Genomic DNA, 51,157 nt, shown 5'->3' with positions numbered 1-51,157 from the left:
GATAGCTACAAGGCTGAGTATCTCGATGTCCTACAATTTTTGTCCTGTACTTAGGCCTGTGCTATCTGTTGCACCAATTGTGCCAACTGTGTGATTGCTCCCAATAATTCTGCATTTCCCTGCCGCCGCTGCTGCCGTTGCAAAATCACTCGACTATTCTTCAGTTTTGCCACTACAATTTGTCGCGCGATCGCCAATCGAATCTCTTCCGATAAGGCATATTGCTGTCGTGCCAGCGATCGATAGCCGCTCGTCACGGGTAGCACCCGTCCATAGCAGCGTCCCATGCGTGACAGGTAGACGATCGGAATACTGCGAAACAAGCACGCCCGGATCAACTGGGTCGTTAACTGCGACTGACCAAAAACAAGAATCTGTTCCAGCATGGGTAACTGCGCCTCTTGCAGAACAGTCTTGCCCTGCTTTACTACTACACAATCCTGTCGCAGCGACACATAGCAGCCTTGCTGAGAAATGTACAGCGATTCCATAAAAATCCTCTTGTGCTACTTCAATTCTCAAGAGAGGCTGAATCATTTCAGGAGCGGCATTTGCGGAACTTTTTGGGCTTAGTACAAAATTATTCTGTAAATTCTCTAATCCGTTAGTTAATTCGTTCTAGCTTTCGTCGATGTCGCAATTGGTTCTGCAATTCACAAGTTGCCATTGCTGCGATTCCATTTGCAATTTCTCAATTGAGTTAGCTCAATTGAGTTAAGCCCCACTGATGCAGAGACTTTAATAACAACGGCTCAGGAACAATGGCTTGCTTTGCGCTCACCCGTTGCAAAACCGTCTGCATTGCCCTCATAATTTCATCTTGCTTCCATTTCAAACGGGATTGGAAATCAGTTCGTGTAACTGCCTGCCCTTCGTGAACAGCATCATTATGAAGCTTACGAATTTCACCCAATTGTTGATATTAGGCATCTGAATCTTTGCACTCGATTTGCTATACACCGACCAATTATTAATCCTCCTAGTCCCGGGAAGTATTCGCTACGCTTGTGTCCTCACTGTTTGAAGTATTTGTTAAGTGACTCTTCCTGCTCAAGTTATGGCTCTTTCAGCAATGCCCATTCAGATTCTCCTGTAAGGTGTATCGAGTGGCTAGCTTAGCAATCGCTTGCTGATGCTTCTCAACTAAGGTTGGCGGTGACAGCACCTGTGCGTTCTCCATGTGCCGAAACACCCAAAAGCTGAACTCGTTCAGCGATCGCTCTGGTAACTTCACCACATAGTCCACATAAGCAGGCTCACCTGTTTTCTCATCATTGGGTCCAGGCAGAATCTTTTGCTTGATATGTCGGCGCTCTCCCTCTTGAATGAATCGAGAAGTAGGAGCAAAGAAGCGGACCTTCACTGGGAGCAGAGGCAGCGTCCCTTGTCGTTCCATTTGTTGTTCATCAGGATTTCCCAAATTTAATCCCCAGCCGTTTCTCAGAAGCTGATGAGTAACTTGTAAGCTTCGGTGCTGTGCTTCCAATCCACGTCCAGTAGCATCCAGAATTCTTAGATATTGTGTGAACCGATCCAGCCGAGAAATAGCTAGATGTCCGTTGGAAACATCTTCCATGACGAGATACCAGGCAACGTCATAGTAAAGCAATTGCAGTGGATAGACTTGGCGGTAGCTAACTTTTCCAGCGTAAAGGTTGCGGGACAGGTAAATCTCAATTGGTAAGCCCTGGACGATCGCCCGTTCCAGCGTCTCCAGATCGTGAAAGAGTGTGTTCCGGTTCTCCTGCTTACGCAGCATTTCATCCGGGTCTGTATGGACGATCGCTCGGTTGAAATGCGCCCGCACAGGATAAAACAACTGTCCTTGACTTTCCAGATTGAGCCGCTTAAACCGTTGGCTGAGGGTCTGATATAGCCGCCTTACCCGGGCGTCACCCTGGTAGGTGGCTTGAGATGCCAGTGCATTGAGCACCAACGGTAAGTCTTCCTGCGCCATCGCCCCGGTGCCCAGGTAATAGCCCCAGTCATAGCGGTTGCGATCAAGAGCACCGTAGTGCCGTAGAGTTGCCAGGTCTTTGCGTAGCGTCGACAAGGCGCAGGCAGCGAGGGGAATTCCCACAGCTTGGGCAGTGTTCTGCATGTGTTGATGCAAGTCTTCCAGGGCATCCTGATGGGGAGTTTGTTTGGCATCCCGACTGCTCACTCCTGGGTGCTTGATCAGGGTAGTGAGCAATACCATCAGGCGATCGAAGGCAGCTTGGTCAGAATAAGGATGAGTAACAGGCTTTTTTGCCATAAGAAATTGTCAAGCAAAATAAAATATTGTTTTTATATTTATCTAACGCTTCAGATGTCCTTCCAGTAAAGTGCCCAGCTTTTTTAGTAAAGAGGCAATGAATATTTGTTTTCTTTAGGATTTACTTGGGCACTCTGGCTACAGTTGTAATGCAAGAGCAACCTGCTAGGGAGAATTCGCCTGTGCTCACGTCCTCTACATCTGCATTCTGGCAAGCCAAAATTTGGGGATTGTTGCATGATCCTTTAATGAAAAGCCTTTATAAGGACAAAAGCGACAAGAACAAAACCCAGCAAAAAATTTGGGAAGAGGTTTTACAAGAGTTGGGCAACTCAAATCCAGCAGATCTCAAACAACAAATAAAAGAGGCTGACTTCATTGCGGCCGCCAGTGATCGTCCCGCTTGGGATCAAGACAACGAACGTGGTCACGTTGACTACACTCATGCCAAAGGGTTACATGTGAGTCATCTGCTATCTGGTAATCCTCAGTTTGTGGTTATTGATGGACGCACAAACGCTCATCCTGGACAGGACAAGGAATTAGACGGCAGAGCAGCCGTGATTATTCGGGAGCAGCTTTTTCCCCTGCTAAAAGGGTTGTCAGAAGAAGAACAACATCAAAAGGCGTTTTGGTGGCTATGGCGCTGTTTACCTGTAGCAATGGCAAGAGAATTTGGTGAAAATACAGCACTACTGCCTGCTGATACCCGCATCCCTGATTGTTCTGTATGGAGTCACAACAGCTCAGTCTCATCGCTAGCTGGCACTTTAGTTAAGCAAGATGACTCTGATCAATCACGTCCCTACCTAGCCATTTTTAGTATGACTCCGGTGCAGGAGATGATCAAAGCCAGTCGTAAGATGCAAGACTTTTGGGCTGGGTCATGGCTGTTACACTACCTCTCTGCTAAAGTGTGCTGGAAATGGGCGTGTAAGTATGGTCCTGATTCGCTGGTCTACCCTAGTTTGTATGCCCAACCCTTAATTGATCACTGGCTGTTAAGACAGCGATGGTCGGATTTTGATAAGTGGATTGATGAACCGTCTCCTAAGCAATTGCTGACGGCAGGTTTTCCGAATGTTTTGGTAGCGGTTCTGCCTAAGCATGTAGTTTCTAATCGGAAGGGAAATGCACTAGCGATCGCTGAAAATATTCTGCGAGAAGCATGGCTGGAACTTGGAAATAAAGTTTGGCAGAAGTTACCCAGAACTGAAGAAGTCAATCAAGCCCGCGTTCGCCTGTGGGACGGTTGGCTTAAACATCAGTGGCAGACTCACTGGACAGCCTTACCGTTGGGACATACACTACCTAAGCCAGAAGGGTCCAATGTCTTAAGTCGAGGGCAAGGGAAAGTTTTAACTGGTGTAAAGTCCAACCCCAATGAGATTAAGCAGTTAAGCCAAATCAAAAAACAGTTCTTAACGTGGGCAAATGCTCAAAATGAATTTTGTCAACTATCGAAAATTTCTGACCAGGCAATTGATCCATCAACTCTGATATGGAATCCGTCTGCTTTCCACGACCAGACTTGCCCCACGCTAGCGGAACTCTCAACATATAAGCAGTTCAATGTTGGTTTGTGGTGGGCAAAGGTGTTTGATCAACTTCGCCACAACTTAGCGGGTGTGAAAAATGCCCGAACCTGGGAATTGCCGTCAGTTTTCGGTCCAAGATCAACCGTTTCAGGAGTTGGTGCAGTCTTACATCTGCAACAGTACGACAAGGGGAAGCCTGTCGATTGGGTAACAGAATCTGAGACGCACAAATTTTGGCAGAAAGAGCGTGGGTGGTTCGATGGGCGAGAAGAACTGAATGCGACCGAAGTCCTGAAGCGCGGATTGAAAAGAGTTCTACCTGAACTGCTGGGATTAAAGGATAAAAATCTAGCCGCCGCCTATCCAGATTTAACAGTGGGAGTTGCCGGGTTACTGCACCAATTAGAGCGGAGAGAGGACAACGCAGCAATTGAACACTATTGCAACATTGGAAACGAAATCTGCACCCAATTCGATTGGGCACAGAATGCTAAAGATGAACGCTGGGGAATTCCCTGGATTGACGACAGCCCGCAACGTCGCCGATTTCCCCATCCTCGCTTGTTGAATGATGGCTGGTTGATTGAAGATTGTCCGATTGAGGATAAGGAAGCTCTGAAGAAAAAACAGACAGAACTACAGAAATTCATTCAATCGAAGTTTCCAGCGGGAGCTAATCCAACCGATTGGTATGTACTAGCAGCAGGCGATGGCGACGACATGGGAGAGTGGCTTAAGGGTGTCAAGTTAAAGGCTTACAAGACCTATGTACCGGAAGGTTACCCAGAGCCTGAAGCTAGGAACAAATGGGAAGGGGTTGAAGCATTTCTCCAAGGCAAAAAGCGAATGGGACCCGCAACTCACGCAGCACTTTCGCGGGCATTATTGGATTTCTCTAACCAACTGGTGCCTTACCTGACCGAACAACGCTACGCTGGACGCTTGATTTACAGTGGTGGTGATGATGTTCTGGCATACACCAATCTATGGGAATGGGATAGCTGGCTGTGGGATATTTGCCAATGCTTTAAAGGGGCTGAAGATAGAGAGCATCAGGAGTTTAAGAATGAGGGAGATTACTGGCAGTGGAACAAAGGTGAGATGCCTAAAGATAGTGAAGGTCACCCAATGCTTGCATCCCGCCCTCTGTTCACAATGGGTGGTAAGGCAAGCATTAGCTTTGGCATGGTGATTGCCCATCATTCAGTGCCGCTGGCGATCGCTCTTGAAAACCTCTGGGCTGCCGAAAAAGATGGTGCAAAGCAACACATTGCAGCAAATGGCGACAAAAAAGATGCGGTGCAAATTCGAGTGCTTTATGGCAATGGCAATATTTTAACGGCAACTAGTAAGTTTAATGTGTTCAATCAGTGGCGGTCGCTGTTGACGGCAATTCCTGATTTAGAACCAGCGCTATTTGAGCAAGCCGCTGAAGTTTGGCAACAGCATCCCATTCCCATGTTGGAGGCGATTAGTCCTTGGACGCAGGCATTCTGTTTGCGCCGGGAAGCCCTAAGCACTGATGTGGAAGGCAAGTTTCAGAAAGCGTTGGCTGAATTTTTCACAACGCTATGGATGATGAGCATTGAAGAAAAACGCGATCGCGAAATCCAAAACTGGCTTAAACTTGCTGCCTTTACCCTGCGTAACCGTGACATCAAGGTTGGAGGTGAAAAGTGATGCACTGGTACACCATTACGCCTCTTGATGTACTGATGTTTCGGGATGCTAAGCCATTTACCCCAGGAGAACGCGCCTGGGCTGGCAGTACTTTTCCCCCTAATGGACATGCAATCGCGGGTGCGATTCGCGGACTACTAGGCGATCGAATAAGCGTGAAACTCATAGGTCCATTTTTCTGTCGCGATGGGCAGACGCTCTACTTTCCGCGACCTTTGGGGTTCGATAAGAAAACGCCTCTAGTGCCGCTTGACTGGGCTGAAGGACATCCGCTTAAGGGCCAGTTGGAATACGATCGCGCCAAGCCCTGTCCTTTAGTGAAACCTACACATACTTCTTCAAGCCAGGAGGATGACGCATCTTCAGGTCAATCTGAGACCGCCTATCGTCAATATCTACCTTGTGAGTTGGTTCTGAACTACATAAAGACAGGAGAAATCAAGCCTGACGCCTGGAGATTGGAGCATGAGGGAGAAGATCAGCCTTGGAGTATTGAGACACGCTCTCACAATGCCATTGATCCAGGCACTCGCCAAGTGAAAGATGCCGATGGTTACTTTGTTGAGAATGCAGTGCGGCTGAAAGCGAGTTGGAGTTTGGCGATTGGAATTCAAACCGATCAAACAATTCCTGCATCTGCAATTATGCGGTTAGGCGGTGAAGGACACCGTGTTCTGCTGCAACGCTGCAATAGTTTGGGTGAGCAATGGGAAGAGCTACACATGAGATCGCAGCAGAACTTCAAGAATGCAAGCACGATCGCGCAGCAAGATCCTAAAAGTGAGCAGGCGCGATCGCTGGCATATCTTGTGACACCCGGAGTGTTTGAGCGCTCAAACAATGGACAGGCGACGTGTCGCGCTTATCCCTGGGAATGGAAGTTGGCACACACAGTCAATGGAAATCAAACACCAGGTTCTCTGGTGGGCGTAGCAACTGACAAACCCGTGCTGATTAGTTGCCGCATCCGGGATACCAAAAATGAAAATCAAAGGGCTTTGCCAGCTACTCAGCGTAACAGTATTCCGGCTCCCCAGATGTTTGCAGCACCTCCAGGTAGTGTCTATTACTTAGAGCGACCTACACCTCTGTTTATCGATGATCCTAAGTCCAAGCCGGGTAAGGCGCTAGAGGGGGTAAAACGTCTTTGCAGCCTAGGCTACTCCGAACTGCTGTGGATTCAACAATCAGGAGGAAATTGAAATGAACAACACTGTCTATCTCTACCTACTATCTCCACTGCACACAGGTGGAGCAACTCAAGAAGGTAATTTATTGGGAATTGCACGGGAATCTCACACAGAATTACCCTATATTCCTTCCAGCACAATTCGTGGACGATTGCGAGCAAGTGCTGACCAGAGTACACAATCTCAACTCTTTGGCACTGATTTAGCCACTTCATCGACCCTCGAGCAAGGGGCTATTTGGATTGGGGATGCTTCAATTTTGTGGCTACCAGTTCCTTCACTCAGCCATGGTGTTGTGTGGGTAAGCTGTCCAATGTTGCTACGTCGTTGGGCACGCTTTAATGCGCCAAATGCAACAATACCCAATGAATACAGCACAAACCTGAAGACAGGAAAGCCCGTCTATCTCAAAGATGCCATCCTCAAAGATATGACATTGCAACCTTGGAAGGATTGGGAAACCTTTATTCCAACCCACGCCTCGACGAAAGGGCTTGAGCGGACGTTAGTACTGCCTGATAAACACTGTGCAATATTGATCCAAATGAGTTTATGGCGACAGGTCAAAATCAAACTCGATAAGCACAAAACTGTGGATGGTGGATTTCGATATGAGGAAGCAATTCCACCAGATACGGTGATGCATTTTCCTTGGGGCATTACATCACAGGCTAGTGCTCAAGCGTCTGATGCTACGCAGAACTTCCAGGCACTGCTGGGCAAGCACTCGATTGTGCAAATCGGTGGGCAGGAGAGTTTAGGACGAGGCTTCGTTCAGCAGTGGATGACAGCTCAACCAGTGCAACAGGCGGTGAACGTATGAGCTTTGATCCACGTACGATCGGGAAACCCGTCTATGCAGCCCTCGCTGAATTCCGGCATGAGCAAGAGCAAAATCAGCGTGATGAAGCCAAACGAAAGGAACGGTTGAAAGAGCAGAAGAATCAGGCGGTTGAACTGTACACCTACTTATCTACTTGGGGTTTGTTGCGCCTGAAAGCGGAGGAAAAAGCCATAAGCAAAGACCAAAAAGGCAAAAAGCAAGTTGTAGAAGCTTTTTTTCGTTGCCTCCAGACGATAGCCGAACGGAATGACCTAGCAGGCGATCTCGGACTGCAAGCCCTTAGCGATTTGGATACTGACGATTACTTAGGGCTAACTGGCTTGGCTTTAGCGCTGGCTCAAGAATTTAGTTTTTGGGCAGGTGCTGTGTATTGGGATATAAAGGGAGGCGATTAATTATGGTGTTTGAACGACCGAATCGTCCTGGAAAACCCAAGTCCTCTGCAAGTAATCAACCCAACCCTACAACTCAACGAGCCGATTCTGGAAAACAGAAAAAGGTGATTCAGGTTGGTGGTGGCAACCGCGGCAAGGGCGGCGGCAGCAATCGACCACCAGAACGCCCACCTGATGCTTGCCCTTGGTTAGATCCTGCAAATATTCCAGAGCCTGCTTCATCGGCGAGCTTTGTCGAGTACTTACGATGGCTGCGATCTCCGACTGCAAACTACAAAGACCCCACGAAAATTGAGCTGTTGCATCTCGCACAGGATAAGGCCGATTATCGTCATCGCTTACAAACCTTAGTTGATCGCACAAAATTGATTGCCGGAGAAGGTAACTGGTTTACGGTAAGTTGTCCTTGGCGAATTCGAGTTGGCGGTACTAAGGGACCAGAAAGCATCTTACTGCCTGCTTTTGATGCGTTAGGAATGCCGTATATTCCATCTAGTACATTGCGGGGTGTAGCGCGAACTCAGGCGATTCATCACTTTATGCGCTCCGAAAACTTGGAGTGGAAACAAGCAGAGGAGAAAGTTACTCCGTACTTTGGTTCTCTCAAGGCAGAAGGGAGCGATCACACTGGGAAAGTGATTTTCTTAGATGCATATCCGTTGGCGGAACAGAGCCGTAGTGGTGGACTATCCCTGGATAGTGCAACGAGTATTTGGCGGTGGGGCGAGGTTGACTTAGACGAGTATAAGCCTAATCCCAATGCTTTTTTCTCGCTAGAGCATCCTACATTTACCATAGGTCTGCGTCCATCGGCTCAGTGTAGTGACAAAATTCTTCAACAAGTTCGGCAATGGCTAATCCAAGGATTAGTTGATGGAATTGGCTCGCAGGTGAATACAGGGTATGGCACATTAGAGAACAAGGATTCATTGCTAAATCAATTATCATTTTTTGAGGTTGAATTTACAGTTCAAGGCCAACTGATCCACGGGAGTCAGAAGATTGCCAGTTGGAAACAGAACCAAAGAGGTGAATGGCAAGCAAGGAATCAAAGTCGCGCTGAGGTCAGATCAGTGGCGTTTAAGTCCATGTTGCGCTATTGGTTCAGAACGTTTGCGAGGGGATTGTTACCCGTTCAAGCTGTGAAGGACTGGGAGAGTAAATTGTTTGGTTCGATTAATCCTAAGCAGCGTGGTTGGGTAAGGGTACAGATTGCAGAGGGGCAAATCGTTCAGACGGAATCCCGATCTACAAGGGATGGAAAACAAGATCCCTGTGGAGAACAATCTGGACGATTGGTCTTGAGTTTTGCGCCAGAAATCTCTAAGGAAAAACAGGAGGTGACTCAACAGCTATTTGAGTTGCTGACTTGGCTCATGTTTCACCTGGGTGGAATTGGTCAGGGCGCAAGGCGACCTTGTTATTCCCGTAAGACCCGTCCAAATGCACCATGGTGGCGTGGATCGACCCTAATTGCCAAGACTGAAGATGAGTTTTGGGATTTACCAGAAAATGTTGTTGGCTTTCAAATACTATTTCGCCAACGGTTGCAGAAGTTTTGCGATCTCTTATCGGAACTAACACAACAGCCTATTAATCTACGCAATCCGCTATCGCCTGTTCAACCCAGTCGCGAGCGTTGGACAGAAGCACTGGACTCCTATGCACGTATCATCGTATGCGATGGTGAAGAGAATTATGGAAAACCCTATGCTTTAAGTGTTTTGCATGATGAAGATTTTAAGCAGCCGAGAATGAAGGCAGGAAAGGAGACAAAAGATGACAGCGGACAAGTCATCAAAGACTATGATCCCACTTTATGCGGCTCAACGCTGACGAAACCTGTGCGTCCTTCGCCCGTGTGGATCGTGAATTTAGGCAACTACCAAGTTGTGACTATCTTTGGTGCAACACAAGATCCACGTAAGAAATATTTTGAAGCTTTGAAACAGCATGCTTCCGAGTATCAACAGATCTTCCCATTGACGTAGGCTCACGATCACGATTCCTTCGCAATCTCGCCAATATTCCCGGTGCCGTTCATTTATTTGGAGTGCACCCGCCTCCGCCTTGAGCACGATCGCTCCCATCCTTTCTTTGATCTAACTCCATTGCAACCATGAAAAATATCTTAGTCGCCACGATTGGTACCCGTGATTTAATGCTTCAACTTTCATCAGGGCAGTGGTATAACGTCGGCGATGATCAAATGCAAGATGGTGAAATTATCGGTGAACAGGCAGAAGTGATTTCAGATCTGGGCTTAGGTCAGACAACCTTTCGAGATTTGACCCAGTACTTACTGGATGGCATTGAGGACTATCGATCTCGCCTCAAACCGATTATCATTGGCAAACTATTAGCCGACCAAGCCCAAGCCCTAGAACAGGTCTATCTAATTGGCACTGACCAAGCTGTTGGCATACCTCAGCGCAAAAAGGATACTGTGCATGCTTGTGCCATCATCAAAGACTGGCTTGTGCACAATTATTCTGTTCCAGTGGAGATCATAACGCTGGGTGCTAAGGGAGAGAACCCATCTAACTTTGAGCAAATGTTTCGCTGGTGGCGACATATGTGGCGAGAGACAATTCAGCCGCCGCCCGACCAGCCAATTTTGCTGTGTTTGAAGGGGTGTGTGGCGCAGACGGCTGAAGCAGGAAGAATTTCGGGGCTGAGTGCTTATGGCGATCGCATCCAGTTCTTCGACTTTATTCAAAACACCGAAGTTAACCGTAGGGGAATGCCCTCTGACTACACAGGACCCATTCTTGGTACCAATTATCTATGGGATCGGACGCAGCAACAAGCGCTAAAGTTACTAGATCGCTACGATTATGCTGGAACTGAAGCCTTACTTCAGCCCTACTTTCAGCAAGACCCTCAAGGCTTCAAAGCCTTGCCGAGTCAAATTAAAGCAGGCATCGCTTGGAATCAGGGACAGTTTGAAACATTCTTTCAACGTGTCAAGGGATCGCTTACTCCCCAAGCACAGCAGCAAAGCACCAAATATTGGCAGGTTGCCTATGAACAAGCGCAACTTTCTGTAGTGCGGCTTCAGCAGCAAAACACCACAGAAGCAATGCTGTCAAGCTTTCGAGCTGTCGAGGGATTGCTATGGCTATGGGCGGTCAAAACATTTCCAACTGATGTTACGGCAAGAACGGATCAATATCCGGTTTTGAAGCAATCGATCTGCCGGAAGTATCCCCAGCTCAGTTCACAAGTCGATTTTAATTTTAATGCTAGGTATCCTGATACAGCACAACTTCAGGCAAAGGTTTTGCGATCGCTCCTCGAAGCCGCTATTCCTCAAACAGCTACCAGCCCAGACTTTAAGGAGTTCTGGGACAAGGCTAAAACGAAACGAAATACTTATTCTCATCGGTTAGGCGGGCTGACGGAGCGTGAAGTTTTCAACGCTTGGGGAGACGATATCAAACAGCAACGACAATGGGAAAACCGCATCCTAAATTGCTTAAACCTAATTACTGGGCAATCATTTAAAGGCTTGACCCAGGCAAGTTTATTTTCCGCAATGCATGAGCAAGTGAAAGCAGCGATCGCTCAATATCAACCGCCCTCTCCTCATTAGCAACATTACTGAAGAGCATCCGACCTCGCTTCCTCAAAAATAGACAAATGATTAGGCGATCGCTCTCCCCATGAAACTGTTAACAACCATCCTCTTCATCGTGTTGTTGCATACATTGTTCCTAGTCATCAAAAATTGAAAAGCGCGATCGCCGGACTCTAACCGTATTCTCATTTGTATTTTTCCTCATGTGCTGCTTACGTACGTAACTTTCTAGTTGGTATTAGTATTAGCAATAGAACGATCGCTTCAGTGTTGGTATTGGCAATGGAGAGATCGCTTTAGTTCTGCGGCTGATTGTCCCACTGGATTCTGGTTTCGGCATCATTAATACGCTTCTGGTGACAGTTGAGCACCTATGCGATCGCATCGCATAGGTGCTGTAATATAGTGTCTTTGAGTGTGTTCTGACTGCGGCTGAGTTTCGTGACTTGAGGGTGAGGTTGAAACAGGTTGTGAGGATACCCCAAGATAGTGTGCGGATGTATCCAATGTCAGGGCATACAGTCGGACAGGTTGAGATTTGGGGCGGGGTGCCGTTGACAAAGCGGCAGGGGTCGATCGTGGTTTAGGGGTGCGAGGCTGAGGACAATCTTGCGGATGTGCGATTCCTTGGTTCTGAGCCTCGATGCGTTGTGCTGTGGTGCTTTCGCTGTTTTGACAAGGAGGAATTTGACGGTTATGGCTTTGATTGTGGCTGAGGTTCGCAGATGTAGGCTGGACGCCTCATGGGATTTAGCTTTAAAGTATGGGGAGTCCCCACTCGCTGGGGAAATCAGTTGAATGGAAACTGAAGGAAGAAGATGTTTTCTTCGATTTGTCTTAGCTGCTGTCCCCACTCGCTGGGGAAATCAGTTGAATGGAAACACTTTTGATTTCTTGGTATCTGTTAGAGTAACCCTAACGTCCCCACTCGCTGGGGAAATCAGTTGAATGGAAACCCTCTGCTGCTGTTCTGGCGGCAGCGCAGTAGCCATCGCGTCCCCACTCGCTGGGGAAATCAGTTGAATGGAAACGGGAAAATCAAACGGCGCGGATAATCCCAACGCTTGCAGTCCCCACTCGCTGGGGAAATCAGTTGAATGGAAACTCGAAATATGAATCCAAAGATTTTTGGATGATCGCGCGATCGCTCGTATTGGGTCCCCACTCGCTGGGGAAATCAGTTGAATGGAAACCTAAACGAACAGCAACCCAGTTTAGATCGTGTGGGTTAAAGTCCCCACTCGCTGGGGAAATCAGTTGAATGGAAACACTGAAACCCAATTAGATTCTGGTAGTCTGAGTTGAGCCATGTCCCCACTCGCTGGGGAAATCAGTTGAATGGAAACTCGTCAATCTGTTTCTGGGTCGCTCCCTCTTTCTCACGGTCCCCACTCGCTGGGGAAATCAGTTGAATGAAAACAGTAAAGCTCTGTGATTTTATAAATTCGACACACCCTTCTAGTCCCCACTCGCTGAGGAAATCAGTTGAATGGAAACTTGCTGCTTGCGTTGATGGTTGCGGTGCGCTTGGTCAATGGTCATCTGTGAGCAGCTTTTGTCACCGTTGCTAAATACGAATTTTAAAACCTAGGCATAGCGCGAGTCTTCCATTTTGCCTTCGTCAGAATACCGCTATCTTGTGTAACTTTAGAAATAAGTTACACAAGACAAAATTGATTAACTTATTTTGGAGGGTTTGCCCAAGGCGATTGCCTCCCTACATATTGACTCTTGAGTTTGCCTGACTCCTTCCAATAGGCATACCAATAAGGTCCATGTCCTGTTTCCTGTAAATCTCCAATGGCACATTTACAGGAGCCTTTGCCACATCGCCGTTTCTCTAATTGGTATGTCTTTCCATCTTGTGTGCGGCTTTCAACAATCGCCGAGGCAGACCCTTCAGAAGCAGCGGTTGAGCAATCCTCTAGCTGCGATCGCTCAACATCAATTTGTGTGCCCAACCACTCATAAACAGCTTGTTTTTCTTGCAGACTGAGTTTCGCTAGAGTGGGACGGAGACGAGCAGGGAAAGGCTTAGAAGACATTTCTAACATCTTGTGTAACTTTAGGAAATTGAAACTCGGTTACACAAGAAAAAGCCTATGTGAACGAGGGACAGAGTTCAGCCCCAAAGCCATTACCTTAACTTTCTTGTGTACGAGAACAGGAAGCGGTGATCTCAGTACTTGTGATAGTGGATGAAAGTCTTAGAGGTAAGACCAATAATTTTCTGTAGAATTTTTTTGGGAAGGTTAAAATTGACATCGCGCGATCCTTTACCGCGACACCTTTGACGCGCTACTTTGTTTTTTGTAGCTTCTTACGATCCACCGCTAGATCTTATCGATAAATTATTATGACACAGGGAGCGGATCAAAACTGGGTGAGGAAATTGCGAATCAGAGCAAACCTGACGCAAGAAGAATTATCAGTTCGTCTGAAAATCTCTTCAGCAACCCTGCGAAAGTGGGAACACGGTGCCATTGAGCCATCCATGACCTGGAAGCAGTGGACTGTTTTCTGCGAGGTGGTTGGCGTTCCGTTTGAGCAACTTCCGATCAACCTGTCTCGAACTGCTTAGAGTTTGCTGTCACCCCTAAAATCTCTCGGGACAAGGCAGCTGCGATCGCTAAACGAGTTGAATAGGCAGTTTGAGACATCATCTGTTGCCAGCCTGCCCAGCCGATCGATTTGATCAAGAGACTTAGAGCTTCCGCCACTGATAATTCCGAAGACGGTTTTGAAAGTATGGGCAAGGCGGTTTGAGCGATCGCTGCCAATTCATCTGAAAGTGGAGTAAAAATATTCCACTCTCTAGGAGGATCAATTAGAGATAAGAATATTTCTTTAAGTCGCCTCCACCCGCCCACAAACTGCTGGGCTAACTTGGAGACAGATGATTGTGAAATTCCACTTTCAGCCGCAATTTCTTGCTGCGTTGGCAAAGTACCGTTTTTTGACCACCACTGCTTAAGAATCTCAGAGACTGCAATCCAGGCGAGTTCAGTCGGTGTTGCTGCATGGGGAGTGATTTCCCTTGCTTGTGTGATGATCGGTCTGAGAGATATAGGAAGCTGATAGTTTGCACTTCTTGAATGCTCCGTGTCGCCGATCAGGAAAAAGGTTAACTTTTCGCTGGGTCGCCGAATTGCTCTCAACCGCCCGATCGCTTGAATAATTTCAGTATCAATTTGGTAATGGTAAAACTCCTCAAAAGAAAGGCTCTCTAATTCAGAGTATTTTGTGAGAGTGAACCAGAGATCGTGAAAAACTCCTGCGTTTGGTAAGGGTAATCCGATTGCTATGATTGCCTTTCGGTCAGAAAACTCGTTTGTGCCTCTCGTAAAGTCGCTAAACCAGTGCCCATCCGCATTGGTGTCATTCTTTTTGCGTTGCCAGTCGAACACTACGAGATCTGAAAATTGCCCTTTGAGTTCTGTGAGGATTGCATTGATTCGATCGTCGCAGTGCTGCGATCGATTTTTACCTGCAAGTCCAAGACCCTCTATCCAAATTAAGGTGAGATTGTCTGGTGATGGTAGATCTTGTGCAATCCAAAGAATTTTGCTGATAGATATCTGACGATAGAGACTTAAAACTTCCGGTATAGCAGTGGCATCTAGATAGATTCGAGTTTTGAGACTGTTGAGAATCTCATTGTGTCGATCGTCCTGAATGGTAACCACTAAGCCTCCAAATGCACCGATTCGCAGCGCTCCTGCCATCTCTTCGCTCCAAACTTCCAAAAATGGGATGAGCCATTGAGTTGGTAGGTTATCCAGTACTGAACCTACTCGTACTTTCGCATCTCGAAACTGTGAGCGGTTGAAGCTCTTGTATAGGCTGCGCTCCTGCAACAATTTTTCTAGTTTCGTTTGAAGATTGTCCAGTTCGCTTTGAAGCATGGCAATGTCTTCAGGTAGTTTAGCCAGACGATCTAGTCTTGCCTGCCGCTCTTTTGCTGACCAACGATACCCACTGAATAAGCTCCCCTGCCCTTTGTTCAATTCTTCTTCGAGGGCCTGGAGGTTGCTCCACTCTGCTTGAAGGGTGTCTAGCTTCTGACTTCGGCGATGAATCTTGCCTTTGAGATGAGCGATCGCTTCAGTTTCTTCTTTAGTTTGAATCTGGTCGGGGTCTTGAGTCAAATCAGACGCTTTGAGGCCCATGATTTGTCGGATAGACTCTAGCGTTTGGACAAATTTTTCTGGTACTTCTGGCAGCTGAGAGCGCAACGCTTCATTGTCAAAGCCGTAGTGCTGTTTTGATTCACCAGCTACAAGCGGTCTCAGCGCCTGACGTAATGGATTCAACTGTCTGTAAACTTCTGGCAAGTTGGCTTCCATCTCTGCCCATTGAGTGTCAAAGTCCCCTAAGTTCGCGGAGATCGTCCGAACTGGCTTGAGTTGAATGAGCGCCTCATCTAGGATTGCTACGTCTCCGCTGTAGGCAGCATAGTTTTCCGAGCTAGGGAGGGAGTCGATCGAGGCGCGCACTTGAACCGAAGAACTAAAGACTTCTGCTCGCTCGAATCGAAATCCGAACCCGTTGCCGAGCGACTCCTTGCAATAGTCTTTGTGGTGGCACATTGCACAAAAAGGGTTTAGTTCTGCTGTATCGTTGGCGATCGATACGCTTTTGTTTGCCGCTTTGTGAATCACTGCTGTAAGGTGGCAGTTTCCTTCAGTGTCTGGTTGCTCTCCCGGTTTTGCCCAGCGTAGGAGGTCTCTACCGAGAGGGGTTCGTCTGGTTGCATCTTTAACGAATCCAGCATTTCTGACGGGTAAATCCGTATAACTCCTTTCTGCTGGCTCAGTTGAGGGATTTCGATGGCTCTGGCTCAACAACCAGACGCGGTGCAGTTGCTTTCTTTGTTCGTCTTCGACTTGATGAACTCCCAGTTGAAGCGGAGAAAGTAAAGCATAGTTGTACGATTTGCCTCCCCCAGTTTGAGTACTATCAAGGATATCCCGCCAGCCCTTAGCTGTTGCTTCCCAGAGGAGTTGGGGTAGTTGCTCTTTTGTGTAGAGGAGCTTGGGTGGTTTCTCATAGCTTCCAAGCCTAAACAGTTTCCCTGGAAGGTATTTGAGCGTTTCCACCTGCACTTTGGCCTCTACTTTGTGGGGTTTGCCAAACCCTCTCACTTCAAACCGCTGCTGAATTCCCTTCAACCAGGATTTAAGCCGGCTGTACTGGTGGTGTTCGACCTCAATGTGTTCGAGGCGCGCTCGTTCTTCTTGCGCAGCGACAATCGCATCATAGACGTTGCGGTCTGGTTCTTGAGGATCATTCCACTCGCGGTATGGAAACTTAAACCCGTAGTTTCGAGCGACGTGGAACAACGTGCCGATCGTGATTCCCTTGCGGCGAAACGATCGAATCTTCTGGCGAATATTCCAGGTATTCCTTTCAATTGAAGGACTCCACCGTTCAGCGATCACTTCCGCTTCAACCGCGCCATAATGATCGACCAACGCCATGAGAACTTTGCAAGATTCCTGATAATTGCTGCTTCCAGGCGTGCGCGGGGGGATGTGGCTCAGTGCCTGCTGAATTAATTTCTCGGTATCCCACCCTTGAGCTTGGGCAAGCCGATAGAACTGTTCACGTTTGAGTGATAAGACTTCTGCTTGTTTTGCTCGTTCTTGCTTAATTTGTTGGGCTTTAGCGATCGCCTGGTTCACCCACTCCTTTGGTAGGCAAACGTCAGGATTAATGAGTGGAAATTCGGCTTCGGTATTACCGTAGAACACTCGAACTCCATCTTTACAGGCGGGATCGTGGGGAAGATGATCCAGGAGAAACTGAACGATCGATTCGTAGGTATCAATATCAGAGATGAACTCTGGCAGACGAAAAATTACGCGGAAGCGGTGCCAGTTTTGGCTGTGGCTGGGAGTTGTGTAGATCAGGGTGCAAAATTGTTGGATGAATGGATGAACGATGGCCTCATCCAGCGTCAGTTGATGTTCGTAAGTCTTGATCCCTTTGCCGGCTGCATCCTTGATGAGGTTGCCTTGATCATCCTTCAATAGCCCTGCGTTGTCGATTTCGGCTAAAACCCAATTAGAACCTGCGAAGTTAGATTTGGAGCGCCACTGACTGTTGAGTAGTCCTGCACAAATAGCGTGCCCTTGCTTGATATGGGCGATCGCGTCCTCGATCGTTCCTTCGATATCTTGAAATTTGCCACTAAGTACCCTAAAGTTCCAATCTTTATTACAGCCGTGTACATTGGTGGCGAACTTGAAAATTTGAGGCAGAGTGCGATACTGGTCAGCAGAGTAAAGCTGTTCATACCCTATGGGGCTTGAGTTTGAAAGCTGCATCCAAGGTTTACCTTTTATGGCGAAATAGGGATGCTAGATTTTGTCAAACTCTCAAATTTGTGTTTTGCTAGGGATCAGTTTTATCAAACTAATCAGAGTGTAGTAAAAATGCTAAAAGCCTCAGCCCGTAGGACATAGGGCGGTCCCACTGTGAGTCGATCCGGGTATTTTGTGAGTCGATCCGGGCATTCCGTGAGTGGATTCGGGTCTATATGTAGTAGGCTGGAATCCCTACTCCATATGACTTAGAGGCGAGTTTTAGTAAAAAATTTTTCTACTACAAGCTTAGCGTGTAGTAAATGCCAATTTTGAATGAACAGGCACGTATACCAAAAACTACCATCTGCTTTAGAGCTTAGAGTTTGAGAAGCTTCCTTAAGCTCGCTTCAACCTCTGGAGTCGGCTCTCTGCGCCCCGATTCAATATGAGAGATGAGCTGCTGAGAAATGCCAAGAAATCCTGCTAACTTCACTTGACTCCAGCCTCGCTGTTTTCGTGCTTCTCGAACCTGTTCGCCAGTGAGCGGAGCTAAAGTAACCTGAGCAATTTGTTTATCGGCCTGCGATGATTTTGATTTGGCTAGTTTCTTCCGGGTTAGAAGTTCTGGAATCGGCTCAGGCGGATGAATTGTAATTTTGCTCTCTAGCAGAAGATTGACGTATCCCTTTGGCTTACGAATTGGGCTATCAGGTTTTAGAGAGTCTGGATAGCGATCGCTAAATTCAACACTCCACCCTAATCTGACCAGCGTCTTGAGCGCTTCATTCCACTGCTCCACTAAATCGCGGGCTTTGTACCGATTTGACTGTGCCTGAACGATTTTTTCAGAGCATCCTACTAGAACAGAGCCTAGCAGCGTTCTGACCCGGTATTCCCCAGAAGTGTGAATCCGACTTTCAAGGGTAAGATGCAAGGCAAGGCGCAGAGCAAGCTCGTTGTGGTAAGGATCAATTCTGAGTACGCTTTGAGCAAGATAGCCAAACTGGTACAGCGCTTCTCTAGCTTTTGCACCGCCTCGGTTCAAAAACCCTTTTGTCCAGAGACCTGGCTGAACTTGAAGCTCCACTTTCTCAAGATTCTCTAGATTCTCAGACAGTAAATTCTTCTGCCCAGTTGCAGTAATCGCAATGTTCCACATCCGTGAGGTTTGAATGGTAACTTGCGTTTTGCGACGGCTGACTTTTCCGCCTTCTTTCCATTCCACTTTGACCAGCAAGCAATCTAGTGCAAAAGCACACCCTGCTAACTCCGCCAACTTTTGGCTCATAGGAATATCTTTGCGGTTGTTCCAGCCCAAATTTCTAATCACATCCTCGCCGGATAATGTAAAGCTGCTACTCCACGGCTCTGGTTGGTTCATTGCATGTGCCGCGAAAATTAGCTGAAGCTTAACCGTATTAAAACCAAAGTTATTAATAATTTTTTCAGCCGCGTCCCATGGCAACATCGTCACATCACCAGGGCTAGAAATGTAGTGCTCAATGTAATTCTGTGGATTGCTCTTAGCAACCTTAGAAAAAACGGCAGTTCCGTCTCGATCAAACCACAAATCTGTTCGCAACTGTGATTCGAGGGAACTGATAAACGGCGCGCCGGTGGGAATTGGCTCGATCGTTTCATTTAAGAATAGTTCAGATTCTTTGGCTGCTTTGACAGTGCCGGTATGCATCAGTTCATCAAATCGCTGATACAAGGATTGAATTCGAGTTTCAATAGCATCAAACTCGTCCTGAATGCGATCGCAACGGTCTTGATCTTCTGAGGATTGCCGCAACAGGGAGAACATCGTCGAGATCTGATGATGAATCTGTTGTGCTGCCTGTAAACGAGTTCTGCTTAACTTAATCTGATTGGCAAATTTGGGTAAGTTCTGACGATCGAGTGCTGCAAGGCAAGTTTCCGCTTGGTCTATCCACTCAAGCACTCGGGTCACATCACTATTCCATAGGTCAGTGAATTGCTCCCAGTCTGGTTGCTCGTTGGGAGATTGCGTCGACTCAGTGGAAGATCGTGATTTCACAAAGTTTGCTTCTAGGAAACGAATTGATCCTAGATCAGACTCTACCTAAAATTAGCTCTCCGCACCACATACTGCGTTCAATTTTGGAACGAAACGGAGGAGAAAATTGATGCAATAAATCGGTCTACATAATTGACACGAGACAAAATTGCGAACTCCACCTTAAAAGGTTATCTCTCAGAAGCTCCACCTTACAAGCTTTGCAGCTTTTCGTGTAGGAACGAATCGCACCGAGTGGAAATATTTGTATCGAGCCGTTGATTCGGAAGGCAATACGCTGGATTTTATGCTGAGCGCGAAGCGCGATCGCAAGGCAGCGGAGCGATTTTTTCGCAGAGTGCTCAAAGCCGAACGCACCTAAACTCCGCGAGTCATCACCACAGCAGCAAACGCAAACGGCACCGCATCGCTGTTGTAGAAGCATGGCGAGCCGACCTGCAAACCGAAATCAATGAAGGCTGAACCGGGTCTGGACAAACCAATCCGTAGCAGGCGATCGCCTGCTACGGCGTCGTCTTCGAGGGATTGCAGGACGAGGGATTAGCCGAATTTGTCCAAACCACCGCGATCAACGCTCCCGTCTACGAAACCTACTGCCGCCATACGCACGAGATTACCGGGCGATCTACACTATGGGCGAGAGCCGCCGAGAAACACTGGTAGGCATAGGGGGTGAGCCACAGCGCAGCCCTAAGCGTTCCACACACGACGGAGGCGAGACCAGCAAATACCGATTAACTCTTGCGCTTTTTTGCCCATATGTCAGCTCAACCCCAAATGCAGTCACTGTTCAAACTAAAGCGAGTTCAAGGAAATGTGATCGAGCGGTTCGGATTCGGATGTGAGAAGGTTTCTCGAACTGGCGAAGAGTCAGAATAAAGGATTATAAAGATTTAGTCTTCACTGTGTAGGTGATGCAGTTGTGTGCAAACCCTTTAGAGTGACAAACGAACTATGTCAATCGTATTGTCTTAAGCACTCATTCCGAAGATTTCTTCAAACTTTGCTTGAGATACACTCTCCCCTTTATTGACTTCTTTCACTTGCCCTTTCCTAATCATATTCATGGCTTCAATTCCGCTCAAGGTTCGTCTTGCGCTATTGAACGACTTAAACCTCATCATTGGTTTTATAATCCGTTTGATGTTCTGGTGATCCTGCTCAATCACGTTATTCAAGTATTTAATCTGCCGGAGTTTCGTCTCTTCGGCACGCTGCTTCGCAGGTACTGCAAGGGTCGTTTCATCGGCTTTCAACTTGTTCATTGCGACCGGATAGGCAGCATTCTTATCCACCGTGTGTCCTGCAGAGCTTCGCGAAGCGAACCACTCTACGATGGCTTCACCATGCTATTGGCAAACAATCGCTGGGTGTTGAAGTTCTCGCCAGAACTCGACAAACGACTTCGGACACGTATCCGTGAAGCGAGGAGTCGAAGTCGTGTCCTCGCTCCGCCATCATTGCTTCCAAGTCCCGGTAGCTCGAGGGATAGCGACAGTACCATCGCACCTTCAGGAAGATGATGTCGGGCAGAACGTGGCACCATTTGAACAGGGATGGGGCAGCCATTTAGGACGGGATGAGAGAAAATTGTGTATCATTTTTGCGACACAACCCCCGCTTCTGGCTATCGAGGCGAAAGGCACCGTTTTCTTTACTCATAAAAACTTTCAAACTTATATCACCTACACATTTTGCTCGTGCTCTACGATGCAACGCAAGGCGAAATTCGTATTCTTAGAAAATAATTCCATAAGCCAAATGTAGCGTTTTGATGAGAAAACAAACAGCTCTGATTTCCCATTTGTATCAACGTTACTTTAATGACATTGCTACATGTATATGGTATCTTTGTATCATCAGTATCAGAATTAATATTTATGCCAACTCCAAATGGTCGAAAAGCGGTTGCTTACTTGCGTCTTTCTACGTTGGAGCAGGCTAAAGGTGCTGCTCTAGAGCAGCAAGAAGCCCGACTGATAACTGCAGGTGTAGATGAGATTTACTCTGATATCGACTCTGGAGACAATTCAGCTCGACCGGATTTGAACCGTTTGATAGATGATATTTGTGCTGGGAAAATAGGTTTAGTTAGAGCAACTCGGTGGGATCGACTCTACCGAAACAAATTGGACTACGAGTACTTCAAAATACTGCTTCGTAAGTGTGACGTAGAAATTGATCTCCTTGATCAAGGTAAGCAAGACTTAAAAACAGCTTCGGGTGAAATGAGTGCTGACATGATGGTCTTATTAGCCGCTTTTGAGCGAAATATGTTGCGTGAGCGGATAAAGCATGGGTTCGCTTACCGTAGAAGTAAGAAGGGAGCATGGTCTCGTCCTCCCTTATTCTATGAAATAGTTAACAACCAATATACTATTGACCGCCGACCATTCATTTGCTCTCTTCAAGACTGTCCAGATAATTACAGTCACTTTAATGCAAAAACTCCAATGGAGTTTTTGCTGCGAGGACAAAGTAAAGCTGATATTGCCCAAGAGTTAGTCGATTGCTTCCTGCGCATTAGAAAATATAGAACTGTTTTAAGCCATCTTCATCATCGCTATACGATGGAGCAGCATAAAAACCCTGCAATTGTACCTGGATTAGCAATTTTCAGCTCTTCTGAAGGCTTAAAATCATGGCTTATGAATCCGATTCTTCGTGGACATACGGCTTATTTAAAGTACACAAATAGACGCAGAAATAATAATCCTGAAGTATGGGAACTTCATCGAGATACCCATCCCGACCACAAAATTATTACCGATGAACTTTATGAAACTGAAATAAAGCCAATTTTAGAATTCAACTCTAAATGTTTTGGGCAACCAGGTGCAACATTTTATCTTACTAAACGTGTCTTCTGCAATGAATGTAAATCTCTGTGTCAACTTAAGGGAGGCTCAGAAGGACGTAAATATTATGCATGTATGCATTCAGGTATCAGCTGTAACAATCATCGTTGTACATCTCTTTCAAAAATAGACGAAGCTATCATTAGCGGCTTGGTTGAGAAAGCACGAGAAATTACGCAGCACCAAATACAGAAAAAAGAGCTGACCTCGGAAAGGCTTAACAAACTCCGAAAGAAGCTTGAGTGGATTGATAATGCTCCTGACCTTGAATTTGACAAAGAGCTACTGGCTCAGCGACAGAAGATTCTGGCAGAAATTGACGCTGAAGGTGACAAAACTAATAATACTGCGTGGCAATTTTTACTGCATCCTGAAGCTCAAAAAATTAATTTTTGGTACTCCTTATCACAAGAGTATCGAGAAGTATTTTACATGAGATTAGTTGAGCGTGTTTTCATTTCAGATTCTATGATTTCTGTTGAATTAAAGGTTTGAGTCAAATTTATAGTTAAGTAAGAAAATTGGGAAATGTATAAATCTACTATAGATATTTTCCGTGAGGCAGCAGAGCAATTTTCTCAAATTGAATCAGCTGTCAAGCCGCAATGGCGTTCTGCCTGTGATTGTTCTACACCGGGCGTAGATACAAAGTGCCAAACATGTCCCTACTATAAAGAATTAGGATTGCTTGTTCAGCAACAGCTTGATCCATCATCAGAAAAGAATTTGGCAGAGATTCTTCCTATTCACCATACAGATCCCTATACTGACTCTGTTAAGGATCAGTGCATTGAAATGTACTCTGTTGGTTACTCTATTCAAGAAATTCAAAAGCTTAATGGTATTCCCTTAAGACGAGCTTTAAGAAAATGGCTACGTGAAGGTGGTTTATCAAACCGTTCAGCCAAACACTCAAAAGATGAAAAACAAGCTTGCATTCAGATGTACATTGATGGTTGGGAACCAAGAGATATTGAAAATGAAACAGGAGTACCTGCAGACACGATCACAGACTGGGTCTACAAGGCTGGGGTTTCTAGACTCCGGAAATATTCTGATGAGTTTAAGCAGCAATGCTTAGAACTCTATAAAGCAGGGAAAACTAGTACACAAATTGCTCAGGCAATGCAAGTAAATCTTGGTACACTTCGATCCTGGATTACAAAAGCAACTATTGGAGGACGGCAAAAAAGATACTCTAAGGAGAAAATTGATAAGTGTTTAAGACTCTATAGAGAAGGAATGTCATCAAATGAAATCAGTCATCTTACAGGAGTTCTAGCAGTTACAATTCGCTCCTGGATCAGGAAAGCAGGTTTAAATGATGAGCGTTTAGTGCAACTGGCTCAACAACATAGCTTAAGAGAAACCCATGAAAGAAAACCTTCAGGTTACTGGAAAGATTTTGACAACCTCAAACGTGAAATTATTTTACTCAATGAGAGACGTAAAAAAATCGGTTTAATGCCTACTGCTACCGAGCTTAAAGAGAGCGATCGACAAGATATTTTAAGAGCCATTTGCAAATATCACGGAGGATTTCAGACTGTCGCTGAGAAGCTCAAGCTGAGTTTCAGCAAAAGAAGCTCAGGATACTGGCATGATTTTTCAAACGTTGAGCATGAGCTACTTACTTTCATTGAACACCAAGGTACACGTGGAGTTATACCAACCAAAGAAGACTTAACTCAAGCAGGAGAGAGTTCTCTTGCTGCAGCGATGAATATGCATGGCGGTTTCCCGGCAGTCGCTCAAAAATTGAAGCTGCGTTTGTCCTACGGGAGAAAACCACGCGGATATTGGAAGAATCTGGACAATCTAAGAGCAGAAATTGATCGTGTAGCTGAACAACTAGGTAATCCTGGTGTACTACCAACTCATGAAGAACTAAAGCAGATTGGACGCACTGATTTAAACAGCGCTATTTCGGACAATGGTGGTTGGGCATCGGTAGCCCGAAAGTTGGGCTTCATCTATTCCAGGCAGTACAATAACCCAAACGACTACTTCCCGAAGGATGCTAAAGAGCAGCAGGGAAGCAGACAGTCTAGAGCCGGGGGAGGCAAAACGAGCGAAGGGGCTGACTCACTCTTATTTCCCGAACATGCTGCCGCTAGAGGCTTGCATGAGCAGGGCGGGGGGTGACGACCATCCGTCTCCCAGACGCATTAACTACGTGGATGCCCGAGTTTAGTTCGTGGTTTAACTGTAGGATTTCCCACGAACTCGCTAGCCTTCATCGCGACTGTTGTCTCGTGGTAGGTGCAAGAAGGTCTAGGACGAATCGCACAGGGATTTGCTGGGGTTGTTGCGTCGCGCTCAGAATCAGCTGCTAGCCTCACGCTGCCCCAACTCATAAGCCCTGAGCAATTGCCCAGGGCTCGTTTTAATAAAGACCAGCCTGATTGAGTGGCTAGCGGTTTTGAATGTCCTTCCATCATGAACGACTCGGTGCTCTAGGCATAGCGGCAATTTATCCAATTGCGGCCCGACTTCACCTAGGTAGCTTGATCAATCTAGTAAGCTGCCGCCGCAACGACGTCTGGGCCGTTGTTGGCATCACTTTGCATCATATCCCTCCATTCATTGACAGGATTAGCGATTGGCAAAGCCAAGCTGCGACGGATCGGCGCAGATTCCATCGAAAGAGATGAATTGCCGCGAGCGTATCTTTGTCGATCAACAGTCCTCGAGCGATCGAAAGAGTCGAATCGCCGCGATCGCGTCTTTGTAGGTCAGTGGGCCTCGAGCAATCGTGCGGCTCAGTTCGAGCCCCTGCTCGATCGTTGCTTGATCCGACGGTGTCAGCCCAAGCTTGTGGCGTTCGTTCATAAACTGGAGTAAATCTTTGATCGGCAGCAATCCGAGCGATAAGCCCAGATTGAACCGCTCTTCGAGCGAGAGGTTTTGTCCGATACAACGAGCCAGAAAATCACGCCATCGCCGCAGTCGATCAAGATTTTGACTCGTCTGAGTCGCGTGAAGCCGACATAGAAACTGAGGATCAGCGGCGAGGGTCTCATTTAGGAGTTGCTGTGCGCCAATGTCAAGGAGTTGCGATCGCAACTCGGGTGGAAGCTCTGAGTCAAGCTGGGGTAAATGTTTTGAGATTTCAGTTGCGATTTGGTTGAGGGAGCGGGCGTAGAAGCCCTGCAATCCCTCTTTTAAGTCCGCTTCGTCCCGACTAGAGTCGATGAGGGTAGTGAAGTAATCGCTCAATATGGGATCGGCTGGCGAGGTGTAGCGAAGGTCAGTTTGGGCGGTGCGTTGCCAGTGCTTGTGGTCTTGAAGCGCTTTTTTCAGCTGGCAATCAAGGTCGGCTTCCAGCGCTTCTAGCATGGGTGCATACCGACCTAATCGTCCCCGCTGGGTCTGTGGACTAGACATGCGAAAATATTCAGTTGTTGATTAGTGATGCTTATATTATATCTCAAAATAATAATCTATGCAAATCTCGAACCTCAAACCCATGCAGGGGAGTGAGGATACACAAATCAAGCTACGTTCAGGCTGCTCTCAAGTCATTGAGCTAACTCTGGGTCAAGCTTTGCTTGGTGAAGACCTGACGCACTTGGTCGCTGGACAATACCTTGGCGGAATCAAGAAAGGCGTCTTATGCATCGCTGTTACCGCACTCCGGCTTCCATCCTCACGGCCGCGCATGCCATTGGCATGAGGCTGTTGCTCGGGGAGGGGATGCTCTCGGGTCTGACACGGGCCGAAGACGGGAAAGCGATCGGGTATGAGGTTCAAGGGCGCTTTATTCCAGGACAGCAGGTGACGCTGCACCGACCGGATGAGTCTTCTCCAAACCCCGTGCCTCAACTCTGGTCCGGTGAGGTCTTGCAGTTCAAGACCTACGTCAATCGCACCCAGGAATTGCAAGCCTTAGCTCAACAGATTCAACACAACCTGACCGAAGAAGGGCTGCAACCGAGCCGGCAAATTCTGGTGGTGGTCTTGGGCGGAGAGACCGCGATTGAGTTAGAGCGGCAGGTGGCCATCTACCTCAAAAGCCATCAAATTCCCTACTATATCCCCAGCGCAACGAGCTCCAATGTCTCACCTAGCTCTGGTAAAACGGTGCCGAACCAGTTTTGGCACGAGGGAGCCGTGACCGTGTGTCGCATCCATCGGGTGAAGGGCAATGAGGCGGATCTCGTCTATGTCCGTCGGGTTTGACCAGATTGCCCAGGACGAAAGCAATATCACGTTGCGCAACCAACTGTTTGTGGGGCCTTAACCCGAGCTCGAGGTTGGGTCTATCTGAGTAGGGTGATCGGACACTCGCCCCTGTACCAGGAGATGCAGTACGTGATTGAGAGCGGGGACCGCTTCACGTTTACCTTCAAGCGACCTCCACACCGCGATATGGGTGGAGAGAGTGAACCCCTGCCGCTTCCGTCACTGGCAATCTCGACCCCATAAAGCTGTTCATCCTCGCAGTCAACTACGACAGCGGATCAGGCGTCCAAAGTGGATGCGACTGCTCCCGCGCCATTAACTGCCGAATCAAACCCATCCGATATTCGATCTCCGTCAGCGCGTCCCGCCGCTTCAGCCGTTGTTGCCAGTCCTGATGGTCTGAGCTGCCGGCTTTTCCCAGATGAAGCGTGCGGGCCTGTCCTCGCGCCCCAAATTGAGGGCGATCGCTATTCACCCGCTTGTAGCAGGTCTGTTTCATTGTAGTAGGGGAAAAACCTTGTCCAACTGATTGGCGAACTGCCGTTTGGCAACAGCCATCGAAGTGAACCCCAACGTGCGAGCTAGGGTAATGAAGACGTTGAGGACCACTGACCAGTTCGCGGCTGCATTCCTGCCCGTTTGCGGTGCCTGGTCTTCGTTGAACGTTACGTCTTTGACCCAATGCAATCGATTCTCGATGTGCCAATGTCCGCGAATGATGCGATGAAACTGTTCTGCACTCGCGACGACACTACTGATGTAGTACTGCCGCTCGTCGAACAGTTTTCCATCTCGATACCCGTGTCGTTGCACCACAATGCAGCATTGGATGCCGACCCACTCATGCCCAAATGCTGCAACTGCATCAAACACGCTCACGTGCCAGTGCGTACTCCGTCCATGTCCTCTTTCGTGTTGTTGATACTGACTGAGCGGTTGATTCGTTTTGAATTGCTGCTTAATCCCGCGATGCAGTCGTTGCTGATTCGCTTTGACACACACGAGATAGTCGTTGCCTTGCGTGACGATCTCGTACAGTGTTTTTTTGGCAGTGCAGTGCATCGAGCGTTACCCCAATTCCGCTCAACCCAACTGCACCCAGCAACACTCGCACGACTTCTTGCTCACTCACAAGTTTGTGTTCCATCGGCATCACGGCTTGCACCACACCGCGTTGATGCGAGAACAACGACACCATACTGACAAAGTTCTGCCCAGCTTGGTCGCAGTGGGTGACGCTGCCCTTGATACTTTTTCCGTCGCAGGCAAACCACTCGCCTGCGTCTATCGGCTGCTGTACCTGCGCCCACTCGGTAAACACACTCGATAAGACCTGATAATCCAACCCTTGCATGACGCGACGAAAGGTCGAGTACGAAGGTAGCTTTGTCTCGGGTGCTAGCTCCAGCTTGCAGCAGATTTCTTGACCATAAACTTCAGCAAACTCGGCTAACGGACGATAGCCCCAGTACCCTATCATCGCACCGAGAATAATCAGTAGCAAAACGAGCCATAGCTCATGGCGTTGACCTCGAGCGGCGCGAAACTCTGGGATTTGTTGCAGGTGTTCTATCAAGCTCATGCGAGTGAAGCTAATCACAACACTGCTCAGTTTAGTTTTTCTACACTGACCTTGAAACAGCCCTGCCCGCTTGTAGTGGTACGGCCCAGTTTGGCGCGTGACCGTATAGTCCTCGATCCAACAGTTGACTGGTGCGACCGGCCCCGAGTCCCGGATGCGCTGTGCTAAGTTTGCAAGCCGGGATACCTCGGCTTCGAGATGCATGCTCATCACCGTTTGAACTCAATTCGTGGGACTATTCATCACTATCCCACGAACATATGACCTCTCCATCAGCGGTGCTCCAAGTGAACAATTTCATGTCCTTTAGTCCCCTAGATTCATGAAGTGCGAGGATGCTCTAAACTAGTTCGTGGGCAAATTGCGAATTTGCCCACGAACTAATCTGCCGTTGTTGCAGCTTTTATCAGCTCTAGTGATAACAGGGTCAAGATGGGTTGAAATAAGCAACAGCGAGGCGGCAATGACCTAAACTAGAACCTGCGTACTACATCTCTAATGCAGGTATATGGAACTTGCTGACTCGCCCCGCTATGGCTTAGATCGTGAAGAACTGTTGAAGATTCGGGACTTAAAGCTGCTGATAAACGAACACTCCGTGAAGCGAAGCTAACGAGATTACCTGTTCTTTACCCTGCAACTCGACTTTCCGGGCAAATGGAGTCTGGGGATCGAAGTGAACTGATTCTGCGTCGCTGGGGGTTGAGCATTGGCAACTTCTACAAAGCCCTCGGAGATCTAAAAAACAAGGGCATTGTGGTCGAGATTGCCAGTCAACTCGAATTGCAAATGGAGCCCTCTTAGCGTTGAGCTAGGGTGTCCCGAGTTTGTCGAGCGCCAAGCTGGAACGGAGGGCTATGCGGGAAGAATATTCTGTTCGCTTGCAGTCCCCACTCAAAAACAAGTATACGCAAATTAAGCAATGTTAAGCAGAGATATTAGGTCAACATCATGTCAACCTGCCCTTGCCAGCTAACCTAGGTTCTGTCGCAAGAACTTTTAATGAGGAACAATGGGTATCGCTTACAGTGACCATTGCCCGACGTGCAGGAAACCGCTGGCCGGAAAGTCATCTTGCGATTGCGAATCTGCCCCGGGTGGCAGCCTCGCTCAAGGGACTTCCGGATGTTTACATCACCTAGAACCGCTTCTACGGGCGACGGCTGATTGCCAATCTGGCACAAGCCAACGCCCTGTTTGCCGATCTCGATTATTACCGCGTCGCTGCCCTTGCCGACCACGATCCGCTCTCGATGTATCTTCTTGCCTGTCAGCACCTCAGCGATGCCAGCCCTCGCCCGGTGGTGATGACAAGATCCGCCGGGCGAGGGCTGGCGTTGGTCTGGCTGCACAGTCCCGTCCCCCGTGCTGCCCTGCCCCGCTGGAATGCGTGCCAGAAACATCTCTATGAAACCCTGAAGCCTCTCGGAGCCGAGTGCAAGGCCCTGGACGCGGCGCGTGTGTTGCGGATGGTCGGAACCCGCAACACACGCGCCGCCAATGCCCCTGTGGCGTGCCTTGAAACGCGAACGCAGGCCTATTGGAAGTTTGATGTGCTCGCACATGAGATCCTGCCCCGCACTACCCGCCGCAACAGTTCACCGCTGCAACCCTGTGGGAAGGGCGACTGACCGAACTGCAAGCCCTCCGCAAACACCGCCATCTGTCGGGGCAATTGCCGCCCGGACAACGGGACAACTGGCTGTTCCTGGCAGCAGTTGCCATCATCTGGATTGCGCCCCCTTCTACCCTGCGCCGCGAGATTCACGGCATGGCCGAAGTCTTTGCCGGATGGCGGGACAGCGAGACCAGGAGCCGGATGAAAAGCGTGATTGACTAGGCAATGCGGGCCGTGAAGGGCGAGAAGGTGGAATGGAACGGCACGATGGTCGATGCCCGCTACCATTCCCGTGACGAGACGATCGTCAACTGGCTGGGCATTACCGAAGAAGAAATGCAGGTGCTGGGGTTCAAGCATCGGCGTTGCATAAGAGAGAATGATTTAAGCAAAGCAAGGAAGCTGGTGATGCTGGAGATAGTAGATCAACAATCGCACGGACACTCTCAACATCTCCGCTGATTTGGAATAGCACAGGGTCTTGCGATGCAAGCGTGCTAAGTAGTGGCGCAATCGGCAATTTTCTCCTTCCACTCGGGTCATCGCCGTTTTGCTCACGAGATGGTCGGCGTTATCAATGAAGCAGGGATACACCTTGTAGCCATCGGTGATGTACAAGAAACAGGCCCAGCCTTGAATCGTCTGCCAGAGCTGTCGAAACGTCTCTTGAGAGCGGTCACCCAGGACAAACTTGAGAATACCGGGTCGCTTTGTATTCACGACAGTCCAGAGCCAAACTTTGTTTTTTTAGCCCCGACAAAGGTTTGGAGTTCGTCGAGTTGAGCGGTTTCTGGAATCTCATAGTTTTCGTCTGAGATAGCCGCTTCTGCTTGGCGCACCCAGTTGATGACGCTGTTGTGGTTGATGCCAGTGACCCGCTCAATCCCTCGAAAGCCCATGCCATTGAGCGACATCTTCACACAGAGGTCTTTGACATCAGCGCTATAGCCCTGCGGCGTTGGGTTCTGCCGAAATTGGCGATGGCAGTCTCGGCAGAGATAGCTTTGTTTACCGTGGCGATGTCCATTCTTCACGATTTTGTCACTGGCGCAGCGAGGGCAGTTCATGGCTCAGTCCCACATCATCATTCCCTAGTATGCAACACCCAAGCATCTGGTCACAGATGCGATCGCACGGAAGCGCAAACAGGCGAAAGACCGGGAGTCTGTCACCCGGAAGCGTCGCAGTACCGGAATGCGGACACGGGAGAACTACCGGCAGGAAGCCATTGAAAGACGTAAGAAAGCCTTGGCATTACGCCAGCAAGGGATGACTTGGCAACAGGTGGCAGAAGTGCTGGGTATGACTGCTGATGCGGCACGTATGCTGATCAAAAGACAGAACCGAACGAGTCTGTCGCGTTGTATGGTGGCGTAGCCTTCCCCGATTCTCTGCGTGTTGTCATAACTACTGCTCAAAGTGTTTCTTTTCATCTTCCTTTAAAAAATATTTTTATAAAATTTTTTGCTGTTGTTTGTATCCCTGTGGAGTTGTGGATAACGCTCGCTTGTATGTGCCTGGGGATGTGAACGGCGCAGGTTTGCGAGCGTTATCCAAGGAGCTGTGGTAAACGGGGGTAACGCCTGACAGCGCTTTGGGTACGGCTTGCACAATGCGGCATTATCCCCGTTTTCCATCAGTTGCGGCAAATCCACAGGCTGTCTTGCCTGGACAGAACCCTTATGGCGAACTGTCAATATTCCCTATCGCTGTTCTCCGTAGTCTCCGAGGTATCAAAAAAGCCAATCGCAGCTATGATACGCACACTTGCTGGAGAATCGCAAAAATGGCGCTATGGTTGGCACGTGCTGGAAAGTACGGTGAGCATGAACAGATCTTTTTGAAAGAAGGGTTTACAAGCATTGCTTGGGAAGGCTCCTTCCAAGAGATTGATCTGTCGGAAACGACGCGGGAACAGTTGCGCGATACCCTGGAGCATTGTTATCCCAACGAAAAACGAGGCACCCTTAAAAATTGGCTGGGACAGATTGCCATTCCGGCCGTGGTCATGCAGCCTGGGGACCTTGTGGTCATGCCTTACAAGCATCAATCCGCTGTTGCTGTAGGTGAAGTGACAAGCGGTTATCTTTATGATGCTGGTGCCCCTGCCCCCTATCGCCACAAGCGCCTTGTGAAATGGTTGAACCCTGCTGTTCCTCGCAGCCGTTTTGGGCAGGACCTGCTTTACTCCTTCGGGGCGTTCATGACGTTCTGCGAAATCCGCCGCAACAATGCCGAAGCGCGTGTCCGCGACATCCTCAAGAACAAACCCGATGCCCCGTCATTGGACGGTACCTCTGAAATTGCTGTCCCAGACGCAGAAGAGGCGTTCAGCAACCTTACCCAGACCGCTTCAGATCAGTTGATTGGATACATCGAGAAGCACTTCAAGGGGGACAGGTTGGAAGTGCTGGTGGAGGAACTTTTCAAAGCCCAGGGCTACTTTACCTACCGCAGCCCGCGTGGGGCTGACCGGGGTGTGGATGTGCTGGCAGCAAAGGGGGCAATCGGGTTTGAGTCACCAAAAATCTGTATCCAGGTCAAGTCTGGTGGTCTTGTTGAACGCAGCGTGATCAGCCAATTGCAGGGGACGATGACCTCGGTTGGGGCCGATTATGGACTGCTCGTTTCTTGGGACGGCTTCAAAAGTACTGTGACCAAAGATGAACGGCAGAGCAGGTTCTTCCAAATCCGGCTATGGGACCGGGATGATTTGCTTGAGCAGGTCCAGCTTTATTACGACCGTTTCAGTGATGAATTGAAAGCGGACTTGCCCTTGAAGCGTCTCTGGGTCTTGGCCACAGGCGAGTGATTGTCCTGGCAATCCTGCCCCTCCCCTTTTCGGTCCAGCCTGTAGCATCCTGCATGTGACCCAGCTTGCACACCAGTGTCGCGGCTGATGGTGTTGTGTGCCCTCCCGCAAACGCCCCTTGCAATCCTGCTGCGGGTGTGACTTTCTCCTGTCGTCAATCTAGGGAATTCCCTTTTTGCACTTACCGTCAATCGGTTGCTGTTTTGATGTTTCAGGAGGATTGCCATGAGTCGCTTACAGGTGGTTGCATTGGATGACAGGTATGAAGTTTTTGTCGGTTGGGACACGCCGCTCTGCACCTTTTTCGCCCAGGTTTTTGATCTGAGCATCGCAGAGGCAGAGACGGCGGATGAAGAGGCGGACCCTGTGGTGCTATAGCTTGGAGGGAGTTTCAGTGAAGTGCCAACTGTGCAGGCGTTGCAGGAAGGCCTTGCCACCTATGCCACCATTCCAGCGGGCGTTGTCGCAGAACTGGAACGGGAGCAAGCGGCAGCCGGAGACCCGTCGCCCTTGCAACAGCAAATCCACTCTTTGTTCACCCCAGTGGCGAGATGAATTAAACCCTGCACACGAGGACAGCCTTTCCGGTTGTCTTCGTGCTGCTGTTCACGCCATGTGACGGTCAGTATTTACTTTTCTGTTTATAAAAAGGGGTAGATGTAGCGAAGCTGCGTTCAGCCGCCATGCGATCCCTGTAACGCTTATGCTTCAAAGGTTGTTGTGATTTAGTTTTGATGTACTAGAACAACTTGTTTCCATGATTTTTCCAATGTCCCAAAGTTAGACATAGAAATAATTGCGGCAATCTCGTGGCGGTTCGCCGCAGCTTCGCTACATTTACGCCTTCTAATGAGCTGGCAAGAATCTCCAGACCCCAACCTGTTTCCAACCGATCAGAAGTAGTCTAACAAAAAAGAAGTTGTGACAAGAGACGGTATTGATGCTCCTTGAAGGGAGTAAGTTTCACGAAATTGACAACCCCAACTGCGGCAGAGGTAGTTCTGAACCCCATTGCGTCGTTCGTTCTTGACAGTTTGGTTGGATTGACAGTGGAAACATTGCATCATACTTCTATTGTGCAACGCCACTTAATCCAAACTCTATGATCTTAAGGCTCATTAGGTATCCATTCAGCAGGAATCAGGGCATTTCCATTTCGCCAACGTTCCACTACGGCTCCTTGGTACCAATCTTCTGCAATGTCAGCGTGCTCAGTAATGATGACTTGAAAGCCAGAATGGAGTCCATTTACGACATCACGTACCAGTTCAAACATTCGGATAACTGCTACTCGGTCTTCGTCTTCAAGCTCTATCAACGAGCTTTCAATATTTTGTTCTGCTGGATAGTACACCTGTGATGGTTGATCTAAAAACAGAAAACGCGGAACTGGCCTCAATTTCTGTACAAACCATGAATGCAAAGCAAGATGAGCTATCAGGTGACAGCCTACCCAATTGGCTCCACTCCCCATGTTATCCATCCGGATTGGGCCATTATTCGTGTCTGCCACTACTTGCAGATACCTAAGGTCTAGGCGAAATGGGTTTCCCCCATGCTCCAACTCAAGTCGTTCCGCCCATGCAGTCAGGTTCCTAGAGATAACAGAAAGGATTGAATCCAAACGCTCCTGAATGTTTTCGTCACTAAGTTCTGTCTCTAATTGCTCGATCTCGCGTTGGAGTTCTGAAATTTCAGCTCGCAAATCGGAGTTATCAGCAACTTGCGGCAGGGTTTCGAGAAATAGGCTGATACGCCCAAGAACATAAGCTCGGCGAGTAGCACTGTCTCGTAGTTGAGTGAGGCGGTCGTCTGCGCGCCGCAAAGCATCAAGTGCTGTCCGATTTTCTTGCAAAAGTCTTTTCGTTTCGTTGATCCTTTGCTCTTGCTCAAGTATTAATGCCTCTAATCCTGGTGTGTGCCTAGTGACTCTTTCAAGCTGTTCCGATGCACGCTGCATCTCTACTTCCAAAGTTCCAGACGATGGAAGATCAGTTGTAGGTTGGTTACACAAGGGACAACATGGTTCCTCTGAATTAGCGAAGAGCCTCAAGCTAGTTAGGCGAGAGACTTGCTCATGTGTTTCTCGGACGAAGCCATTTTCATCAGATAACAGTGTCTGCATAGCTTCCAATTCATCTTGATGGCGAGCAAGTTGATGTCGTAAAGATGCACGCTCATCACTTAGCCTTAGAAGTTCTGTCTGGTCAGGACTTTCTTCATAACGAATAAGTTGCTCCTCTGGCGAGGCATTTACCGCTACACGTAGTATTTCAACAGCCGCATCCCAGGACTCTGGAGTTTCATCTTGAGCTAAGAGCCCGGCATTGCGCCCCTCCGCAAGCAGAGCTGCTGCTTCGTTAAGGCCACCACTTGCTAAAGTTTCAAGCCGAGCTAATGTACGTTCTCGATCCCTTAGAGAACGCTGCAACTCTCTAAGTCTTGCTTTACCTGCAACAAAGTTATCGTCTACTGCACCTAGAAAATAGGGCAAAGTGTCTTTAATAGCCTGTGCAACCCAGTTGTCACTTTGACTATGGAACAAAAAATCTGGTTGACTAATTTCATTTTGGGGTTGGAACACAAATGCGAGTGCATGTCGTAACGTTGTAGTTAGAGGATTTCGGGTTTGTCCTTCAGGGGGTTCATGTACACTGAGATTAATACCGACAATACTTTTTAGTCGTTCAATAACAGCATCGATATTAGTTGTTGCAGAAAGTTCATCCGCGTTGGGGATGATTAATGTTGAACCCACAGTGTAGTAAGCGCCTGAATTGCTTGTTCGACCACGGTCTGGCGCACGTCGGGCGATAAAATGTTCCGCCGAGCCGTCAGTAATCCGTAATGCATACCAACTGACACTATTCCGAATAACGCCTGCTGGAACTCCACAAGATGAGCTGCCAAGACAATAGTCAACTATGCTAACCAAAGCGGATTTCCCGGTCTTAGAGTCCCCGGTGATTATGTTCATTTCTCCAGGACGAAATGATAGCAGGCGACGCTCACCCCGTAACGAATACAGGACAATATCAAGAATCTGAATACTCAAGGCATGACCCCCAAGAGAGTCATAACAGTTGTGTAATCACCGGAGGATGCAAACCACCTACCTACAAACTTTGCTTTCGTCATGCAATCTTGAACCTCGTCAGAAGACTCTCTCAAAAAACGCGCCATTGAGCGTGGTCTTGGTGCAGCCACAATTCGAGATGAGGATATATTAAACATCTGACCATTGGCACCAAACAGCACGCCTTCCTTGATAAGGGGGACTAATGCTGTTGCTCGTTCCGCGAAGCGAACATGAACTTGTGGCTTCTCTCCAAGCCATGCGGGCAATGATGTGCTGATAGCTCTTGGCAAACTCTCCCGTGTGGACTTATGTAAGACTATGGGCATAGTAACGAACGATAGTGGATAAGGAATTCCCTGTGCATCGATACTGCCGTACCCTTCAGCGCAAGACCAAATAAGTGCTGCAAGGAATGCTGGGTTAAGAAGTCGAGCTTGCTCGATGGGTCTATCCGCCCACGATGCAATGGTCATGAGATCCCCTGCGGTTCAAGAACTTGCTGTAGACGGTTCATAAACTCGGGGTGCCATCCAACCTTAAGCCTGTCAGACAAGATGTGAAATGACCCCCTTGTCATGCTTGGGTGCTGAACCTGAGGGCGAATTGGATAGCAGCTTTTTTCCACCCAAGCGTAGATCTCGTGAGCTGCTGCTCGCTTTGCATCCTCAGCTACATCATCCCCTACTTCATCGGCAACTCGGTCAAACTGAAGTTCCCACTCCTCTCGTAGAAGTTTCTCGTAACTATCAAGTTCACCAATTAGGAGAAGATCTTCTCGTACCCATCGTGAGCGTTGCTCGAAGGCACGATAATAGTCTCGAATCGCGGCAAGAATACGTCGATTTCCAATACCTGCAAGCTTCACCTGTCGGACAAACATCCTATCTTCATAAGCAGCAGAATCAACTTCAGTTTCCAGAATATCCTGATCCACAGGAAGAGCATCAGATTTGAATTGCTCCCGCAAGTCATTAATTGCACTTTCAATCTCGTTGCTGAGAATTGGGGGCATAGCTGGAGCAATCATTTGTCCAATTGCTCTTCTGTACCACCAACCCTCAAGTCTCGTAAGAAAGGAGTCAAGGTGATTACGTCGCACTACTAAACGAGCCTCAATACGTAAGGCTTCGCTGACATCACTAATGCTTGGGGCGTTGGGAAGTATCGTAATAGAACTGACTAACTTTGCTTGATCGCCAGGTAAGAGATTTCGGAATAGACTATAAGCTGGCGCATTCGTTTGGTTTGTGGATGTACTCGCTGTTATCTGCAACTGCCTAAGAGCTTCATCTTCGTTGCGATTCTCAAACATCAGGTAGCTAGCCGAGGAATTTCCACCAACACTGCTTGTGGTAACTAGGTATAGCCGAGCATCTTTGGGAATAGTGCCATTTGCACGTCCTTCCATCCAAATACGAAAACTTTTCCAGAGATCAGTGCTCGCATCAGTCAAATTCGCTGATCGCTCGCGATGGTGTTTCAGTTGCAATAGCTCAAGAGCAGAACCGTCTTGCTCAAAGACAACGTCGTCAAGTGTCTCAAGGTAAACCGCAAAAACTTCATCTTTTGCAAGCCGTTTAAGAGATGACAAAAGAGCTAAACGCACCTGATATAGATACCCAAGTGCAGCGTCTGTGGCGGAGAAGTCCGAATGTGCAGTCACTAGTACCCCCCTCTTGTCTAGAGGTACGTATGGGTATAGCAAACACTCCTATAGTTCTCTAGACATCCCATTGCTTACCTCTCCTACACAAGTCATTTTAGCGTTGGTTGTATTGCCAAACAAGGCGTAAAGGTAACGAAGCTGCATTCAAGTGCCACTCGACAGTTAGAAGCTATACCCTGCAAGAGTTTTAGAAAGATTTTCGTGATTTTGCCTCAACATATTAAGAAATACCCATTTACAGGCAAGTTTTTACACGAAAAAGGCGTGAAAGGCTGATTCTACTGTTAAACTTCTAAGCAACTCAGCTATCATTTATGGGCAAGTTTCAAATTTCGAGTTTTTTTGCTGGATTCATTGCACTGAAGCATTACAGCGATCTCGTGGCATTTGAATGCAGCTTCGCTACCTTTACCAGGTTTTTGCGACACAACCGTTTGGTTTACATAGTTGGAGAAGAAGAAAATTCCTGGTTTGTCGTCATGACTTGCCCTTGTGGTTGTAGATCAAAAGTCCACATGAGTTTACTTCCAAGTGATTATTCGGTATGGCAACTAAAAGAGCACAATAACTGCACCATCACGCTAACTCCTTCAGTTTGGAGAACTAAGGGGTGTCGCAGCCACTTTTTCTTACGTAAAGGGTTAGTCGATTGGTGCCAATAGGTCAAAGCTTGAAGAAACGCAACTATAGATTCTGCATTCCCCGACATGGTTGTTTGACCTCTATTCAATGCGGGGGATAACAAATTGGTTGAGATTTTGGGCAGCATCAATCTCTCCAGCAAGAAGGTATCTTTTTGCTATCTCAGTTAAAGCAGCAACTTTTTCAGATTTATCTGCTGAACGGGAAGTTAGTATTTCAACCGTTCTTTTTGATCCGTCAGTCTGCTTCTGCTCTATTTGCTTTAAAGCAATTTCTTTCAGTGCTTTAACCTCAATATTTGGATGTGCTTTGCTACTGAATAAATAGTCTAAGGTAGCTGGTATTTTGTTGACTTTCCCATATTTCACCATCTGTTGAGCAATAAGAGACCAGCCCTGTACTTTAATATCAGCATCAGCAGGCTCCTTAATTTGATCAATACTAAAAAGCATTGAGTGTTCTAGAAGATTTTCAGATGCCTCTCTATAAAGACTGGAAAAACTAGTAGGGTCAGTATTTGGTTCTGATTCTTTAGCTTCTGACTCTTTAGCTTCTAAGACACTCTGTGTCTCTATAAACTGACAAGCGATTTTAGCTAATGCAGTAACTTTAACGTTTCCATTACCAGGTTTGGAAATGATGTTGTAATGAATGATATTAGATGCATCGTTTACTTTTTCAGCCTTTAAATAAGCACAAGCAGTTAATGTGTCCATTTCCAACCCGCTTAAAGAATATTCAGCATATTCCAAAAGCTTCAAACGGACATTTTCGCTAAAACCCTCTAAAGATTGCTTTATTTCATTAAGATTACTACAGGTATCAATGTTTCTTGTTGCAGTAGAAATAAGAGATTCTATCTCAGCAGAAATTTTCTTCTCTTTATTCGAGGCTTTATAATAATTGTTTTGTTCGAGTAGACTTGACGAAGTGATTTCGGGAACTCTTTCTATTAAAGACTCTGATGCTAGTGGTAATAATTTGCTTTTGTCATTCCCAGTATTGAGTACAGTTTTTGCAAGTTCAATGTAATCACTGTTTAGTTGAGCTTCATAATCTTGTGTTTGATCAGAATCAAAAGCTCCTCCGACAGCACTTTTTATTTTCCCCCAGAAATTCTTTTTTGATTGTTCTTCACGCGCTGCCTGTTTGGCTCTAGCTTTGGACAGATTTAGTTGAGTATTTGAAGCTTTCTCTAAAGCCTCTTTAATTACGCTGCTAGTTGAGTCCTTCCAGTTACCGTCACTCTCAATTTTTATTCCTAATTCTTTAAGCTCTGGTTCTAGAGAACTTAATTCTTCCTTTAATTTGGATAATTTAGCTGATGCTTCTGCCTCTTTTCTCCGCTCTACTTTTTCTTGTTCCTTTAGTTCCTCTATGGACTTAGAAATTTGCTCCATAGCTGCTGAGAAACTCAACTCCTGTGAGACGAAGAAAGGGTTTTGTGGAGAATTATTTAATGCGTTCATTAGCTATGCTGTCTCCAAAATTATTTACAGAATTTAGTCATACATAAGGCTTGCCTTAAATAGTGTTATAAGCTCTCCAAGCACTGAGCTTACAATCTTTAAGGCGAGAGAACAAATTACTCCATCCTACAGCTCCACCTATTACCCCTACTATGGGAAGCCCATTCCTGGGGTACCTAGAAGCTCACCTAGATAAGGAAGATGTCCTGGTAGTGCCTGTAATGTAAAGTAGAGACGGTTACTATTAACAAATTCCCCATTGATTCGCCAACCAACACGATCTCCAAGTAAGCATTCTTTTTCTGCTTCAACATTGCTTTCTAGGCTCTGCCAAATTCGTTGCTGAGTACTGAAGCTAAAAAGACTATTGCTATATTTTGCCCAAAGGTGATCAACAATACCTAAATCTTGACAGGAGAAGGTCTTGATGCTCTCTGAACCAAGATATCCGGCATTAGTCCCGTAATGAACAACTTGATTCATAAGCTCTCTTGTTCGTTTGTTAGCTTCCTCCCATCTTTTATCCTTCAATAAATCTTCTAATGATTTGTAATCTACTTTTCTGTCGGAGTTAGGAGCTTCAAAATTTTCTTTCACCATAGTTCGATCTTTGAACCGAAACATTACATGATTCAGTTGTTTGTATTCAATAAAACTTTTTGAAGTTTGAAGAGCAATTGCTTCAAATTGAATTTATACAATTGCTCTTCAAAATGAGTTTGAGAATGTTTAAAGGAGATATCAGCCTACAGCTCTATGATTCTTAATTCGGATGTAAGGCTGAAAAGTGTTGGGAGTAGAAACTCTCTCTCCTGCAACTAGTTCTCCTCTGTGATAAACCGCAACTCCCATCTGGGCTTCTATTCCATCTGTATTCCAAAGAGAATGTCGCTCACCTGTAGTGATGATGTGAGCAAGAATGGATAGGATGCGATCAACAGAGATGTACTGGGTAATTTGCGGCGCGTATTGAGCAGCCTTCTGGGTTAGCTCGTTATAGGACTCATAAGCAAATCCTTCAAGGTATGCCAATAAAGGCGACGGATTTTCAGTTGCTACAGATGTCGCAGCAGCAGCTGCAAGTTCTAAATACTCAGAATGACTGAACTCTTTTCCAAAAGTGACCATCCAGTCACCTTGCCTCAAAGCACGCTCTACCTCAGGTCTATCAGTGTCGTGTCCCCAATTTTCAGAGTTTGTTGGGTCAATACGCCGTCCTGCTTCTCTGACTACGCTATTCGGATTGAATGGATCAATCGCCCGCCCTGTTTGTCGTACTTCACTGTTGCGGTTAGTCGGGTCAACTGCTCGTCCTACTTTTCTAGCGGCTTTTCCAATATCGTCGAAAACACTCATAATGCCTTGTTTTTAGTATGTTGTTCTCTTGGTTGATGCCCCTAGTAATCAAACACCATCTTGAACAAATCGCTCCAAAGATGGATGACTAACAGTCTAGTCTTTCTAAACCTGCTCAAACTGAAATCTATAGAATTGCTTTATATTCGAATTTTTAGTGAGTTTTAACCGTAATGGGGGTATGGCAACGATTCGTGTAAAAATGAGCCATTTGCCCCAGAGGGGTATAAATCACTATCAGCCTTGCTAATGAAAGGCTTGATTCATCGGCTTTGCTAATCGCCTTGTAAGGCTTGATTAGTTGCGTGGGGCGCAGAAGTGCCACGGTAGAATCGGTCTTTTAACCTGCTCAAGGTTTGAAGATTACGCATGTATTACAGTACTTTTGCTCGTCACTAGTCCAAAACGAGTCCAACCCATGTGTAGTATGCTCTGGGGCTAGTTCAGTAGAACTTATCAAAGCGAACCTGCTACTCTCCTCTTTGCTGCATGTGAGGAGCGAACAAGATGCCTAGCCTTCAAGATATGGCGTATCCCCGTTTGAAGCACAATGTGACAGACAAAGAGTTAGCAACCATCTACACCCCAACCCTTGAGGAATTGAGTCTGGCAGAACAAGCCACAAAAGGCAGTAGTGCCAAACTGGGCTTCCTGATTCTGCTGAAAACTTTTCAACGCCTGGGTTATGGTCTTCCCCTTGCCAGCGTACCAACGACAATTACTCGACATATTGCTGCCACTGCTCAAGTAGCGACCGCGTCTATCGACCTGGCAAGGTATGACCGTTCTGGTAGCAAGATTCGGCATCTAGCTGTCATTCGCGACTATCTGCAACTGCAACCATTTAGTGGTATCGCTCAGCAAGTTACCGTGGCAGCGATGGAAACGGCTGCCATGACCAAACATGATCTGGTTGATTTGATTAACATTGCGCTTGAAGTCTTGGTGCAGCAACGGTTTGAGTTGCCAGCGTTCAGTCGGCTACTGCGGCTCGCGCACAAAGCCCGAAGCACCATCACAAGCCAATTCCATCAGAAAATTACACAGTCCCTCAGTGACATCGAACGCCAGCAGATCGATAGCCTGTTTCAAGCCGAGGCAGAAACGGGCACAACGCCCTGGCATGAGGTCAAGCGAGACTCTAGCAAACCAACCATCACCCAGCTCAAAAAGCTGGTGGAACGCTTACGTTGGTTGGCAAAGTTGCAACTGGGCACCACTGCACTCAAACAGTTGCCAGAAGTCAAACGTAAGCATTTTGCAGCGGAAGCCAAGGTCTTAGATGCACCCCACATGAAGCAAATGAGTCCACTGAAGCGGTACACCCTGGCAGTAGCGCTCCTTGAGGCTCAATATGCTCAAACGCTGGATGACTTAGCAGCGATGTTCATCCGCCAAATCCAACAGATGCATGCTCGGGGCAAACAGGCGTTAGCTGTGCTGCGTCAAGAGACTCAAGCCCGCACGGATGAATTGATCGCGACGCTCCGAGAGGTGGTGTTAGCGTTTCAAAGTGACGGTGAGATCGCTCAACGGTTTGCAGCGATTGAGACGGTCGTTGGCAATCAGGGGCAACCCCTACTGGCAGCCTGTGATGCCCATCTTGCTTATGTTGGTAACAACTACTTTCCACTCCTCCAAACTTTTTATAAAAGTCAACGCACCGTTTTATTTCGGCTACTGGAGATCCTGCCACTGCGTTCGAGTACTCAGGATCGCTCGCTGCTCGAAGCGATCCAGTTTATGGTGCAGCATCGGCGTAGTCGTCATCCGACAGTTTCGGTTGTCCAGCTTGAACATCCTGGTACCGAGGCGGAACGTCACATGCCCCAACTTGAGCTGGGTTGGGTGCCTCAGAAGTGGTGGTACTTGGTGTGTGGACAACGCAAACGTACACCCCATCCAGCTACCATTCACCGCCGCCAATTGGAAGTGTGCGTGTTTTCGCACCTGCTGCTGGGGCTGAAATCTGGAGACCTTTACATTGAGGGCAGTGGCGAGTTTGGCGACTACGGACAGCAACTCATCTCCTGGGAGGAATACCAGGAAACAGTGACAGAGTATGGCAAGCAAATCGGTTTGCCCACTGAGCCTGCTGCTTTCGTGACACATGTCCAGCAATGGTTGAAGACCACTGCTCAAGCAACGGATCAGGGCTTTCCCCAGAATGCTGAGGTGAACTACCAGCAGGATCGCCTAGTGATTCGTAAACCGAAGGCAAAGGTGGTGCCAGGGGCAGCTACACTCAAAGCCCTGATTGCTCAACGGATCACGCCCATCAATTTGCTGGATGTTCTGGCAGACACGGAACTTTGGCTCCATTGGACACGGTTCTTCAAACCTAAGTCTGGGCATGATACGAAGCTGGACAATCCCGCTGCACGTTACCTGGCAAGTACATTCTGCTATGGCTGTAATTTAGGTCCCTCGCAAGCGGCTCGGTCGCTGAAAGGCTTTGACCGGAGACAGGTCGCCTATGCCCACCAGCGTCACATTGACCCAGAGAAGCTCCAGTCCGCGAATGCCATCATCATCAATGCCTACAACCGCTTTAGCCTGCCGAAACTATGGGGTGATGGCAAGCGTGCCTCCGTCGATGGCACAAAGTGGGACATCTATGAGGACAACTTGCTGGCGGAGTATCACATTCGCTATGGCGGGTATGGCGGTATTGGGTACTATCATGTCTCTGATACGTACATCGCCCTCTTTAGCCATTTCATTCCCTGTGGGGTCTGGGAAGCCGTCTATCTACTTGATGGTTTGCTCAAAAATACATCTGAGATTCAACCGGATACGATTCATGGAGACACTCAAGCCCAAAGTGCCGCGGTGTTTGCGCTGACGTATTTGCTGAGCATTCGGCTGATGCCACGCATGCGCAATTGGCAAGACTTAACGCTCTACCGCCCCACCCATGCTACTCGTTACTTGCATATTGACGGGTTGCTCTCTGAAACAGTGCATTGGGAGTTGATTGAGACGCACTTACCCGATCTATTGCGGGTGGCGTTGTCGATTAAGGCTGGTAAAATTGCCGCTTCAACGATTTTACGAAAGCTGGGCACAAACAGCAGCCATAACAAGCTGTATCAGGCATTTCATGCGTTAGGTTGTGCCGTTCGCACCGGGTTTCTGTTGCAGTACATTCAGGATGCCGCTTTACGCGCTACCATCCATGCGGCCACCAATAAGAGTGAGGCGTTTAATGGGTTTGCTCAGTGGTTGTCGTTTGGCGGCGAGGGGGTAATCGCCACCAATAATCGAGAGGAGCAACGCAAGATCATCAAGTACAACCATCTAATCGCCAACTGTCTGATTTTCTACAATGTCTTTGAGCTGAGCCGTATTCTCCAGGAGCTCGCGCAGGCAGGCTACCCACTGGAGCCAGAGGCAATCGCTGCTATCCGGCATTCCTTCTGGCTTCCAAGCCTCTTGTCACCCCCTGAACCTAAATACGCCATTAATCCTACAATGCAAGATAAGGTAAATAATTTCCAATTGGGATAGCTCACAATCTCTGACTCCTGAAGAAATCCGTCAATTTATCTCTTGTAGAATACTAAACCTTCTGCGTGATAAAGGGATTTAGAATTGAATAGAAGAATCGTCATCTTGTCTTGCCATACTGAACTTAACTTCAAACTGGCGAAGACGCCAATCAAGTTCCAACGGTTCACCGGACTAAGCGTTTAAGAGTTGAACCAACTTGCTGCTGAAGTGGAACCAATCTGGAAAGCATCAGAGCAATTACGTTTGACTAGCCGTGCTCCGCAACGAGTCGTGGGTGGTGGACAGCATAAGCTAGAGAGCTTCAAAGACAAGTTGCTGGTACCATTGATGTACTACCGACTATACCTAACGTATGAACTCTTAAGTTGCATGTTTGGAGTACATATGTCGAATCTCGCTCTGTTGATGCATCGGCTATAACCGTTGTTAGCAGAGCATTTGAATCCGCAAGCACCGGCTCTACTGAAACGGCGGATTCGCAAATAGATAGAATTTCAGCAAGCGTATCCAGACCTGAACGAAGTGATGATCGATGCTACGGAGCAGAGCACTCAATGCCGCCATGGCAAAGCAATTCTTACCAACGTAACCCGTTCAATAGGCGAAATCGTACTCCAAATCGCGGGCGATAACTTAGCAGTTGGTAGCAGATTTTCAAACTTAGAGAGTTAAGCGGGATTGCATCCGATGAATTGCTTACTTTAACTTTCAAATTTTGATTTTTCAATGAATTTTTCCGGAAATTCCCAAATAGTCACTGTTGCTTTAAATGTGTTTGATACTATTTATCTCAAGCATTGCAGCCATCAACGTATAGCTAAGGAAAGCAAAGTGACAAACTCCTCCCCCGAAAACAATCAGCCAGAAAAAACTAGCGTTGGAAGAGATCTTAGTGTTGGAAGAGACTTTACACCTGTTGGAAGAGACTATATTCGCTCCACAACCGTCACTTTTTGGTTTTCTTTCTTCATAATCGGTGTTTTGGCTCTAGGAGGATTAGCTTGGGCATTTAATGCTGGATTGATTACAAACTTAGGAAATTCGCAATCGCCACAAATGAGTCCAAAGCCAACACAGCAGTTACCGTCACAGCAATAGTAGAACTAGAGCTCTGCCAAAATGCTTAGAGCATGCATAAATTCGGGTATTGTCATGAGAGTTCTAAGCTTTTTAGCTTAATTCTGTACTCAATTTACGGTTTTTTAACTAGAAGTATGAAAATAGTGGTAATAGCTTGAAGTATTGATATCTGTTGAACGGCAGCTATTTTCGGGCCTCGCGACAACTAGAACCCTTGCTCAAACCTATGCAGAGTGTTCCGATCTCTTCTACGTTTAGCTGTTGCGATCGTAAATTGCAGCTGTCGTCTAATAGATATCAAAGCATCAGCGACTACTCAATTGAAACTGCACTCTAATCACAGGTAGTTTTGCGAGTTTATTGCAATGAAATCCGATAATTCAAAAGATGGAAATCCCGCTTGGATTCCCCAACTTAGCAGTGTCAAACGAGATTTGATACAAGTTGGTCGTGACTATATTCGTAATATCCAGATCAACATTGCAGCAGAAAACTGGATTATGGTTGCTATTCTAGTAGCCCTTCCAATCTTAGGCTCTTATCTTACGGTTAAAACAGCTGGATATGTAGTAAATGAGATTCAGTCGGCTCAAATAGGTCCTGGACGAGGGGTATTGCAACAACAACTCCAGAACCAGTTGCCGTCATTTCTAGAAATCACTCAGTTAGACTTTGAGAGACACGAAAATCTTGGTACGCAGGTAGAACCTGTTATTGCAGCAAGGTTTAAAGCCACTGCCAAATTCAAGGAAGATGCATTTCTCAGGGTTAATGGTGTTGACGATATTCCTTCTAAAAGGCAGGAGAACGTTAATTTCTTAAAATTAGCTAATAGTAAAGGATCGAGCATTGATATTTACGGAGTTCTGAAAACAAAGCGAGTTGCAGATTCTTGGGAAACTCAGTTTGAATTTGAGCACACTCCAACATTTGGAAGATCACGTGATCAATATAACGGGCGAACTGTGCTTCTTGGCTCTGATGAAGAAACCAAATTTCGAGCTGAGGTTGAGGCAGAGGTAAAAGCCGAAAAAGAGGCAGTACTAAATCCTATTCTCAATAAAGCTTCACTGTCAGGCGAACGCTCAAAAACTGAAGGGGAATTACATTCATTCGTACTTACCTTTACTTCTTTCGACAGTTTATCTAAGACCTTTACAGGGGAGATGCAATATCCAGATGCAAAAGCTGTCGTTAAGATAGAAGGCTCAATTATCGAGGACACACAAATCCAATTTAAGTCAACTGAGATTTTGAAGGGGGGAGGCAAAGTAAAAGCGGTGGGTTCTACCTATTCCCTGTCCCTGGTAAATCTTAGCCGAATGGAAGGAAAGCGAGAAAAACTTCAACGATTACCAGAAGCTCTTCTTCCCGACCTTTCTCCATTCGGTCCCAACACAAACGAGGAAGAACCAGTTGTTCTATATCTGAAATAGGGCGCACCCCGCTCAAGGGGTTGTTGAGCGACAATTAAAGGCTCTTGTCCAATTTTGGTGAAGTTGGTGACTCAAGTGCTGTATTTGGCGTTCCCGTAGCAACCGGACTAAAACCAACGCTAAGAACTTGCAGGACTAATTTTAAGCTGTATAACCGTCTCGTTCTAACCCGAAATACCTGATTTCCCGTTCTAGCCAATTGCTGAAAGCCTTGAAAATCAGATGTACTTCTGAACCAAACCTCAGTAGACCGAATCATAAAACTCAGTGATAGTAGAGTTTTCAGCCTTAACGTTGGTTTTAGTCCGGTTGCTGATGTTGTTGGCGAATAGCGTTGAGAAGGCTGAAAGGCTGATTCTACCGTTACTTATGTAGTATGGACGTGACAAAGGGTGAACCCAGTGTTGCGCCGCGAAATTTCCTCCTACGATCAAGTAGTCCTGATGAGTTTTAGGGGGAAACAACTATGTCGTTGCATCCTCGTCCAATTGACCCGATTCCTGAAGCCACTGCTCGCGTCGCTCGTCAAGCTTTCCCGAAGGGTAACCGCTACATTCTGCTGCGTGATGAGTTAGGCACCATTTACACTGATGTTGAATTTGCTCCCCTGTTTTCAGTTCACGGACAATCCGCGCTCAGTCCCTGGCGGCTAGCTCTCATCTGTGTGATGCAGTTTTTAGAGGATTTGACTGACCGCCAAGCTGCCGATGCGGTTCGCAGTCGCATTGATTGGAAGTATCTGTTGAGTTTGGATTTAGGCGACCCGGGTTTTGATTTTTCGGTGCTATCGGAGTTTCGCAATCGCATCATTGCAGGTCACCTCGAACAACGACTGCTCGATCAGTTGTTGGAACAATGCAAGCAAAAAGGATGGATTAAGGAGCGAGGCAAGCAGCGTACCGATTCAACTCATGTTCTGGCTGCCATTCGGACGTTGAACCGACTCGAGAGCATCGGGGAAACGCTCAGAGCTGCCCTCAATGCGGTTGCAACAGTCGAACCCGAGTGGCTGAAGGGCTGGGTGTCCTCCGCTTGGTTCGAGCGCTATGGACGACCCGTCGAAGAGTACCGCTTGCCCAAAGGCAAGGAAGCTCGTCAGACCTATGCCGAGACGATCGGGGCTGATGGGATGGATTTGTTAGAGCAGGTTTGGTCAGAAGCAGCCCCACCGTACTTACGAGAAATTCCAGCCGTAGACCATTTGCGTCAGACCTGGATTGGTCAGTTTTGGGTCGATAACGGTCACTTGCGCCTGCGCGATGCTAAAGATTTACCGCCTGTAGGAAAACGGTCTAACTCTCCGTATGACCCAGAGGCGCGCTATGGCAACAAGCGCTCTACCACGTGGACGGGGTATAAAGTGCATCTCACAGAAACCTGCGATGCAGACGCGATGCATCTAGTCACTCATGTGATCACGTCCACTGCGAATGTACCGGACATTGAGCAGACTGAACCAATTCACCAAGCTCTCAAAGCAAAACGATTGTTGCCTAGAGAACATCTAGTTGATGCAGGTTATGTTGATACTGGATTATTCATGACAAGCCGCAAAACCGATGGCATCGAATTAATGGGTCCGATGCGACCGAACGGCAGTTGGCAAGCAAAGGAAGCCGATGCCTATGATTTGAGCCAATTTCACATTAACTGGAATACCAAAAAAGTGACTTGTCCTCAAGGCAAAAAAAGTAAGAGTTGGACTCCAACGAAGGATGCATGGGGCAATGCAGTAATTTATGTCAAGTTTTCCCGAACGCATTGCCGCTTGTGCCAGTATCGAACCCATTGTACCCGTTGTGCAACAGAGCCTCGTAGTTTGACCTTGCGACCGAAAGCGGCACATCAACTGCTGCACTCGATGCGACACCAGCAGAAAACTCTCGAATGGCAGCAGCAATATCACCAGCGGGCAGGGGTAGAAGGGACATTATCTCAAGGAATCGAATGCTTTGGATTGCGTCGAACTCGATACATTGGGCTGGCGAAAACACATCTTCAACATGTTCTCACGGGTATTGCTATGAATATCACAAGAATTACATCTTGGTTGACGGGAATTCCTCATGTTCACACTCGTATTTCTCGCTTTGCTACGTTAGCAGATGATTCATCTTTGTGTTCAGTCCCAAACTTGCTGTAGCACGTTCGCCAACAGCATCGGTTGCTATAGAAACGCTGGCGAGAAATTGTTGGGCTAAATCTTGCCCTATAGGCTGGGTGTCAGGACTTCTCAGAAAAAGAGCGCTTAATTTTGCCTTTGCTCCCTTAAGTTGATAACAGCCTCAGAACTCACTGAATTTGTCCAACTTTGAGAAAATGGAATCAGGTCAGAACACAAGTCTTGCACCAGTTGAGGAGAGAAGAATGCAGTGTCAAGCAGTCATGTTAGGGTTTGCCATTGGTTGTACCGTCACTTTACCAGTAGGTCTTTTTGCCACTACACCTCTAGCAGCTCAGCCTGCATCAGGAGGCCAGCAGATCCCAGTAGAGGCACAACTAACTTCGCACCAAAAACAACTGCTGAAAGCGGTAGGACTTAAAATTGCAGTTCCTACTTATGTTCCTCGTGGATTTACTTTAGATAAGGTAGTCGCCCAAGTGGATCGACAATCTAGGATTGGTGGTATGGGCTACACGGTCTTCTATCGTCGATACGACAGCGACTCTAACAAAGACTTCTGCTTTGCGATCGAAGCGACTAATGGTGGGATCGGAGATCTTCCAGAGGGGAGCCGCAGTTTTCCGATCAACTCGCCGACGTTTGGGAAGAGCAGCCTAGAATATGGCAAGTATGGTGGAGCAAAAAGCCCTACTTACCTATCTAGCTGGTTAGGTGAGGAAAAAGGACCTTTCTATCGGTTTGTGGGAGCAGGAGTACTTCCAGGTTTATCAACTTGCAGCAATATCAGTGCCCAAGAGGCCATTCGAGTCACCCAGTCTCTTCGCTACCAAAACTAATAAGATTTGAGAGTCTAATCATCTCGACATACTTCTATTGGCGGTCCCCTAGCTTTCGTCTTGCAAGACGAGGCAAAGGCTCGGGAGCTTTTGAACGATGGCGGTAGTGGCGCTCACAAGATAGAGCAAACGTGCTTTGGTAGCATAGCCGGATGCTATGAGTGTGCGGCGATTAAATCCCCAATCGCCTCAAAATACTGATTGGTTACACCACGTGCTGTGGGATGCTTTGTGATCACAAAGAGCGTAGAACCGTCATCACCGTATTGAAATCCTTCACGCACGTGACTGCTAAACCTCACTCCCGCTGCAATGATGTTCCACCACTGCTGATACCAAGCATCGGAACTGTAGAAAACGACGACCCGCGGTTTGTACTCCAAAATTCGCTGCCGGATGTCGTTAGCGCGTTGGGCGGCATAGAACTCTTTGTAAACCTGTCTTTCTCGGAGTTGTAGAAGCTGCGAATAATCAGAATAGAGCCATCTACCAGCGTTTGGTGAAGGCAAGGGCAGCAGTTCCAGGAGGCAAGTTTCTCCGCCCGCTCTCGCTAAGTTCTGTCCCTGGTATCCTCGAATCTGATCGAGCGTCGCTTCCTGCCCTTTTGCTTTCAGTAAACTTCGGATCAATTTTCCCCACGTGGGCTGTATTTTAGGGTGTTGACCGAAGAGGTGGGTCACGCCAATCGCCTCGTGATAGTCGTAAACATCTTCCAGTTCTCTACGCCCACGCCCAGACCAAGCGGTTAACCGTTGACGAACATCATCAATGCTGCCTCCTCCTCCTTCCTCTTTCCCAATAAACCAAAAGTCCCCACGGTAGTTGCCATACCCACGAAATGTGTCGATATAGTTTTGCAGCAAATGGTCGTCAAGCATCTCTGAGCTGAAACGTCCCTCGAACTGAATCTGGACTAGATTACTCAACGGGTACACTCCTCAAACGTTGATTGTTTCGTGAGAACCGAAGGCGACAAGCCGCTGCGGTTTCCTAGTTGCGGATGCTTTCACATGGAATCCGATCCCCATCGCCATCCAGTTTGAAGGGGTCACCGGGAAAGGCGGCGA

General features: G+C 47.5%; 41 protein-coding genes, 4 pseudogenes and 1 CRISPR repeat array. Of the genes and pseudogenes, 26 read left to right on the top strand and 19 right to left on the bottom strand.

Going from position 1 to position 51,157, the window contains the following annotated elements:
- Positions 1 to 50: 50 nt before the first annotated feature.
- Together cas1 and AC5I6P_RS04900 are read right to left on the bottom strand one after the other, a co-directional pair.
- Positions 51 to 491 carry a CRISPR-associated endonuclease Cas1 gene (gene cas1, locus AC5I6P_RS04905; protein WP_495692634.1) on the bottom strand — a complete coding sequence of 147 codons (441 nt, stop codon included), beginning with the start codon at positions 489 to 491 and terminating at the stop codon, positions 51 to 53.
- A gap of 575 nt (positions 492 to 1,066) precedes the next feature.
- The gene (locus tag AC5I6P_RS04900; protein ID WP_495692633.1) at positions 1,067 to 2,257 is read right to left on the bottom strand and encodes a helix-turn-helix transcriptional regulator; all 1,191 of its coding nucleotides are present in this window, start codon (positions 2,255 to 2,257) and stop codon (positions 1,067 to 1,069) included.
- Between the two features lie 149 nt (positions 2,258 to 2,406).
- On the opposite strand from AC5I6P_RS04900, the gene cas10 reads away from it, so the two are divergent.
- The 7 genes and pseudogenes from cas10 to AC5I6P_RS04865 all read left to right on the top strand — a co-directional run.
- Positions 2,407 to 5,475 (top strand): type III-B CRISPR-associated protein Cas10/Cmr2, encoded by a 3,069-nt coding sequence (gene cas10 / locus AC5I6P_RS04895; protein ID WP_495692632.1) that lies wholly within the window; start codon positions 2,407 to 2,409, stop codon positions 5,473 to 5,475.
- Positions 5,475 to 6,677 (top strand): type III-B CRISPR module-associated Cmr3 family protein, encoded by a 1,203-nt coding sequence (locus AC5I6P_RS04890; protein WP_495692637.1) that lies wholly within the window; start codon positions 5,475 to 5,477, stop codon positions 6,675 to 6,677. The genes cas10 and AC5I6P_RS04890 overlap by 1 nt, the downstream gene beginning before the upstream one ends.
- A gap of 1 nt (position 6,678) precedes the next feature.
- Complete coding sequence (cmr4, locus tag AC5I6P_RS04885; protein WP_495692631.1) at positions 6,679 to 7,488, top strand: type III-B CRISPR module RAMP protein Cmr4; 810 nt, start codon at positions 6,679 to 6,681, stop codon at positions 7,486 to 7,488.
- Positions 7,485 to 7,904 carry a hypothetical protein gene (locus AC5I6P_RS04880; RefSeq protein WP_495692630.1) on the top strand — a complete coding sequence of 140 codons (420 nt, stop codon included), beginning with the start codon at positions 7,485 to 7,487 and terminating at the stop codon, positions 7,902 to 7,904. The genes cmr4 and AC5I6P_RS04880 overlap by 4 nt, the downstream gene beginning before the upstream one ends.
- 2 nt (positions 7,905 to 7,906) lie before the next feature.
- Positions 7,907 to 9,895: an RAMP superfamily CRISPR-associated protein gene (locus AC5I6P_RS04875; RefSeq protein WP_495692629.1), complete on the top strand. Its 1,989-nt coding sequence runs from the start codon at positions 7,907 to 7,909 to the stop codon at positions 9,893 to 9,895.
- A 128-nt stretch (positions 9,896 to 10,023) separates the two neighbouring features.
- The gene (locus AC5I6P_RS04870) at positions 10,024 to 11,499 is read left to right on the top strand and encodes a hypothetical protein (RefSeq protein WP_495692628.1); all 1,476 of its coding nucleotides are present in this window, start codon (positions 10,024 to 10,026) and stop codon (positions 11,497 to 11,499) included.
- A gap of 398 nt (positions 11,500 to 11,897) precedes the next feature.
- Positions 11,898 to 12,071 (top strand): annotated as a pseudogene (locus AC5I6P_RS04865) (CRISPR-associated endonuclease Cas2); the annotation flags it as partial.
- A gap of 183 nt (positions 12,072 to 12,254) precedes the next feature.
- Positions 12,255 to 12,981: direct repeats of the CRISPR family, unit length 36 nt; unit sequence GTCCCCACTCGCTGGGGAAATCAGTTGAATGGAAAC.
- 185 nt (positions 12,982 to 13,166) lie between these two features.
- Here the strand turns inward: AC5I6P_RS04865 and AC5I6P_RS04860 are convergent.
- Positions 13,167 to 13,529 carry a DUF6788 family protein gene (locus AC5I6P_RS04860; protein ID WP_495692627.1) on the bottom strand — a complete coding sequence of 121 codons (363 nt, stop codon included), beginning with the start codon at positions 13,527 to 13,529 and terminating at the stop codon, positions 13,167 to 13,169.
- Between the two features lie 311 nt (positions 13,530 to 13,840).
- Here AC5I6P_RS04860 and AC5I6P_RS04855 point away from each other — a divergent pair, with 311 nt between their 5' ends.
- Positions 13,841 to 14,065, top strand: a complete 225-nt coding sequence (locus AC5I6P_RS04855) for a helix-turn-helix transcriptional regulator (protein WP_495692626.1) — start codon at positions 13,841 to 13,843, stop codon at positions 14,063 to 14,065.
- On the opposite strand, the gene AC5I6P_RS04850 is transcribed toward AC5I6P_RS04855, so the two are convergent.
- Both AC5I6P_RS04850 and AC5I6P_RS04845 read right to left on the bottom strand, forming a co-directional pair.
- Positions 14,043 to 17,813, bottom strand: coding sequence for a PriCT-2 domain-containing protein (locus AC5I6P_RS04850; RefSeq protein ID WP_495692625.1), 3,771 nt, complete (start codon positions 17,811 to 17,813; stop codon positions 14,043 to 14,045). The two genes, AC5I6P_RS04855 and AC5I6P_RS04850, sit on opposite strands and share 23 nt — an antisense overlap.
- A 355-nt stretch (positions 17,814 to 18,168) precedes the next feature.
- A complete protein-coding gene (locus tag AC5I6P_RS04845; RefSeq protein ID WP_495692624.1) occupies positions 18,169 to 19,833 on the bottom strand; it encodes a helix-turn-helix domain-containing protein in 1,665 nt (554 codons plus the stop codon).
- 226 nt (positions 19,834 to 20,059) lie between these two features.
- Here AC5I6P_RS04845 and AC5I6P_RS04840 point away from each other — a divergent pair.
- A pseudogene (locus AC5I6P_RS04840) lies at positions 20,060 to 20,185 on the top strand (DDE-type integrase/transposase/recombinase); the annotation flags it as partial.
- A gap of 173 nt (positions 20,186 to 20,358) precedes the next feature.
- Positions 20,359 to 20,496, top strand: coding sequence for a hypothetical protein (locus AC5I6P_RS04835; RefSeq protein ID WP_495692623.1), 138 nt, complete (start codon positions 20,359 to 20,361; stop codon positions 20,494 to 20,496).
- Positions 20,497 to 20,804: 308 nt separating this feature from the next.
- Here AC5I6P_RS04835 and AC5I6P_RS04830 read toward each other — a convergent pair.
- A pseudogene (locus AC5I6P_RS04830) lies at positions 20,805 to 21,402 on the bottom strand (IS6 family transposase).
- A 311-nt stretch (positions 21,403 to 21,713) separates the two neighbouring features.
- Here AC5I6P_RS04830 and AC5I6P_RS04825 point away from each other — a divergent pair.
- Both AC5I6P_RS04825 and AC5I6P_RS04820 read left to right on the top strand, forming a co-directional pair.
- A complete protein-coding gene (locus AC5I6P_RS04825) occupies positions 21,714 to 23,186 on the top strand; it encodes a recombinase family protein (RefSeq protein ID WP_495692622.1) in 1,473 nt (490 codons plus the stop codon).
- A 33-nt stretch (positions 23,187 to 23,219) separates the two neighbouring features.
- Positions 23,220 to 24,836: a transposase gene (locus AC5I6P_RS04820; RefSeq protein WP_495692621.1), complete on the top strand. Its 1,617-nt coding sequence runs from the start codon at positions 23,220 to 23,222 to the stop codon at positions 24,834 to 24,836.
- A 371-nt stretch (positions 24,837 to 25,207) separates the two neighbouring features.
- Here AC5I6P_RS04820 and AC5I6P_RS04815 read toward each other — a convergent pair whose 3' ends face one another.
- Both AC5I6P_RS04815 and AC5I6P_RS04810 read right to left on the bottom strand, forming a co-directional pair.
- Positions 25,208 to 25,333 carry a hypothetical protein gene (locus AC5I6P_RS04815; protein WP_495692620.1) on the bottom strand — a complete coding sequence of 42 codons (126 nt, stop codon included), beginning with the start codon at positions 25,331 to 25,333 and terminating at the stop codon, positions 25,208 to 25,210.
- A gap of 37 nt (positions 25,334 to 25,370) precedes the next feature.
- Positions 25,371 to 26,078, bottom strand: a complete 708-nt coding sequence (locus AC5I6P_RS04810; protein WP_495692619.1) for a hypothetical protein — start codon at positions 26,076 to 26,078, stop codon at positions 25,371 to 25,373.
- Positions 26,079 to 26,306: 228 nt separating this feature from the next.
- Here AC5I6P_RS04810 and AC5I6P_RS04805 point away from each other — a divergent pair, with 228 nt between their 5' ends.
- The gene (locus tag AC5I6P_RS04805; protein ID WP_495692618.1) at positions 26,307 to 26,873 is read left to right on the top strand and encodes a hypothetical protein; all 567 of its coding nucleotides are present in this window, start codon (positions 26,307 to 26,309) and stop codon (positions 26,871 to 26,873) included.
- Between the two features lie 268 nt (positions 26,874 to 27,141).
- Here the strand turns inward: AC5I6P_RS04805 and AC5I6P_RS04800 are convergent, their stop codons facing one another.
- Positions 27,142 to 27,375, bottom strand: a complete 234-nt coding sequence (locus AC5I6P_RS04800) for a hypothetical protein (protein WP_495692617.1) — start codon at positions 27,373 to 27,375, stop codon at positions 27,142 to 27,144.
- Positions 27,372 to 28,458: pseudogene (locus AC5I6P_RS04795) on the bottom strand (ISAs1 family transposase). Before AC5I6P_RS04795 ends, AC5I6P_RS04800 begins: the two are co-directional and overlap by 4 nt.
- Before the next feature lie 1,563 nt (positions 28,459 to 30,021).
- Between AC5I6P_RS04795 and AC5I6P_RS04790 the strand changes: the two are divergent.
- Positions 30,022 to 30,294 carry a hypothetical protein gene (locus tag AC5I6P_RS04790; RefSeq protein WP_495692616.1) on the top strand — a complete coding sequence of 91 codons (273 nt, stop codon included), beginning with the start codon at positions 30,022 to 30,024 and terminating at the stop codon, positions 30,292 to 30,294.
- Between the two features lie 7 nt (positions 30,295 to 30,301).
- Entirely contained in the window at positions 30,302 to 30,538 is a 237-nt protein-coding gene (locus AC5I6P_RS04785; RefSeq protein ID WP_495692638.1) for a hypothetical protein, read from the top strand.
- Here AC5I6P_RS04785 and AC5I6P_RS04780 read toward each other — a convergent pair.
- Positions 30,461 to 31,143, bottom strand: a protein-coding gene (locus AC5I6P_RS04780) for an IS1 family transposase (protein WP_495692615.1) whose coding sequence is annotated in 2 segments (ribosomal slippage) — positions 30,461 to 30,814 and positions 30,817 to 31,143 — 681 coding nt in all. Because the reading frame shifts where the segments join, the coding sequence is not laid out codon by codon here. The two genes, AC5I6P_RS04785 and AC5I6P_RS04780, sit on opposite strands and share 78 nt — an antisense overlap.
- Before the next feature lie 127 nt (positions 31,144 to 31,270).
- On the opposite strand from AC5I6P_RS04780, the gene AC5I6P_RS04775 reads away from it, so the two are divergent.
- From AC5I6P_RS04775 to AC5I6P_RS04760, 4 genes are all read left to right on the top strand, one after another.
- The gene (locus tag AC5I6P_RS04775) at positions 31,271 to 31,453 is read left to right on the top strand and encodes a helix-turn-helix domain-containing protein (protein ID WP_495692614.1); all 183 of its coding nucleotides are present in this window, start codon (positions 31,271 to 31,273) and stop codon (positions 31,451 to 31,453) included.
- Between the two features lie 235 nt (positions 31,454 to 31,688).
- On the top strand, positions 31,689 to 32,888 hold the full coding sequence (locus tag AC5I6P_RS04770; RefSeq protein WP_495692613.1) for a restriction endonuclease: 1,200 nt from the start codon (positions 31,689 to 31,691) through the stop codon (positions 32,886 to 32,888).
- 225 nt (positions 32,889 to 33,113) lie between these two features.
- Positions 33,114 to 33,266: a hypothetical protein gene (locus AC5I6P_RS04765; protein ID WP_495692612.1), complete on the top strand. Its 153-nt coding sequence runs from the start codon at positions 33,114 to 33,116 to the stop codon at positions 33,264 to 33,266.
- Positions 33,267 to 33,287: 21 nt separating this feature from the next.
- Positions 33,288 to 33,443 carry a hypothetical protein gene (locus AC5I6P_RS04760; protein WP_495692611.1) on the top strand — a complete coding sequence of 52 codons (156 nt, stop codon included), beginning with the start codon at positions 33,288 to 33,290 and terminating at the stop codon, positions 33,441 to 33,443.
- Positions 33,444 to 33,781: 338 nt separating this feature from the next.
- On the opposite strand, the gene AC5I6P_RS04755 is transcribed toward AC5I6P_RS04760, so the two are convergent.
- From AC5I6P_RS04755 to AC5I6P_RS04740, 4 genes are read right to left on the bottom strand one after another with little or no spacing between them, the layout of a single operon-like run.
- Positions 33,782 to 33,952 (bottom strand): IS1/IS1595 family N-terminal zinc-binding domain-containing protein, encoded by a 171-nt coding sequence (locus tag AC5I6P_RS04755; RefSeq protein WP_495692636.1) that lies wholly within the window; start codon positions 33,950 to 33,952, stop codon positions 33,782 to 33,784.
- Positions 33,953 to 33,996: 44 nt separating this feature from the next.
- Positions 33,997 to 35,943: a DUF3732 domain-containing protein gene (locus tag AC5I6P_RS04750; protein ID WP_495692610.1), complete on the bottom strand. Its 1,947-nt coding sequence runs from the start codon at positions 35,941 to 35,943 to the stop codon at positions 33,997 to 33,999.
- On the bottom strand, positions 35,940 to 36,440 hold the full coding sequence (locus AC5I6P_RS04745; RefSeq protein WP_495692609.1) for a three component ABC system middle component: 501 nt from the start codon (positions 36,438 to 36,440) through the stop codon (positions 35,940 to 35,942). Before AC5I6P_RS04745 ends, AC5I6P_RS04750 begins: the two co-directional genes overlap by 4 nt.
- A complete protein-coding gene (locus AC5I6P_RS04740) occupies positions 36,437 to 37,630 on the bottom strand; it encodes an ABC-three component system protein (RefSeq protein ID WP_495692608.1) in 1,194 nt (397 codons plus the stop codon). Before AC5I6P_RS04740 ends, AC5I6P_RS04745 begins: the two co-directional genes overlap by 4 nt.
- A gap of 317 nt (positions 37,631 to 37,947) precedes the next feature.
- Here AC5I6P_RS04740 and AC5I6P_RS04735 point away from each other — a divergent pair, with 317 nt between their 5' ends.
- Complete coding sequence (locus AC5I6P_RS04735) at positions 37,948 to 38,295, top strand: ubiquitination-like system serine protease family protein (RefSeq protein WP_495692607.1); 348 nt, start codon at positions 37,948 to 37,950, stop codon at positions 38,293 to 38,295.
- 60 nt (positions 38,296 to 38,355) lie between these two features.
- Here AC5I6P_RS04735 and AC5I6P_RS04730 read toward each other — a convergent pair whose 3' ends face one another.
- The 3 genes from AC5I6P_RS04730 to AC5I6P_RS04720 form a co-directional block, all read right to left on the bottom strand.
- Complete coding sequence (locus tag AC5I6P_RS04730) at positions 38,356 to 39,744, bottom strand: hypothetical protein (protein WP_495692606.1); 1,389 nt, start codon at positions 39,742 to 39,744, stop codon at positions 38,356 to 38,358.
- Between the two features lie 150 nt (positions 39,745 to 39,894).
- Positions 39,895 to 40,344 (bottom strand): GUN4 domain-containing protein, encoded by a 450-nt coding sequence (locus AC5I6P_RS04725; protein WP_495692605.1) that lies wholly within the window; start codon positions 40,342 to 40,344, stop codon positions 39,895 to 39,897.
- 141 nt (positions 40,345 to 40,485) lie between these two features.
- Complete coding sequence (locus tag AC5I6P_RS04720; protein WP_495692604.1) at positions 40,486 to 41,100, bottom strand: hypothetical protein; 615 nt, start codon at positions 41,098 to 41,100, stop codon at positions 40,486 to 40,488.
- 507 nt (positions 41,101 to 41,607) lie between these two features.
- Between AC5I6P_RS04720 and AC5I6P_RS04715 the strand changes: the two genes are divergently transcribed.
- The 6 genes from AC5I6P_RS04715 (at position 41,608) to AC5I6P_RS04690 (ending at position 50,090) form a co-directional block, all read left to right on the top strand.
- Positions 41,608 to 44,610, top strand: coding sequence for a Tn3 family transposase (locus tag AC5I6P_RS04715; protein ID WP_495692603.1), 3,003 nt, complete (start codon positions 41,608 to 41,610; stop codon positions 44,608 to 44,610).
- A gap of 210 nt (positions 44,611 to 44,820) precedes the next feature.
- Positions 44,821 to 45,033, top strand: a complete 213-nt coding sequence (locus AC5I6P_RS04710; protein ID WP_495692635.1) for a transposase family protein — start codon at positions 44,821 to 44,823, stop codon at positions 45,031 to 45,033.
- A gap of 306 nt (positions 45,034 to 45,339) precedes the next feature.
- Positions 45,340 to 45,711 carry a hypothetical protein gene (locus tag AC5I6P_RS04705; protein ID WP_495692602.1) on the top strand — a complete coding sequence of 124 codons (372 nt, stop codon included), beginning with the start codon at positions 45,340 to 45,342 and terminating at the stop codon, positions 45,709 to 45,711.
- Between the two features lie 347 nt (positions 45,712 to 46,058).
- Complete coding sequence (locus AC5I6P_RS04700; RefSeq protein ID WP_495692601.1) at positions 46,059 to 47,129, top strand: hypothetical protein; 1,071 nt, start codon at positions 46,059 to 46,061, stop codon at positions 47,127 to 47,129.
- 466 nt (positions 47,130 to 47,595) lie between these two features.
- Complete coding sequence (locus AC5I6P_RS04695; RefSeq protein WP_495692600.1) at positions 47,596 to 49,272, top strand: IS1182 family transposase; 1,677 nt, start codon at positions 47,596 to 47,598, stop codon at positions 49,270 to 49,272.
- Between the two features lie 224 nt (positions 49,273 to 49,496).
- Entirely contained in the window at positions 49,497 to 50,090 is a 594-nt protein-coding gene (locus AC5I6P_RS04690) for a hypothetical protein (protein ID WP_495692599.1), read from the top strand.
- A gap of 155 nt (positions 50,091 to 50,245) precedes the next feature.
- Here AC5I6P_RS04690 and AC5I6P_RS04685 read toward each other — a convergent pair whose 3' ends face one another.
- Entirely contained in the window at positions 50,246 to 51,016 is a 771-nt protein-coding gene (locus AC5I6P_RS04685) for a hypothetical protein (RefSeq protein WP_495692598.1), read from the bottom strand.
- Positions 51,017 to 51,157 lie beyond the last annotated feature (141 nt).

This window comes from Myxacorys sp., assembly GCF_059501405.1.
The sequence above is the reverse complement of the archived record's forward strand: the minus strand, read 5'-3'. Positions and strand labels throughout refer to the sequence as shown.

Coding starts and splice junctions, on each gene's coding strand:
- AC5I6P_RS04695 (WP_495692600.1), top strand. CDS start 47,596: ATGTCGTTGCATCCTCGTCCAATTGACCCGATTCCTGAAGCCACTGCT.
- AC5I6P_RS04765 (WP_495692612.1), top strand. CDS start 33,114: ATGAGTCGCTTACAGGTGGTTGCATTGGATGACAGGTATGAAGTTTTT.
- AC5I6P_RS04690 (WP_495692599.1), top strand. CDS start 49,497: ATGCAGTGTCAAGCAGTCATGTTAGGGTTTGCCATTGGTTGTACCGTC.
- AC5I6P_RS04850 (WP_495692625.1), bottom strand. CDS start 17,813: ATGCAGCTTTCAAACTCAAGCCCCATAGGGTATGAACAGCTTTACTCT.
- AC5I6P_RS04810 (WP_495692619.1), bottom strand. CDS start 26,078: ATGTCTAGTCCACAGACCCAGCGGGGACGATTAGGTCGGTATGCACCC.
- AC5I6P_RS04775 (WP_495692614.1), top strand. CDS start 31,271: ATGCGGACACGGGAGAACTACCGGCAGGAAGCCATTGAAAGACGTAAG.
- cmr4 (WP_495692631.1), top strand. CDS start 6,679: ATGAACAACACTGTCTATCTCTACCTACTATCTCCACTGCACACAGGT.
- AC5I6P_RS04870 (WP_495692628.1), top strand. CDS start 10,024: ATGAAAAATATCTTAGTCGCCACGATTGGTACCCGTGATTTAATGCTT.
- AC5I6P_RS04785 (WP_495692638.1), top strand. CDS start 30,302: ATGCGGGCCGTGAAGGGCGAGAAGGTGGAATGGAACGGCACGATGGTC.
- AC5I6P_RS04890 (WP_495692637.1), top strand. CDS start 5,475: ATGCACTGGTACACCATTACGCCTCTTGATGTACTGATGTTTCGGGAT.
- AC5I6P_RS04790 (WP_495692616.1), top strand. CDS start 30,022: ATGAGATCCTGCCCCGCACTACCCGCCGCAACAGTTCACCGCTGCAAC.
- AC5I6P_RS04725 (WP_495692605.1), bottom strand. CDS start 40,344: ATGGTGAAAGAAAATTTTGAAGCTCCTAACTCCGACAGAAAAGTAGAT.
- AC5I6P_RS04715 (WP_495692603.1), top strand. CDS start 41,608: ATGCCTAGCCTTCAAGATATGGCGTATCCCCGTTTGAAGCACAATGTG.
- cas1 (WP_495692634.1), bottom strand. CDS start 491: ATGGAATCGCTGTACATTTCTCAGCAAGGCTGCTATGTGTCGCTGCGA.
- AC5I6P_RS04855 (WP_495692626.1), top strand. CDS start 13,841: ATGACACAGGGAGCGGATCAAAACTGGGTGAGGAAATTGCGAATCAGA.
- AC5I6P_RS04755 (WP_495692636.1), bottom strand. CDS start 33,952: ATGCAATGTTTCCACTGTCAATCCAACCAAACTGTCAAGAACGAACGA.
- AC5I6P_RS04705 (WP_495692602.1), top strand. CDS start 45,340: ATGAATTTTTCCGGAAATTCCCAAATAGTCACTGTTGCTTTAAATGTG.
- AC5I6P_RS04720 (WP_495692604.1), bottom strand. CDS start 41,100: ATGAGTGTTTTCGACGATATTGGAAAAGCCGCTAGAAAAGTAGGACGA.
- AC5I6P_RS04770 (WP_495692613.1), top strand. CDS start 31,689: ATGCGGCATTATCCCCGTTTTCCATCAGTTGCGGCAAATCCACAGGCT.
- AC5I6P_RS04735 (WP_495692607.1), top strand. CDS start 37,948: ATGGGCAAGTTTCAAATTTCGAGTTTTTTTGCTGGATTCATTGCACTG.
- AC5I6P_RS04875 (WP_495692629.1), top strand. CDS start 7,907: ATGGTGTTTGAACGACCGAATCGTCCTGGAAAACCCAAGTCCTCTGCA.
- AC5I6P_RS04900 (WP_495692633.1), bottom strand. CDS start 2,257: ATGGCAAAAAAGCCTGTTACTCATCCTTATTCTGACCAAGCTGCCTTC.
- AC5I6P_RS04860 (WP_495692627.1), bottom strand. CDS start 13,529: ATGTCTTCTAAGCCTTTCCCTGCTCGTCTCCGTCCCACTCTAGCGAAA.
- AC5I6P_RS04800 (WP_495692617.1), bottom strand. CDS start 27,375: ATGAAACAGACCTGCTACAAGCGGGTGAATAGCGATCGCCCTCAATTT.
- AC5I6P_RS04700 (WP_495692601.1), top strand. CDS start 46,059: ATGAAATCCGATAATTCAAAAGATGGAAATCCCGCTTGGATTCCCCAA.
- AC5I6P_RS04805 (WP_495692618.1), top strand. CDS start 26,307: ATGCATCGCTGTTACCGCACTCCGGCTTCCATCCTCACGGCCGCGCAT.
- AC5I6P_RS04820 (WP_495692621.1), top strand. CDS start 23,220: ATGTATAAATCTACTATAGATATTTTCCGTGAGGCAGCAGAGCAATTT.
- AC5I6P_RS04730 (WP_495692606.1), bottom strand. CDS start 39,744: ATGAACGCATTAAATAATTCTCCACAAAACCCTTTCTTCGTCTCACAG.
- AC5I6P_RS04825 (WP_495692622.1), top strand. CDS start 21,714: ATGCCAACTCCAAATGGTCGAAAAGCGGTTGCTTACTTGCGTCTTTCT.
- cas10 (WP_495692632.1), top strand. CDS start 2,407: ATGCAAGAGCAACCTGCTAGGGAGAATTCGCCTGTGCTCACGTCCTCT.
- AC5I6P_RS04815 (WP_495692620.1), bottom strand. CDS start 25,333: ATGGAATCTGCGCCGATCCGTCGCAGCTTGGCTTTGCCAATCGCTAAT.
- AC5I6P_RS04745 (WP_495692609.1), bottom strand. CDS start 36,440: ATGACCATTGCATCGTGGGCGGATAGACCCATCGAGCAAGCTCGACTT.
- AC5I6P_RS04880 (WP_495692630.1), top strand. CDS start 7,485: ATGAGCTTTGATCCACGTACGATCGGGAAACCCGTCTATGCAGCCCTC.